Source organism: Cellulomonas gelida, from assembly GCF_006538725.1.
In the GTDB taxonomy this organism is placed as follows: Bacteria; Actinomycetota; Actinomycetes; order Actinomycetales; family Cellulomonadaceae; genus Cellulomonas; species Cellulomonas gelida.
In genome coordinates, this window is sequence record NZ_BJLQ01000008.1 from 57672 (window position 1) to 115342 (window position 57671).

At 73.8% G+C, this 57671-nt stretch carries 49 protein-coding genes and 1 riboswitch (2 of these 50 cut by a window edge); of the genes, 15 read left to right on the plus strand and 34 right to left on the minus strand.

Annotated features, from left to right (window positions below; translation table 11 throughout):
- The 8 genes from CGE01nite_RS05540 to CGE01nite_RS05575 form a co-directional block, all read right to left on the minus strand.
- Positions 1 to 594: the beginning of a serine/threonine-protein kinase gene (locus tag CGE01nite_RS05540; RefSeq protein ID WP_141369502.1), read on the minus strand. 939 nt of this gene lie to the left of the window's left edge; 594 of the gene's 1533 nt are visible here — the first part of the coding sequence; the start codon lies at positions 592 to 594; its stop codon lies off the left edge, out of view.
- Positions 595 to 645: 51 nt separating this feature from the next.
- Positions 646 to 2175, minus strand: coding sequence for an FHA domain-containing protein (locus tag CGE01nite_RS05545; protein WP_141369504.1), 1530 nt, complete (start codon positions 2173 to 2175; stop codon positions 646 to 648).
- A complete protein-coding gene (locus CGE01nite_RS05550) occupies positions 2172 to 3053 on the minus strand; it encodes a PP2C family protein-serine/threonine phosphatase (protein WP_048343243.1) in 882 nt (293 codons plus the stop codon). Before CGE01nite_RS05550 ends, CGE01nite_RS05545 begins: the two co-directional genes overlap by 4 nt.
- Positions 3054 to 3191: 138 nt before the next feature.
- The gene (locus CGE01nite_RS05555) at positions 3192 to 4754 is read right to left on the minus strand and encodes an alpha/beta hydrolase family protein (RefSeq protein WP_141369506.1); all 1563 of its coding nucleotides are present in this window, start codon (positions 4752 to 4754) and stop codon (positions 3192 to 3194) included.
- A 34-nt stretch (positions 4755 to 4788) separates the two neighbouring features.
- A complete protein-coding gene (era, locus tag CGE01nite_RS05560; protein ID WP_048343245.1) occupies positions 4789 to 5730 on the minus strand; it encodes a GTPase Era in 942 nt (313 codons plus the stop codon).
- A complete protein-coding gene (locus CGE01nite_RS05565; RefSeq protein ID WP_048343246.1) occupies positions 5727 to 7025 on the minus strand; it encodes a hemolysin family protein in 1299 nt (432 codons plus the stop codon). Before CGE01nite_RS05565 ends, era begins: the two co-directional genes overlap by 4 nt.
- Positions 7022 to 7474, minus strand: a complete 453-nt coding sequence (gene ybeY / locus CGE01nite_RS05570; RefSeq protein ID WP_048343247.1) for an rRNA maturation RNase YbeY — start codon at positions 7472 to 7474, stop codon at positions 7022 to 7024. The genes CGE01nite_RS05565 and ybeY overlap by 4 nt, the downstream gene beginning before the upstream one ends.
- On the minus strand, positions 7471 to 8484 hold the full coding sequence (locus tag CGE01nite_RS05575) for a PhoH family protein (RefSeq protein WP_141369508.1): 1014 nt from the start codon (positions 8482 to 8484) through the stop codon (positions 7471 to 7473). The genes ybeY and CGE01nite_RS05575 overlap by 4 nt, the downstream gene beginning before the upstream one ends.
- Positions 8485 to 8715: 231 nt before the next feature.
- On the opposite strand from CGE01nite_RS05575, the gene ppdK reads away from it, so the two are divergent.
- On the plus strand, positions 8716 to 11421 hold the full coding sequence (gene ppdK, locus CGE01nite_RS05580; protein ID WP_141369510.1) for a pyruvate, phosphate dikinase: 2706 nt from the start codon (positions 8716 to 8718) through the stop codon (positions 11419 to 11421).
- Between the two features lie 107 nt (positions 11422 to 11528).
- Here the strand turns inward: ppdK and CGE01nite_RS05585 are convergent, their stop codons facing one another.
- From CGE01nite_RS05585 to hrcA, 3 genes are all read right to left on the minus strand, one after another.
- Complete coding sequence (locus CGE01nite_RS05585) at positions 11529 to 12287, minus strand: 16S rRNA (uracil(1498)-N(3))-methyltransferase (RefSeq protein ID WP_141369512.1); 759 nt, start codon at positions 12285 to 12287, stop codon at positions 11529 to 11531.
- A gap of 1 nt (position 12288) precedes the next feature.
- Positions 12289 to 13419 (minus strand): molecular chaperone DnaJ, encoded by a 1131-nt coding sequence (gene dnaJ, locus CGE01nite_RS05590; protein WP_048343250.1) that lies wholly within the window; start codon positions 13417 to 13419, stop codon positions 12289 to 12291.
- 97 nt (positions 13420 to 13516) lie between these two features.
- Complete coding sequence (gene hrcA, locus CGE01nite_RS05595) at positions 13517 to 14539, minus strand: heat-inducible transcriptional repressor HrcA (RefSeq protein WP_048343251.1); 1023 nt, start codon at positions 14537 to 14539, stop codon at positions 13517 to 13519.
- Positions 14540 to 14728: 189 nt separating this feature from the next.
- Between hrcA and CGE01nite_RS05600 the strand changes: the two genes are divergently transcribed.
- Entirely contained in the window at positions 14729 to 15592 is an 864-nt protein-coding gene (locus tag CGE01nite_RS05600) for a DUF3097 domain-containing protein (protein WP_141369514.1), read from the plus strand.
- 79 nt (positions 15593 to 15671) lie between these two features.
- On the opposite strand, the gene CGE01nite_RS05605 is transcribed toward CGE01nite_RS05600, so the two are convergent.
- A complete protein-coding gene (locus CGE01nite_RS05605; protein ID WP_053071671.1) occupies positions 15672 to 16607 on the minus strand; it encodes a DUF2189 domain-containing protein in 936 nt (311 codons plus the stop codon).
- 166 nt (positions 16608 to 16773) lie between these two features.
- On the opposite strand from CGE01nite_RS05605, the gene CGE01nite_RS05610 reads away from it, so the two are divergent.
- A complete protein-coding gene (locus tag CGE01nite_RS05610; protein WP_048343253.1) occupies positions 16774 to 17175 on the plus strand; it encodes a DUF4870 domain-containing protein in 402 nt (133 codons plus the stop codon).
- A gap of 59 nt (positions 17176 to 17234) precedes the next feature.
- Here the strand turns inward: CGE01nite_RS05610 and hemW are convergent, their stop codons facing one another.
- Entirely contained in the window at positions 17235 to 18473 is a 1239-nt protein-coding gene (hemW, locus tag CGE01nite_RS05615; protein WP_141369516.1) for a radical SAM family heme chaperone HemW, read from the minus strand.
- Between the two features lie 25 nt (positions 18474 to 18498).
- Positions 18499 to 20385, minus strand: coding sequence for a translation elongation factor 4 (gene lepA, locus CGE01nite_RS05620; protein WP_048343255.1), 1887 nt, complete (start codon positions 20383 to 20385; stop codon positions 18499 to 18501).
- Positions 20386 to 20508: 123 nt separating this feature from the next.
- On the opposite strand from lepA, the gene CGE01nite_RS05625 reads away from it, so the two are divergent.
- Together CGE01nite_RS05625 and CGE01nite_RS05630 are read left to right on the plus strand one after the other, a co-directional pair.
- A complete protein-coding gene (locus CGE01nite_RS05625) occupies positions 20509 to 21234 on the plus strand; it encodes a maleylpyruvate isomerase family mycothiol-dependent enzyme (RefSeq protein WP_141369518.1) in 726 nt (241 codons plus the stop codon).
- Positions 21235 to 21383: 149 nt separating this feature from the next.
- A complete protein-coding gene (locus CGE01nite_RS05630) occupies positions 21384 to 21587 on the plus strand; it encodes a dodecin family protein (RefSeq protein WP_048343257.1) in 204 nt (67 codons plus the stop codon).
- 19 nt (positions 21588 to 21606) lie between these two features.
- On the opposite strand, the gene CGE01nite_RS05635 is transcribed toward CGE01nite_RS05630, so the two are convergent.
- Genes CGE01nite_RS05635 through CGE01nite_RS05660 form a run of 6 tightly spaced genes read right to left on the minus strand, consistent with a single transcriptional unit; the run spans position 21607 to position 27054 of the window.
- Complete coding sequence (locus CGE01nite_RS05635; protein WP_141369520.1) at positions 21607 to 22053, minus strand: hypothetical protein; 447 nt, start codon at positions 22051 to 22053, stop codon at positions 21607 to 21609.
- Positions 22050 to 22451 carry a hypothetical protein gene (locus CGE01nite_RS05640; protein ID WP_141369522.1) on the minus strand — a complete coding sequence of 134 codons (402 nt, stop codon included), beginning with the start codon at positions 22449 to 22451 and terminating at the stop codon, positions 22050 to 22052. Before CGE01nite_RS05640 ends, CGE01nite_RS05635 begins: the two co-directional genes overlap by 4 nt.
- On the minus strand, positions 22448 to 23659 hold the full coding sequence (locus CGE01nite_RS05645; RefSeq protein WP_141369524.1) for a WXG100 family type VII secretion target: 1212 nt from the start codon (positions 23657 to 23659) through the stop codon (positions 22448 to 22450). Before CGE01nite_RS05645 ends, CGE01nite_RS05640 begins: the two co-directional genes overlap by 4 nt.
- 49 nt (positions 23660 to 23708) lie before the next feature.
- Positions 23709 to 24548, minus strand: coding sequence for a transglutaminase family protein (locus CGE01nite_RS05650; protein ID WP_141369526.1), 840 nt, complete (start codon positions 24546 to 24548; stop codon positions 23709 to 23711).
- A complete protein-coding gene (locus CGE01nite_RS05655; RefSeq protein ID WP_048343261.1) occupies positions 24545 to 25474 on the minus strand; it encodes an alpha-E domain-containing protein in 930 nt (309 codons plus the stop codon). The genes CGE01nite_RS05650 and CGE01nite_RS05655 overlap by 4 nt, the downstream gene beginning before the upstream one ends.
- The gene (locus CGE01nite_RS05660; RefSeq protein WP_048343262.1) at positions 25468 to 27054 is read right to left on the minus strand and encodes a circularly permuted type 2 ATP-grasp protein; all 1587 of its coding nucleotides are present in this window, start codon (positions 27052 to 27054) and stop codon (positions 25468 to 25470) included. The genes CGE01nite_RS05655 and CGE01nite_RS05660 overlap by 7 nt, the downstream gene beginning before the upstream one ends.
- A 122-nt stretch (positions 27055 to 27176) precedes the next feature.
- Here CGE01nite_RS05660 and CGE01nite_RS05665 point away from each other — a divergent pair, with 122 nt between their 5' ends.
- The 4 genes from CGE01nite_RS05665 to CGE01nite_RS05680 all read left to right on the plus strand — a co-directional run bounded on the left by CGE01nite_RS05665 (position 27177) and on the right by CGE01nite_RS05680 (position 29955).
- The gene (locus CGE01nite_RS05665; RefSeq protein WP_229747407.1) at positions 27177 to 27758 is read left to right on the plus strand and encodes a type II toxin-antitoxin system PemK/MazF family toxin; all 582 of its coding nucleotides are present in this window, start codon (positions 27177 to 27179) and stop codon (positions 27756 to 27758) included.
- Between the two features lie 279 nt (positions 27759 to 28037).
- On the plus strand, positions 28038 to 28298 hold the full coding sequence (gene rpsT, locus CGE01nite_RS05670) for a 30S ribosomal protein S20 (RefSeq protein ID WP_048343263.1): 261 nt from the start codon (positions 28038 to 28040) through the stop codon (positions 28296 to 28298).
- A gap of 238 nt (positions 28299 to 28536) precedes the next feature.
- Complete coding sequence (locus CGE01nite_RS05675; RefSeq protein ID WP_229747406.1) at positions 28537 to 29262, plus strand: EAL and HDOD domain-containing protein; 726 nt, start codon at positions 28537 to 28539, stop codon at positions 29260 to 29262.
- Positions 29263 to 29340: 78 nt separating this feature from the next.
- Positions 29341 to 29955: an EAL domain-containing protein gene (locus CGE01nite_RS05680; protein ID WP_048343265.1), complete on the plus strand. Its 615-nt coding sequence runs from the start codon at positions 29341 to 29343 to the stop codon at positions 29953 to 29955.
- A gap of 101 nt (positions 29956 to 30056) precedes the next feature.
- Here the strand turns inward: CGE01nite_RS05680 and holA are convergent, their stop codons facing one another.
- The 5 genes from holA to leuS all read right to left on the minus strand — a co-directional run bounded on the left by holA (position 30057) and on the right by leuS (position 37761).
- Positions 30057 to 30992, minus strand: coding sequence for a DNA polymerase III subunit delta (gene holA, locus CGE01nite_RS05685; protein ID WP_141369562.1), 936 nt, complete (start codon positions 30990 to 30992; stop codon positions 30057 to 30059).
- A gap of 26 nt (positions 30993 to 31018) precedes the next feature.
- Positions 31019 to 32635, minus strand: a complete 1617-nt coding sequence (locus CGE01nite_RS05690; RefSeq protein WP_170210903.1) for a ComEC/Rec2 family competence protein — start codon at positions 32633 to 32635, stop codon at positions 31019 to 31021.
- Positions 32636 to 32730: 95 nt separating this feature from the next.
- On the minus strand, positions 32731 to 33594 hold the full coding sequence (locus CGE01nite_RS05695) for a ComEA family DNA-binding protein (protein ID WP_255318478.1): 864 nt from the start codon (positions 33592 to 33594) through the stop codon (positions 32731 to 32733).
- Between the two features lie 241 nt (positions 33595 to 33835).
- Positions 33836 to 34789, minus strand: coding sequence for a DegV family protein (locus CGE01nite_RS05700; RefSeq protein WP_141369530.1), 954 nt, complete (start codon positions 34787 to 34789; stop codon positions 33836 to 33838).
- A gap of 47 nt (positions 34790 to 34836) precedes the next feature.
- Positions 34837 to 37761, minus strand: coding sequence for a leucine--tRNA ligase (gene leuS, locus CGE01nite_RS05705; protein WP_141369532.1), 2925 nt, complete (start codon positions 37759 to 37761; stop codon positions 34837 to 34839).
- An 80-nt stretch (positions 37762 to 37841) separates the two neighbouring features.
- Here leuS and CGE01nite_RS05710 point away from each other — a divergent pair, with 80 nt between their 5' ends.
- Positions 37842 to 39734 carry a helicase HerA-like domain-containing protein gene (locus CGE01nite_RS05710; protein WP_141369534.1) on the plus strand — a complete coding sequence of 631 codons (1893 nt, stop codon included), beginning with the start codon at positions 37842 to 37844 and terminating at the stop codon, positions 39732 to 39734.
- Between the two features lie 4 nt (positions 39735 to 39738).
- Here the strand turns inward: CGE01nite_RS05710 and CGE01nite_RS05715 are convergent, their stop codons facing one another.
- The 4 genes from CGE01nite_RS05715 to CGE01nite_RS05730 all read right to left on the minus strand — a co-directional run bounded on the left by CGE01nite_RS05715 (position 39739) and on the right by CGE01nite_RS05730 (position 45932).
- The gene (locus CGE01nite_RS05715; RefSeq protein ID WP_141369536.1) at positions 39739 to 40434 is read right to left on the minus strand and encodes a metal-dependent transcriptional regulator; all 696 of its coding nucleotides are present in this window, start codon (positions 40432 to 40434) and stop codon (positions 39739 to 39741) included.
- 33 nt (positions 40435 to 40467) lie between these two features.
- Positions 40468 to 42012, minus strand: a complete 1545-nt coding sequence (locus CGE01nite_RS05720) for a D-alanyl-D-alanine carboxypeptidase family protein (protein ID WP_141369538.1) — start codon at positions 42010 to 42012, stop codon at positions 40468 to 40470.
- A gap of 108 nt (positions 42013 to 42120) precedes the next feature.
- A complete protein-coding gene (locus tag CGE01nite_RS05725) occupies positions 42121 to 43950 on the minus strand; it encodes a metallophosphoesterase (RefSeq protein ID WP_141369540.1) in 1830 nt (609 codons plus the stop codon).
- A gap of 119 nt (positions 43951 to 44069) precedes the next feature.
- The gene (locus CGE01nite_RS05730; RefSeq protein ID WP_229747404.1) at positions 44070 to 45932 is read right to left on the minus strand and encodes a hypothetical protein; all 1863 of its coding nucleotides are present in this window, start codon (positions 45930 to 45932) and stop codon (positions 44070 to 44072) included.
- A gap of 90 nt (positions 45933 to 46022) precedes the next feature.
- Here CGE01nite_RS05730 and CGE01nite_RS05735 point away from each other — a divergent pair, with 90 nt between their 5' ends.
- On the plus strand, positions 46023 to 47072 hold the full coding sequence (locus CGE01nite_RS05735; RefSeq protein WP_141369542.1) for a glutathione S-transferase family protein: 1050 nt from the start codon (positions 46023 to 46025) through the stop codon (positions 47070 to 47072).
- Positions 47073 to 47082: 10 nt separating this feature from the next.
- Here CGE01nite_RS05735 and CGE01nite_RS05740 read toward each other — a convergent pair whose 3' ends face one another.
- Positions 47083 to 47715, minus strand: a complete 633-nt coding sequence (locus tag CGE01nite_RS05740) for a CYTH domain-containing protein (RefSeq protein ID WP_048343049.1) — start codon at positions 47713 to 47715, stop codon at positions 47083 to 47085.
- A 70-nt stretch (positions 47716 to 47785) separates the two neighbouring features.
- Here CGE01nite_RS05740 and CGE01nite_RS05745 point away from each other — a divergent pair, with 70 nt between their 5' ends.
- Positions 47786 to 49531 (plus strand): alpha/beta hydrolase, encoded by a 1746-nt coding sequence (locus CGE01nite_RS05745; protein WP_141369544.1) that lies wholly within the window; start codon positions 47786 to 47788, stop codon positions 49529 to 49531.
- A gap of 83 nt (positions 49532 to 49614) precedes the next feature.
- On the opposite strand, the gene CGE01nite_RS05750 is transcribed toward CGE01nite_RS05745, so the two are convergent.
- The 4 genes from CGE01nite_RS05750 to CGE01nite_RS05765 form a co-directional block, all read right to left on the minus strand.
- Entirely contained in the window at positions 49615 to 51306 is a 1692-nt protein-coding gene (locus tag CGE01nite_RS05750) for an ABC transporter ATP-binding protein (RefSeq protein ID WP_141369546.1), read from the minus strand.
- Positions 51303 to 52412: an ABC transporter permease gene (locus CGE01nite_RS05755; RefSeq protein ID WP_048343047.1), complete on the minus strand. Its 1110-nt coding sequence runs from the start codon at positions 52410 to 52412 to the stop codon at positions 51303 to 51305. The genes CGE01nite_RS05750 and CGE01nite_RS05755 overlap by 4 nt, the downstream gene beginning before the upstream one ends.
- A 1-nt stretch (position 52413) precedes the next feature.
- The gene (locus CGE01nite_RS05760) at positions 52414 to 53514 is read right to left on the minus strand and encodes an ABC transporter permease (RefSeq protein ID WP_048343046.1); all 1101 of its coding nucleotides are present in this window, start codon (positions 53512 to 53514) and stop codon (positions 52414 to 52416) included.
- A 78-nt stretch (positions 53515 to 53592) separates the two neighbouring features.
- Entirely contained in the window at positions 53593 to 55239 is a 1647-nt protein-coding gene (locus CGE01nite_RS05765; protein WP_141369548.1) for an ABC transporter substrate-binding protein, read from the minus strand.
- Between the two features lie 211 nt (positions 55240 to 55450).
- A riboswitch (TPP riboswitch) is annotated at positions 55451 to 55570 on the plus strand.
- A gap of 127 nt (positions 55571 to 55697) precedes the next feature.
- On the opposite strand from CGE01nite_RS05765, the gene CGE01nite_RS05770 reads away from it, so the two are divergent.
- The 3 genes in view from CGE01nite_RS05770 to CGE01nite_RS05780 are tightly spaced (each overlapping or abutting the next) and all read left to right on the plus strand, a layout consistent with a single transcriptional unit that may run on beyond the window.
- Complete coding sequence (locus CGE01nite_RS05770; RefSeq protein WP_141369550.1) at positions 55698 to 56411, plus strand: YkoF family thiamine/hydroxymethylpyrimidine-binding protein; 714 nt, start codon at positions 55698 to 55700, stop codon at positions 56409 to 56411.
- On the plus strand, positions 56408 to 57055 hold the full coding sequence (locus CGE01nite_RS05775) for an ECF transporter S component (protein WP_048343044.1): 648 nt from the start codon (positions 56408 to 56410) through the stop codon (positions 57053 to 57055). Before CGE01nite_RS05770 ends, CGE01nite_RS05775 begins: the two co-directional genes overlap by 4 nt.
- Positions 57052 to 57671: the beginning of an ABC transporter ATP-binding protein gene (locus tag CGE01nite_RS05780; protein ID WP_170210904.1), read on the plus strand. The gene runs 844 nt beyond the window's last position; 620 of the gene's 1464 nt are visible here — the first part of the coding sequence; it begins with the start codon at positions 57052 to 57054; the stop codon falls past the right edge of the window. The genes CGE01nite_RS05775 and CGE01nite_RS05780 overlap by 4 nt, the downstream gene beginning before the upstream one ends.

Sequence of the window (57671 nt, forward strand, 5' to 3'; positions counted from 1 at the left end):
CGAGTACACGTCGGACCGCTCGTCGCCGTGCGGGTGCTCGGCGAGCAGCTCCGGGGGTGACCACGGGATCGACATGCCGACCGCCGCTCCCCCGCCGTGCCCGGTCGTCGCCGCGATCCCGAAGTCCGTGAGCGCGGGCCAGCCGAAGTCGGTCGTCAGGACGTTGGCGGGCTTGATGTCGCGGTGCAGGATGCCCGCGCGGTGCGCGGTCTCGACCGCGGAGGCGAGCCGCACGCCGATGCGCAGCACCTCCGCGACGCTGATCCGCTCGGTCCGGTACCGCTCCGCGAGGCCCGTGCGCGAGCAGTACTCCATGACCAGGTAGGGCCGGCCGTCGGCCGCGATGTCGGCCTGGTAGACCGTGACGATCGACGGGTGGTGCGAGAGCTGGGCCATGAGGTTGGCCTCGGTCTGGAACCGCGCGCGCACCTCGTCGTCCAGGCTCCCCGCGAGCAGGACCTTGACGGCGACGTCGCGGCGCGGCAGGTCCTGCCGGTACAGGAAGACGTCGGCGAACCCGCCCAGCCCGAGCGTGCGGACGTGCGCGTAGCCCGGCAGGGCGGGAGGCGCGGAGGCCTCGCGTCTCGCCGTCACTCGTCGTGCCCCGTCGCGCGGACTGACATGCGGGAAGTCATCCGGACGTCGTCACCGGCCCCCGGCGTCGACCGTGAACGTGACGCCGTCACCGAGGTCCACGAGCTCGCCCGGCACGACGACGCTCGGCTCGCCCGGGTGGAGGCGCCGGGCGCCCTCGCCCTGCCGCGACACGTGCACCCCGTTCGTGGAGTGCAGGTCGGTGACGAGCACGTGCTCGCCCTCGGCGCGCACCTCCGCGTGCGTGCGCGAGATGTCCTGCTGCGGGCTCGGCACGGCGACCAGGCGCGGCAGCTCACGGTTCGTCACGCGCGCGACCTGCGGTGCCCGGCCCAGCAGCACCGTCCGGTCGAGCGAGACCTCCGTGCCCGTCGACAGCAGCAGGCGCGGCGGCTCGGGGGCGGGCACGGGCGTCGGCACCTCGAACGGGCCAGGCGTCTGGCCCTCCTGCGGCCACTGCGAGGCCCACGCCGGCAGCTGGTCACGGATCTGCGCGAGGTCTGACGACAGGATCGTGAGCCCGTCGTGGTCGTCGGGCGACGCGGGCCCGACGAGCGTGCGCACGCCGTCGACGGTCGACTCGACGTCCGCCTCCGGCGCACCGAGCGCCACGAGCGCGGGGACCGGCTCCGGCTCGACCTCGTCCGCCCGCGCGGGCTCGGGCCGGACGGGCTCGGGCACGAGCAGCTCGGGGAGCGCCGGTTCCGGCAGACCCGGCTCCGGCAGACCCTGCTCCGGCAGACCCTGCTCGGGCGCCGAGCCGGAGGCCACCGCAGCGTGCTCCGCGAGCTCGTCGCGCACCGGCTCGACGTCCGCGAACGGTGCGTCCGCCACCGGCTCGTCGTGCGCGGGCTCGTCGTGCGCGGGCTCGTCGTGCACGGGCTCGTCGTGCACGGGCTCGTCGTGGACCGGCCCGTCGTGAACCGGCTCATCCACCGCGGGGTCGTCGATCGCGGGTGCCTCGAGGACCGAGGCGTCGTCGCCGGTCGGCGGCAGCGCCAGGTCGGGCACGTCGATGACCTCGGCCGCGGGGGCGCCGAGGTCCGCAGCGGCTGCCTCACCGTCCGGCGCGGGCGCCACGAGGTCAGGGGCCGACTCGTCGGGCGCGGCCTCGGCGGCCACCGGGCCGTCGGGCGCGACGACGTCGGACTCCTCGACCAGCACCACGCGCAGCGCGGACGCCGCGGCCACGCCGTCCCCCAGCGGCAGGCCGTCGCCCTCGCCGGGCGCGTCGTCGCTGCGCAGTCGCACCCACGTCACGTCGTCGAACACCTGCTCGGACCACGTCCCGATCTCACCGGCCCGGACCGTGCGGGGACCCTGCGGCGTGCCGACCTCAGCGGTCACGTCGCCGCGCAGCGCGAGGTGCGCGCGCCCACGCTCGACATGCACGAGCGCGAACGACGGCAGCCCGCCGAACCCGTTGCGGGCGAGCACGACGAGGCCTGCGAGCAGCCCGTCGGCCGACGCCTCCCACAACGCACGCGCCGTCGCGGGACCGGCGCTGGGGCCGAGCAGCGCGACGAAGCCGGGGCGCGACACCGCGGACCAGTCGCCGGGAAGGTACTCGGGGACGCTCATGACGTGACCTCCTTCGACGGTGCGTCGGCGCTCGGGGGGAGCGTCGACGCGGACGACCGGCGGGTGCGGGGCACCGTCGCCCCGTGCAGCATCTCGTCCCAGAGGTGCGGGCCGAGCTGCGAGCCGGCGCGCGGCACGGTGATGTGGACGTCGTCGAGCGCGCCGACGGAGGTCGCGACGTCGACGACGACCGCGCTCACGTTGTCGCGGGCACCCGCGTCGAGCGAGCGCCGGACGAGCTCGTTCGCGGCGTCCTGCGCGTCGGCGACGTGCTCGAGCACCGCCCCGATCTCGGTGTCCCCGAGCTCGCGCGTGAGTCCGTCGGTGCAGATGAGCAGGCGGTCGTGCAGCCCCGCGGGCAGCAGCCAGTAGTCCGGCTCGGGCTCGTCGCCCGTGCCCAGCGCGCGCGTCAGCACGTGGCGCTCAGGGTGGGTGTCGGCGTCCGCGGCCTCGATCCGGCCCTCGTCGAGCAGCTCCTGGACCACCGAGTGGTCGACGCTGACCTGCTCGAGCACGTCCTCGGCCCAGCGGTACACGCGCGAGTCGCCCACGTTGAAGACGAGCCAGTACGCGGTGTCGTCGTGCACGGTGACCGCGACCCCCGCGACCGTCGTGCCGCCTTGACGCCCGCCGGTGAACTCGCCGCGGATGCGCGCGGAGGTCCGCGAGAAGCACGCGTGGATGTCGTCGGCGGTCGCGGCGCTCTGGCCGGCGAGCTGCGCGAACTCCTCCACGGCGATCCGGCTGGCGAGGTCGCCCGCGTCGTGACCGCCCATGCCGTCGGCGACGAGGAAGACCGGCGGGTACGCGAGAAGTGCGTCCTCGTTGACCTCGCGGACGAGCCCGCGGTCGGTGGCTGAACCCCACGACGTGCGCACGCATCCTCCTCTCCGACGTCCGGACCGCAGCCGTGCTCCGGCTGCGGCTTCCACATGGTGCCTCACCGGGACGCGCAGCGTGAAAGACCGCCCGAAGTGCGGTCGATCGTCGCACTCGCCCCGATCGCTCGCCGCATCCTAGATGCCGAGCTGGTAGACGCCCCAGTACGCGAGCACGACCAGCAGGATCGCGGACGCCGCGACGACGATCGCGAGCGCGATCGCGCGTGCGGCGCCGGGTGCGACGGGCACGCCGCTCGCACGGTTGCGCACGATCGAGCGGAACAGCAGGACCGCCGCCGCGACCACGAGGATCCCCACGGCCCGGACGGCGATCCACGCCCCGGTGACGACCCACCCGTTGCTCGTGTAGTCGAGCGCGAGCCGCGCGATCGCGAGGATGTACCAGACGAAGCCCACGACCGTCACGACGACTCCCGCGCCCAGCGCTGCGGCCCAGCGTGCGACGCCCGGCGCGTACCGGTGCGCCGCCGGTGCGGCGCTCCCGTCCGGTCGCCGCCGGCGGGTGACGAGCACCTCGGCACCGCGCGCCACGGGAGCGACGAGCCCGGCGAGGGCGACGACGATGCAGGACGCGATGAGCGTCACGGCCACTACGTCACCGTTGTGCAGCCAGCGCGGCTCGGGCACGGGCATCGCCAGGAACGTCTGGCTCGGCTGGTCGCCCGCGACCTTCGGCGCGGCGCCCGCGGTCTGCGGCAGGCCGGTGACCCAGGCCGCCATGTCCTTCAGGAAGGCCGGGACGATGTCCGCACCCACCCGGATGCCGTGCGTCGCGCCCTCGTAGTAGCGGACGGTCACGTCGCTGTTGCCCGCGATCGCCGTGTCCCGCATCACCTGCATCGGCCCCTGGACGATCGGCATCGACGAGTCACCGGTGCCGTAGACCATGAGCACCGGCTGGGTCATGCGCCGCTGGTAGGTCGTGACGTCGAAGTCGACGTACTCGAAGCCGCCACCGGGGATCGCCATGCCGACGGCACGCGGGATCGCGCGGAAGACGCCGTGCGGGACCCCTGTCGCACGCAGGTAGTTGTCGGCCGCGAACGCGGCCTGCTGACGCGGCGGCACCACCGGCGACGAGACGAGCACGACGAACTCGAGCGACGGGTCGTTCGCGGCCATCACGGGTGCGATCCACCCGCCCTCGCTCTCGGCGTACACGCCGACGCGGTCCGGGTCGACGCTCGGCAGCGTGCGCAGCAGGGCGACCGAGTGCGCGTAGTCGTCGGCCATCTGGACGTAGTCGCGGTGCCGCAGGGAGTAGGTGTCGAGCCGCTTGTCGGGCACGAGCGTCACCACACCGGCCTCGGCGAGCGCATGCGCCTGCTCGTAGAACGCCTCCTGGTACGTGCCGGTACCCGCGCCGTGCACGAAGACGACCGCACGCGCCGGTCCGTCCGTGCCCTGCGGCTCGCTGAGCAGGGCCTGCACGCTCGTGCCGTCGAGCTGGACCGTCACGACGCGCTGGCGGACCTCGTGCCGCACCAGCGCCGGCGCCTCGCCGATCTGCGTGCTCGACGTCTGCACGGCGAGCGGGTCGCTCAGCGCGACCGGGTCCCACTGCGGTCCCATGAGCGCGCCCAGGACGGCGAGCACCACGACGCCCAGCACCGTGCTCGCGAGCACGCGGTACGGGCCCGTGAGCAGGTGCTCGTCCGCGCGGGCCTCCTTCAGCATCCAGCTCTCCCGCCTCGTGTCGTCACCGTCGGCGTCAGAATCCGAGCTTCCCGAGCTGCTTGGGGTCACGCTGCCAGTCCTTGGCGACCTTGACGTGCAGGTCGAGGTAGACACGTGCACCGAGCAGCGCCTCGATGCCGCGTCGCGCCTCGCTGCCCACGTCACGCAGCCGAGCCCCGCCACGCCCGATGATGATGGCCTTCTGGCTGTCGCGCTCGACGTAGAGGTTCACCCGGACGTCGAGCATGGGTGCCGAGTCACCGGCCGGCTGCTCGCGCGGGACGATCTCCTCCACCACGACCGCCAGCGAGTGCGGCAGCTCGTCGCGGACGCCCTCGAGGGCGGCCTCGCGCACGAGCTCGGCGACCATGACCTCCTCGGGCTCGTCCGTCAGCTCGCCGTCGAGGTACAGCGCGGGCGCCTCGGGCAGGTGCGAGACGAGCACGTCGGCGAGCACCCCGACCTGGTAGCCGTCCACGGCCGAGACCGGGACGATGTCCGCCCAGTCGCCGAGCGCCTGCACCGCGAGCAGCTGCTCGGCCAGGCGCTGCCGCGAGACGAGGTCGGCCTTCGTGACGATCGCGACGACGGGCGTGCCGCGCCGGTCGCGCGCGAGCTCGGCGAGCTGGTCGGCGATGAACCGGTCCCCCGGTCCGACCTTCTGGTCGGCGGGCAGGCAGAAGCCGACGACGTCGACCTCGGTGAGCGTGCCCTTGACGAGGTCGTTGAGCCGCTCGCCGAGCAGCGTGCGGGGCCGGTGCAGCCCGGGCGTGTCGACCAGCACGAGCTGGGCGTCGTCGCGGTGCACGATGCCGCGGATCGTGTGGCGCGTCGTCTGCGGGCGGCCGGAGGTGATCGCGACCTTCTGGCCGACGAGCGCGTTCGTCAGGGTGGACTTGCCGGCGTTGGGCCGTCCGACGAAGCACGCGAAGCCCGCCCGGAACTCGCCGTCGGTGGTGCGTGTGGGCTCGGTCATCGCTGCGCTCCGTGCTCGTCGTCGTCGATGGGGTCGTCGGGTGCCACACGGTTGACCAGGACCGTGGCCAGGCGACGGCGACGGCCCTCGACGCGCTCGGCCACCAGGTGCAGCCCGTGGATCTCGCCGGCCGAGCCGGGCAGGGGGACCTTGCCGAGCGCCTTGGTCAGCAGGCCGCCTGCGGAGTCGACGTCCTCGTCGTCGACCTCGAGCCCGAACAGCTCGCCGAGCTCGTCGCGCCCGAGGCGCGCGGGCACCCGGAACACCCCGTCGCCGAGGTCCTCCACGACCGGCGCGCTCGGGTCGTGCTCGTCGGTCAGCTCACCGACGATCTCCTCGATCGCGTCCTCGATCGTGACGAGCCCCGCGATGCCGCCGTACTCGTCGACCACCATCGCCAGGTGCGACGAACCGCCCTGCAGCTCGCGCAGCAGGTCGTCGACCGGCTTGGACTCCGGCACGAACACCGGGGGCCGCACGAGCGACGAGGCCGGCGCGTCGAGCGCGTCCCCCGCCGGGCGCCGGTCCCCCGGCCCGATCGGGATCTGCTCGACGATGTCCTTGAGGTACAGCACCCCGCGCAGGTCGTCGACGGAGTCACCCACGACCGGCACGCGCGAGAACCCGGAGCGCAGCAGGAGCGCGAGCGCCTTGCGCAGCGTCGTGCTCGCGTGGGCCGTGACCATGTCCGTGCGGGGCACCATGACCTCGCGCGTGAGCGTCCCGCCGAGCTCGAAGACCGAGCGGAACAGCTCGCGCTCCTCGTCCTCGATCGCCTCGGACTCGCTCACCCGCTGGACCATGTCCCGCAGCTCGTCCTCGTCGGTGTCGGTGACGCCACGCGCGGACGTGCCACGACGCGCGATCGGGCCCGCGAGCACGGTGACGACGGTGAGCAGGCGAGACAGCGCCGAGAGCACCCGCACCGGGCTGCGGCGTCCGATCGTGCGCGGGCTGACCCGGATGAGCAGGTAGGCCACGACGACGCTGAGCCCGAGCCCGCCGAGCAGCACGCCCCACCACGGCAGGTCGCTCGCGGCGACGACGATCGTGAGGCACACCGTCGCGAGCATCTCGGCGACGAGGCGGAAGAAGGCGGCCGCGGAGGCCGAACGCTGCGGGTGCTCGGTCAGTGCCTGGATCCGCTGCGCCGCCGGGTGTCGCTGCGCGACGAGCTCGGTGACGGCCGCACGCGTGACGCGGACGACCGCGACCTCGCCTGCGGAGAGCGCCGCGGCGAGCGCGGTGCCCAGGACGGCGACGACGACGAGCAGGCCGACAGGGACGTCGTTCACCGGCCGGCCAGGAACGTCAGCAGGAGGCGGCGCTGGAGGCCGAACATCTCCTTCTCCTCCTCCGGCTCCGCGTGGTCGAAGCCGAGCAGGTGCAGGATCCCGTGCGTCGTGAGCAGCAGCAGCTCCTCGACGGTCGAGTGCCCCGCGGCGACTGCCTGCTGCGCGGCCACCTCGGGGCACAGGACCACGTCGCCGAGCAGGCCCGCGGGCGTGACCTCGCCGTCGCGCCCAGGGCGCAGCTCGTCCATCGGGAACGAGAGGACGTCGGTGGGGCCGGGCTCGTCCATCCACTTCACGTGCAGCTCGGTCATGACCTGCGTCCCGACCAGCATGATCGACAGGTCCGTCTGCGGGTGCACGTGCATCTCGTCGAGCACGTACCGCGCGAGCGCGGCGAACTCCGCCTCGTCGACCGCGTAGTCCGACTCGTTGTTGACCTCGATGCTCATCGGTGACCCGTGTTCCCGTTCTCGTCCCAGCGTGCGTACGCGTCGATGATCTCGCTGACCAGCCGGTGCCTGACGACGTCCGACGAGCTCAGCCGGCAGAAGGCGACGTCGTCGACGTCGTTCAGGATGCGTTCGACCACGCGCAGCCCCGACGTGGTGCCCGACGGCAGGTCGACCTGCGTCACGTCACCCGTCACGACGACCCGGCTGCCGAACCCGAGCCGTGTCAGGAACATCTTCATCTGCTCGACGGAGGTGTTCTGCGCCTCGTCGAGGATGATGAACGAGTCGTTGAGCGTGCGCCCGCGCATGTAGGCGAGCGGCGCGACCTCGATCGTCCCGGCCTCGAGCAGCCGCGGGATCGACTCGGGGTCCACCATGTCGTGCAGCGCGTCGTACAGCGGACGCAGGTACGGGTCGATCTTCTCCGCGAGCGTCCCGGGCAGGAACCCGAGCCGCTCGCCGGCCTCGACCGCCGGGCGGGTGAGCACGATCCGGTTGACCTTGCGGTCGTTGAGCGCCTGCACGGCCTTGGCCATCGCGAGGTAGGTCTTGCCGGTGCCCGCCGGGCCGATGCCGAACGTCACGGTGTGGCGGTCGATCGCGTCGACGTACTCCTTCTGCCCCGCCGTCTTGGCCCGGATGGTGCGGCCGCGCGTGGACAGGATGTTGAACGTGAGGATGTCCGCGGGGCGTGCGTGCGACCCGGCGGTCAGCATCGCGACCGTGCGGCGCACGACGTCGGGCGTCAGCGGCGTGCCGGCGGCGGTCATCTCGATCAGCTCGTCGACCAGCCGCGTCAGCAGCGCGACGTCCCCGGCGGGGCCGGCGAGCCGGACCTCGTTGCCGCGGACGTGCACGTCGACGCCGCTGAAGCCGGACTCGATCTCGGTGAGCACCTCGTCGCGCAGCCCCAGGAGCTCGACCATCGAGACGTTGGCCGGGACCGAGATGCGGTGCTCGACGCGTGCGAGCGCACCGGTGTGCGGTGCGGGGTTCGTCTCGGCCATGTGATCGGCGTGCGCCGTCGCTCCTTCGTCGTGGGGTCTGCGCCGCCCATCCTACGTGGGACCCGCGCCACGGCTCCCGGCGAGGGTCCGCGCGCAGGTCACGCTCCCGGACGTTGGTCCCGTGGAAGTGTCCACCCTGCGGGACGACACTGGACGAGCCCCCAGGCAACGACGCCCGGTGGCAGCGCGGCCGGGCAACGGGGCCTGGTCGCACACCGTGGAGGTGGAGCCGTGGCCGGCTACGTATGGGATTTCAGCGAGGGCGACAAGGACGCCAAGGACCTTCTGGGCGGCAAGGGTGCCGGACTGGCGGAGATGACCCGCCTCGGGCTGCCCGTACCCCCAGGGTTCACGATCACGACGCAGGCGTGCCGCGAGTACATGCGCGACGGTGACGTGCCCGACGAGCTGCGGGTCGAGGTCACCATGGCCATGCGCAGGCTCGAGGACGCGATGCAGCGGCACTTCGGCGACCCGGCCGACCCCCTGCTCGTCTCGGTCCGCTCGGGCGCGAAGTTCTCGATGCCCGGGATGATGGAGACCGTCCTCGACGTCGGCCTCAACGACCTCACGGTGCACGGCCTCGCCGCGTTCACGGGCGACGAGCGGTTCGCGTGGGACTCCTACCGTCGCCTGGTCCAGATGTTCGGCCGCACGGTGCTCGGGATCGCGGGCGAGGAGTTCTCGGACGCGCTCGACAAGGCCAAGGCGGCCCGCGGCGTCGCCTCCGACGTGGACCTCGGGACCGACGACCTGCGTGAGCTCGTGGGCACCTACAAGGACATCGTGCGGGAGCAGACGGGCCGGGACTTCCCGCAGTCGCCGCGCGAGCAGCTCGACCTCGCGATCACCGCGGTCTTCAACTCGTGGAACACCGAGCGGGCCCGCCTGTACCGCCGTCAGGAGCGCATCTCCGACGACCTCGGCACGGCCGTCAACGTGTGCGCGATGGTGTTCGGCAACCTCGGCCCGACGTCGGGCACGGGCGTGGCCTTCACGCGCGACCCCGCGACCGGCCGCTCGGGCGTCTACGGCGACTACCTCGCCAACGCCCAGGGCGAGGACGTCGTCGCCGGCATCCGCAACACGTCCGGGCTCGCCGAGCTGGACCGGCTGGACCCCGAGGCGTACGCGGACCTGCGCAAGGCCATGCGTCGGCTCGAGACCCACTACCGCGACCTGTGCGACATCGAGTTCACGGTCGAGCGCGGCAAGCTCTGGATGCTGCAGACCCGCGTCGGCAAGCGCACCGCACCCGCCGCGTTCCGCGTGGCCGTCCAGCTCGTCGACGAGCACCTCATCACCATGGACGAGGCGCTCGACCGGGTCACCGGTGCCCAGCTCTCGCAGCTGCTGTTCCCGCAGTTCGACCCCGCCGCCGAGCGCGAGCTGCTCGCCAAGGGCATGGCCGCCTCCCCCGGCGCCGCCGTCGGCATGGCGGTCTTCGACGCCGCGACGGCCCAGGCGTGGGCGGCCGACGGCAAGGAGGTCGTCCTGGTCCGTCGCGAGACCAACCCCGACGACCTCGGCGGCATGATCGCCGCCGTCGGCGTCCTGACCGCGCGCGGCGGCAAGACGTCGCACGCCGCCGTCGTCGCACGAGGCATGGGCCGCACGTGCGTGGTCGGTGCTGACGCGCTCGACATCGACCCCGTCGCGCGCAAGCTCACGGTCGCGGGTCGCACGATCCACGAGGGCGACGTCATCGCGATCGACGGCTCGACCGGCGAGATCTTCCTCGGCTCGGTGCCCGTGCGTCCGTCCCCCGTCAGCCGCTACCTCGAGGACGGCCTGGCCGTCGCGATGGCCGAGGCGCCCGACGAGGAGACGCGCGAGCTCGTCGCCGCGGTCGACCGCATCCTCACCCACGCCGACGAGGTGCGTCGCCTGCGGGTGCGGGCCAACGCCGACACCCCGGAGGACGCCGAGCGCGCCCGACGGCTCGGCGCGCAGGGCATCGGCCTGTGCCGCACCGAGCACATGTTCCTCGGCGAGCGCCGGCTGCTCGTCGAGCGCGTGGTGCTGGCCACCGACGACGCCGAGCGTCAGGCGGCGCTCGACGCGCTGCTGCCGGTCCAGCGTGAGGACTTCGTCGGCATCCTGCGCGAGATGGACGGCCTGCCGGCGACGATCCGCCTGCTCGACCCGCCGCTGCACGAGTTCCTGCCCGACCTCACCGACCTCTCGGTCAAGGTCGCGCTGGCCGAGGCGCGCGGCGACGTGGACGCGCACGACGTCGCGCTGCTCGGCGCCGTGCGGCGCATGCACGAGGCCAACCCGATGCTCGGCCTGCGTGGCGTCCGGCTCGGGCTCGTGATCCCCGGGCTGTTCGCGCTGCAGATCCGCGCGGTCTGCGAGGCGACCGCCCGGCTGCTCGCGGACGGCCACGCACCGCGCCCCGAGATCATGGTCCCGCTCGTCGGCTCGGTGCAGGAGCTGCGGCTCGTGCGCGAGGAGGCGCTGACGATCATGGCGGAGGTCGCCGCCGAGACGGGCCAGCGGCTCGACCTGCCGGTCGGCTGCATGATCGAGCTCCCGCGCGCAGCACTCACGGCCGGCCGTCTGGCGACCGAGGCGCAGTTCTTCTCGTTCGGCACGAACGACCTGACCCAGACCACGTGGGGCTTCTCGCGTGACGACGTCGAGGGTGCGTTCTTCGCGCAGTACACGGCGAACGGCGTGCTCGCGGTCTCCCCGTTCGAGACCATCGACACCCGTGGCGTCGGACGCCTCGTGCGGATCGCTGTCGAGGAGGGCCGGGCGGCGCGTCCGGACCTGCACCTGGGCGTCTGCGGCGAGCACGGCGGGGACCCGGAGAGCATCCGGTTCTTCCACGAGGTCGGGCTGGACTACGTGTCCTGCAGCCCGTTCCGCGTGCCGGTCGCGCGGCTCGAGGCAGGCCGCGCCGCGGTCTCGTCCACGGCGGACACGCGCTGAGCCACCCGCCGGCGTCACCCTCCTGACGCACGGCGGCGCGTGAGAGCGGCGCCGGTCCCGCGAGTGCAGACTCGCGGGACCGGCGCCGTCGCCATGCGGACCAGCGCCTACGACCAGCGGCCGAGGCGCGTCGAGAGCAGCGCGAGCGCGACCGGGCCGGCGGTCGACGTGCGCAGGACGTGCGGGCCCAGGCGCACCGGCCGCGCGCCGGCGTCCCTCAGGCGGGCGAGCTCGTCGTCGCCGATCCCACCCTCGGGGCCGACGACGACCAGCACGTCGCCCGCCGTCGGCAGCATCGCGTCGGACAGCGGCTCGGTGGCGTCCTCGTGCAGCACGAGCACCGCGCCGCCGTCGGCGACCACCTGCCGCGTGCGCGCCGCGAGCGGCTTCGACTCGATCGCGACGTCCACGTCGGGGACCCAGGCGCGCCGGGCCTGCTTCGCCGCGGTGCGGACCGTCCCGAGCCAGCGGGCCCGCGACTTGGCGGCGCGCTCGCCCCGCCACACGACGATCGAGCGCTCCGCCTGCCACGGCACCACCGCATCGACGCCCACCTCGGTCGCGGCTTCGATCGCGAGCTCGTCGCGGTCGCCCTTGGCGAGCGCCTGCACGAGCACGAGCCGCACGTCCGGTGCGGCCTCGCGCACGACCGCCTCCGCCCGCACGTCCACGCCGTCGGCGCCCACGCTCGCGACGACGCCGACGAGGCGCACGCCACGCGTGTCGACGACGTCGACGCGCTCCCCGGGCGCCCGGCGCTGGACGACGCCCGCGTGGCGACCCTCGGCGCCGTCGAGCCGGAACACGTCGCCCGAGGTCACCTCGTCGAGCCTGCCCGGCTCGACGAGGAAGACGGGAGCCGTCACCTCAGCGTCCGGCGAGCTTGTCGCGCAGCTTGCTGAAGACGCCCTGGTGCGACGCGGCGAACCGCGCCTCCGGACGCTCCTCGCCGCGCAGGGCCGCGAGGCGCTGCAGGAGCTCGACCTGCTCGTCGTCCAGCGCGGTCGGGACCGTCACGTCGACGTGCACGTGCAGGTCGCCGCGCCCACCCACGTGCAGGTGCCCGACGCCCAGGCCCTTGAGCGTGACGACCTGCTCCGGCTGCGTGCCGGGGTGCAGGTCGACCTCCTGCGGGCCGTCGAGCGTGTCGAGCGTCAGCACCGTGCCGAGTGCCGCCGCCGTCATCGGCACCGAGAGCGTCGCGTGCAGGTCGTCCCCGTCACGCTGGAACACCTCGTGCCGACGCTCGCGCACCTCGAGGTAGACGTCGCCGGCCGGGCCGCCGGCCGGGCCGACCTCGCCCTGACCCGTGAGCTTGATGCGCGTGCCCGTGTCGACGCCCGCGGGGACGTCGACCGCGAGCGTGCGGCGCGAGCGCACGCGACCCTCGCCCGCGCACTCCGTGCAGGGCTCAGGGATGGTCGAGCCGAAGCCGCGGCAGGCCGCGCACGGCTGGTTCGTCATGACCTGGCCCAGGAACGAGCGCGCGACCCGCTGCACCGTGCCGCGACCGTGGCAGACCTCGCACGTGCGCGGCGACGTGCCGGGCCGGCAGCACGAGCCCTGGCAGGTGGGGCACAGGACCGCGGTGTCGACCGCGACCTCGCGGTGCACGCCGAACGTGACCTCGGTGAGGTCGAGGTCCAGCCGCACGAGCGCGTCCTGGCCGCGCCGCGAGCGCGGGATCGGCCCACGCTGCGCCGAGGCACCCGTCGCCGCACCGAAGAACGTCTCGAAGATGTCCTGGAACCCGAAGCCGCCACCCATGCCGCCGCCGGGCGACGACGGGTCGGCGCCCAGGTCGTACGCGCGGCGCTTCTCGGGGTTGCCGAGCACCTCGTACGCGCGCGAGACGTCCTTGAACCGGTCCTCCGCGGCCGGGTCGTCGCCCGCCACGTCGGGGTGGTGCTCGCGCGCCAGCTTCCGGTAGGCCTTCTTGATCTGCTCGGGCGTCGCGTCGTGCGCGACGCCGAGGATCTCGTAGTAGTCGTTGCTCACGAGGTGGTGTGCTCGCTTCCTGGCGGGCTCGTCGGGCGGTCAGGACGCCTGGGCGTCCGGGTGTTCGTCGTCTGGGTGTGCCGGGTGCGGGAGGCAGTCACCCGGCGAGGATCCGGGTGAGGTAGCGGGCCACGGCGCGCACCGATGCCATGGTCGCGGGATAGTCCATGCGCGTCGGGCCGATCGCGCCCACGCGGGCGATCGACGCGCCGCTCTCGTCGCCGTACCCGCTGGTCACGAAGCTCGTGCTGACGAGCCCGTCGTGCCGGGTCTCGTGCCCGATGCGCACGGACACGGTCGCGTTGTCCTCCGCCATGTCCGACAGCAGGCGCATCAGGACGACCTGCTCCTCGAGCGCCTCGAGGACCGGGCCGAGGCTGCGTGCGAAGTCGTCGTTGCCCCGCGCGAGGTTCGCGGTGCCCGCGAGCACCACCCGCTCCTCGCTCTCCTGCGTGAGGGTCTCCTCGACCACCCCGACGACCCGCCGCAAGAGCGCCAGCTCGTCCGCGGAGTACTGCTCGGCCAGGTCGTCGACGAGGCCCGCGAGCTCGCCGATGCGCCGGCCCGCGACCCGCGCGTTGAGCGTGACCCGCAGCTGCGCGACGACGGGCTCGGTGAGGTCGAGCGACGTCTCGAGCGTGCGCTGCTCGACGCGGCCGGTGTCGGTGATGAGCACGACGAGCAGGTGCCGCGGGGCGAGCGGGACGAGCTCGACGTGCCGCAGCGTCGAGCGCCGCAGCGACGGGTACTGCACGACCGCGACCTGGTGGGTGAGCTGCGCGAGCAGGCGCACGGAGCGGTCCACGACGTCGTCGAGGTCGACGGCGTCCTCGAGGAACGCGCCGATCGCGCGCTTCTCGGGCGCCGACAGCGGCTTGACGGTCGTCAGGCGGTCGACGAAGACGCGGTAGCCCTTGTCGGTCGGGATGCGACCGGCGGACGTGTGCGGCTGGGCGATGTACCCCGAGTCCTCGAGCGCGGCCATGTCGTTGCGGATGGTGGCCGACGACACCCCGAGCGAGTGGCGCTCGACGAGGGCGCGCGAGCCCACAGGCTCGCTCGTCGCGACGTAGTCCTCGACGATCGCGCGCAGCACGTCCATCCGCCGCTCGTCGCTCATCGCCGCCTCCGTCCTTCGCCGTCGCCCGTCGACCGCTACCCGTCCGGCCGTTCCCCTGGCGCTGCCCGGTCGCACCCCGCGGGTAGCACTCGACCCTGCCGAGTGCCAATCCTACGCCGCGCCCGTCCGGTTCCGGCCGTGCGGTCCGCCACGCCCCCTAGGGTGACGGACCGGAGGACGGAGGTCGAGATGGATCGGTACGGCAGCGACGTGCTCGGCGGCGGGACGGGTGCCGCGCGCCCCGAGCACCACCGCGCACCACGGGTCTCGCGGCCCCAGGCGGCGGAGCGCGGCCTCGTCGTCGAGGAGGTCACGACCGGGTGGGTCGGCGCAGTCGTGCGCGTCGAGAAGTCGGGGGGCCAGCACGTGGTGGTCCTCGAGGACCGGCACGGACGCACCCGCACCTTCCCCCTCGGCCCGGGGTTCTGGGTCGACGGCGAGCCCGTGCGCCTCACGCCACCGGTGACGTCGACGGCCCCCCGCGCCCCCGAGCGCACCGCCTCCGGCTCGCGCGCCGTGCACGGGGCCCGGGCGCGCGTCGCCCGTGGGTCGCGGATCTGGGTCGAGGGCAAGCACGACGCCGAGCTGGTCGAGAAGGTCTGGGGCGACGACCTGCGCATCGAGGGCGTCGTCGTCGAGCTCCTCGAGGGTGTCGACCACCTCGTGGACGCTCTGCGTGACTTCGCCCCCAGCCCGGACCGCCGCGTCGGCGTGCTCGTCGACCACCTCGTGCCCGGCTCGAAGGAGGCGAGGATCGCCGCCGACGCGCTGCGCGCGGCGCCGCGAGACACCGTGCTGGTGCTGGGGCACCCCTACGTGGACGTGTGGCAGGCCGTGCGCCCCGAGCGGCTCGGCCTGCAGTCGTGGCCGACCATCGAGCGCGGCACCGAGTGGAAGCTCGGCATTCTGCGCGAGCTCGGCTGGCCCGCCGCCGACCAGGCGGACGTCGCCCAGGCGTGGCAGCGGATCCTGCGTACGGTCCGCAGCTACGCGGACCTCGAGCCCTCGCTGCTCGGGCGCGTCGAGGAGCTCATCGACTTCGTGACGGCGTGAGGCCCGCGACAAGGTCACGTACGCACGAGGGGCACCCGACCCCGGGCGGGCCGCGGTGCCCCTCGTGCGTACCAGGCGGTCAGGCGCGAGCCGTGACGGTCCCGCCCGTCAGCCGGCGGAACGAGTACACGGTGAACAGCGCGGCCACGGGGATCGCGACGAGCAGGCCGATGCCGCACACGAGCGCACCGACGAAGGTGATCACCCACGTGATGACGACGGTCAGGATCGAGGAGCCCCAGTCCTTCGTCTGCAGCGCGATGCTCTCCTTGATCGAGTCGACCGGGGGTCGAGCTCGGTCCACCAACAGGTGGAACGCGAAGAAGCCGAAGTAGTAGATCGCGAGCGACAGGAGCGCCCCGAGGAACGGGATCAGGCCGGCGACGAGGCTCGCGATCGCGAACAGCAGCGCGAGCACGAACTTCGGGCTGATGGCGGAGAAGTCGAACAGGTCGCCCACGGAGACCGCACGGCCGTCGGCCACCTTGAACGCCGCACCGAGCAGCGAGGCGATGAACAGGCCGGACAGCAGGCTCGACAGGAGCGTCGAGGCGATGCCGGCGAAGCCGGTGGAGGCCACCGCGAAGTAGCTCGCGCCCGCGTTGTCGGCCAGCCGCGAGAAGCCACCGAACACGGCGAAGACGACCGACCACACGACGCCGATGACGACCGCCCACAGCAGCGTGCCGATCACGAAGGCGAGAGCGTTCTGCGTGAACGCCTTCCAGGCCCAGGAGAAGCCGGAGCCGATGTCGACTCCTGCGGGCTGCGGGTACCCGGCGGGGGGCGCCCCGTAGGGCGGCGGGTAAGCGCCGGGCGGGGGCGGCGGGTAGGCGCCCGGCGGTGGCACGGGGGCACCTGCGGCGGGCGGTGTGCCGTACGGGTCCGCCGGCGGCGGATAGGCACTCGCCGGCTGGGACGGAGCAGCGGGCGACTCGGGCTGCTGCGGCTGCGCCTCTGCGGCAGGCGGGACCGGCGGGTTGTCGTCCTCCGGTCGCGGCGTGTTGTCGCTCATGCGTCTCCTTCAGTGACGGCGGGCCGAGGTGGCCCGCCGAAAGCGAACCGAAGCCGACGGGGCATGTCAAGGAACCGTGCAGGACCCGTGGACGACCTGGACCCACTACCCTGCCTGCAGACGCTCGCACGAGCGACCCGGCACGACCACCACCAGGAGGTACACCGTGAGCACGACCCCCCCGAACGGCGGAGAGGGCTGGAGCGCGGCGCCGCCGCCGCCCGCCTTCAACGCGCCGCAGCCGCTGCGCCCCGACGAGGAGAAGACCTGGGCGATCCTCGGTCACCTCCTGCCGTTCGTGTTCTCGTTCCTCGCACCGCTCGTGATCTGGCTCGTGTTCAAGGGCCGCGGGGCATACCTCGAGCACCAGGCCAAGGAGTCGCTGAACTTCCAGCTCACGCTGCTCATCGTCTACATCGTGGGCTCGATCCTCCTGCTCGTCGTCGTCGGGATCGTCATCCTGATCGCCGCGGGCATCGGCGCGCTGGTCCTGCAGATCATGGCGGCCGTCGCGGCGAGCAAGTTCGAGTGGTACCGCTACCCGGTCTCGATCCGCTTCATCAAGTAGGACGTCTCAGGCCGCGGCGGTGCCCCACGACGGGCGCACCGCCGCGGCCCGCTGCCAGGTCAGGCTCCGAAGCCTGCGAGCGTGCGGACCACGAGGTCGGCGAGGAGCCGGCCGCGGCGGGTGAGCAGGAGGCGCCGCTCGGTCAGGAGCACCCGGCCGTCGACGAGGCCGTCCGCGACGAGCGCCGCGACGCGCCCGCGCTCGTCGGCCGTCATCTCCGCGAGCGGCATCCCCTCGGCGAGTCGTACGTGCAGCATGAGCCGCTCGAGCGCCGCCGCCTCGTCGTCGATCACCTCACGTCCGGCCGCTGGGCTCAGCCCGGACTCGAGCCGCGAGGCGTAGGCACGCGGGTGCTTGACGTTCCACCAGCGCACACCGCCGACGTGCGAGTGCGCGCCCGGACCGATCCCCCACCAGTCGTCGCCGCGCCAGTACGCGAGGTTGTGCCGGCACGCGTGCCGCGCGCCGCGCGCCCAGTTGGAGACCTCGTACCAGCCCAGGCCGGCCTCGGTCAGCAGGTCGTCGGCGAGCTCGTACTTCGACGCCTGGTCGTCGGCGTCGGGCAGCGTCAGCTCGCCACGGCGGACCTGCACGGCCATCCGGGTGCCTTCCTCGACCACGAGCGCGTACGCCGAGACGTGGTCGACGCCCGTCGCGAGCGCCGCCTCCAGCGAGGTCCGCCAGTCCTCCAGCGACTCCCCCGGCGTGCCGTAGATGAGGTCGAGGGACACGTCGAGCCCTGCGTCGCGCGCCCACGTCACGACGTCGGCGATGCGCGACGGGTCGTGCGTGCGCTCGAGCGTGCGCAGCACGTGGGGCACCGCCGACTGCATGCCGAACGAGACGCGCGTGAACCCACCGGCGGCGAGCGCCGCGAGCGACTGCGGGGTCACGGAGTCGGGGTTGGCCTCGGTGGTCACCTCGGCGTCGTCGGCCAGGCCCCAGGCGTCGTCGACCGCACGCAGCATCCCGACGAGGTCGGCGACCGGCAGGACCGTCGGGGTCCCTCCGCCGACGAAGACCGTGGACACCTCGCGCTCGGGCAGCCCGGCCGTGCGCAGCACACTCGAGGCGAGCGCCACCTCACGCCGGGCGGTGTCGGCGTACGACGCCTGGCTCGCCCCGCCACCGAGCTCGACCGCGGTGTAGGTGTTGAAGTCGCAGTACCCGCAGCGCACCGTGCAGAACGGCACGTGCAGGTACACGCCGAACGCGCGCGTCTGCGCACCCGCGACGACGGACGCCGGCAGGGCGCCGTCGGCGGGCGCCTCGTCCCCGTCGGGAAGGGCGGGGCTCATGCGGGCGTGCTCACGAGCGGGGACGTCACTTCTTCTTGGCGTCCTTGGGCGCAGCGGCGTCCGACGACAGTGCGGCGATGAAGGCCTCCTGCGGCACGTCGACCCGACCGATCGTCTTCATGCGCTTCTTGCCCTCCTTCTGCTTCTCGAGGAGCTTGCGCTTGCGGGAGATGTCGCCGCCGTAGCACTTGGCCAGCACGTCCTTGCGGATCGCGCGGATCGTCTCGCGCGCGATGACGCGCGACCCGATCGCGGCCTGGATCGGCACCTCGAACTGCTGGCGCGGGATCAGGTCCTTGAGCTTGGCGGTCATCATCACGCCGTACGCGTACGCCTTGTCCTTGTGCGCGATCGCGGAGAACGCGTCGACCTGCTCGCCCTGCAGCAGGATGTCGACCTTCACGAGGTCGGCGACCTGCTCGCCCGTGGGCTCGTAGTCGAGGCTCGCGTAGCCGCGCGTGCGCGACTTGAGCTGGTCGAAGAAGTCGAACACGATCTCGGCGAGCGGGAGCGTGTAGCGCATCTCCACGCGGTCCTCGGACAGGTAGTCCATGCCCTGCAGGTCGCCGCGCTTGGTCTGGCAGAGCTCCATGATCGCGCCGATGAACTCCGCCGGGGCGAGGATCGTCGCCTTGACGATCGGCTCACGGACCTCCCGGATCTTGCCGCCGGGGAACTCCGACGGGTTCGTCACGTGGACCTCGGTGCGGTCCTCCATGACGACGTCGTAGACGACGTTGGGCGCCGTGGAGATGAGGTCGAGGTCGAACTCGCGCTCGAGGCGCTCGCGGACGATCTCGAGGTGCAGCAGTCCCAGGAAGCCGACGCGGAATCCGAAGCCGAGCGCGACCGAGGTCTCGGGCTCGTAGTTGAGCGCGGCGTCGTTGAGCTTGAGCTTGTCGAGCGCGTCGCGCAGCACCGGGTAGTCCGAGCCGTCGATCGGGTACAGGCCCGAGAAGACCATGGGCTTGGGGTCGGAGTAACCACCGAGCGCCTCGGCCGCAGGCTTGGCCGAGTTGGTGACGGTGTCACCGACCTTCGACTGGCGCACGTCCTTCACGCCCGTGATGAGGTAGCCGACCTCGCCGACGCCCAGCCCCTTCGTCGGGACCGGCTCCGGGCTGATGACGCCGATCTCGAGGAGCTCGTGTGTCGCCTTGGTCGACATCATCGCGATGCGCTCGCGCGGGTTGAGGTTGCCGTCGACCACGCGCACGTACGTGACGACGCCGCGGTAGGTGTCGTAGACCGAGTCGAAGATCATGGCGCGTGCGGGCGCGTCCGCGTCGCCGACCGGCGCCGGGACCAGCTCCACGATGCGGTCCAGCAGCTCCTCGACCCCGACCCCCGTCTTGCCCGACACCTTCAGCACGTCGGCCGGGTCGCCTCCGACGAGGCGCGCGAGCTCGTCCGCGTACTTCTCAGGCTGCGCCGCGGGCAGGTCGATCTTGTTGAGCACCGGGATGACCTGCAGGTCGTTCTCGAGCGCGAGGTAGAGGTTCGCGAGCGTCTGCGCCTCGATCCCCTGCGCCGCGTCGACCAGCAGCACCGCGCCCTCGCACGCCGCGAGCGAGCGCGAGACCTCGTACGTGAAGTCCACGTGCCCGGGCGTGTCGATCATGTTGAGCGCGTACGGCTGGAGCGAGCCTGTCTCGTCCGGGACCGCCCACGGCATGCGCACGGCCTGCGACTTGATCGTGATGCCGCGCTCGCGCTCGATGTCCATGCGGTCGAGGTACTGGGCCCGCATCGCGCGTGCGTCGACCACGCCCGTGAGCTGCAGCATCCGGTCGGCCAGCGTCGACTTGCCGTGGTCGATGTGGGCGATGATGCAGAAGTTGCGCAGGAGCTCGGGCGCGGTGGCGGCAGGGCGGATGCGCGCTGCGGCTGCGGCACTCGGGATCGGGGACACGCGGTGGGTGCTCCGGTTCTGGCTCGTCGTCCGGGCGGGACTGTGGGTGACTTGGCGGTACTTCGACGGTCGTCGGCCGCGCGGGACCTTCTCGGTCACGACACACGACCCCACCATGGTCCCATGTCGCAGGCACCCGCAGGAGCGCAGCTCGACCACCTCGACCTCCTGCGCGGAGCACAGGCCGAGTTCCTGTCCTCGATCGGCGAGGTCGACCCGGCCACCCCGATCCCCTGGTGCGGCCGCTGGCGCGTGCGGAACCTCGTCGTCCACCTGAGCCGGATCCACCACTGGGCGGCAGGGCAGGCCGCCAAGCGGCAGGAGACCCCGCTCGGACGCGGACCGTTCGTGCTCGACGAGCTCTACGCCGCGCAGGCCACCGAGCTGCGCGAGACGCTCGAGCGCCTGGGCGACACGGAGGGCTGGACGCTCGTCGGGAACGGCCCCGCCTCGTGGTGGCGGCGCCGGCAGCTGCACGAGACGACTGTGCACCTGTGGGACCTGCGGGCGTCGTCGGGCCTGCCGGTCGACGACGACCCGCTCGTGTGGTCCGACACCGTGGACGAGGTCGTCACCGTCATGCAGCCGCGTCAGGAGGCGATGGGCCGGATGCAGCCGCTCGACGCCCCCGTGCGCCTCGTCGCGACCGACGCCGCCCGGTCGTGGCTGCTGGGCGCGCCAGCGCCGGTGGCGGACGGGCACGAGGGCGCCGATCCGAGTGTCACCGTCGAGGCCACCGCGCAGGACCTCGCGCTGCTCGTCTGGGGGCGGCGCGGGCCGCAGGACGTCCGGGTGGTCGGCGACGCGCGGGCGCTCGACGAGGCGCTGTCACGTCGGCTGACCCCCTGATCCCCCGCGCGATGCACGCCCGCCGGCGGCATTGCCAGCGGTTGCGGGGTCCGGGCGACGCGACGAGAGTCGAGAGGACGGCCGGTGACGGCAGCACCGTCCGGCGCTCGCGCCGCACCGACCGACGTCCCGTCCCACGGAGGTCGAGCATGTCGTCAGTCGCCCGCATCACCAGCATCAGCGCCCGCTCCGAGACGAGCTTCGACGACGCGGTGCGCACCGGCATCGAGCGCGCGTCGGCGACGCTGCGCAACGTGTCCGGCGCGTGGGTCAAGGACCAGAAGGTCGAGGTCACCGACGGCAAGGTGAGCGCCTACCAGGTGGTCCTGGAGGTCACGTTCGTCCTGGAGTGACGGCAGGGCCGCTGGCCCGTCAGACCGCCTGGTCGGTCCCGCGCTGCCAGGCGGCGCTCCAGTCGGTGACCAGCGTGGCCGAGCCCGACCGCTCGAGCGCCGTGCTGGCCTGCGTGAGGGCCCGCGCGACGCGCTTGCTCGCGCCGAGCTCGTGCGCGCCGGCGACGCAGGTCACGAGCGCGCGCGCGTCGTCCCCGGGCGCGACGTCGGTCGCCAGCCGGACCTGGAGCTCGACCCGCGCGAGCGCGGTCATGAGGGGCAGCTGCACGACCTCCGAGAGGAGGTAGCCCCCGCTGATCCCCCGCGCCGCGTCGAAGCCGCCGTCGACGCTGCGCACGCGGAAGCCCGCCCACGACACCGCGCGAGCGAGCGCGTCGAGCAGCACGGCTGCGCCCGCGCGGGTCTGGACCACGCACTGCGGCTCGTCGGCCTGGCGCGCGCTCCAGCCCTCGACGGCGCGGCTCACGCGCGCCCGCCGTCGCCCGGTCCGTGCAGCCTACCGAGCAGGTCCTGCATCGCGGTGATCTCGTCGCGCAGCAGGTCACCCTGGTCACCCGGCTGCGAGCCGGCCGCCTGCAGCTCACGGCGCGCCGCCTCGCGGATCGCGACGGCCTCGGGGGAGCCGTCCTGGCCGCCCAGCACCGCTTCGAGCGTCGTCTGACCGGCGTCGATGCGCACCTGCACGCGCTGCCAGTGCGGTCCCAGCTGCCCGGTGCGCGCGGCCTCCTCGCGCCGCGACGGGGCCTCGCGCGCCGAGCGCTCGTCCGCGGCGCGGACGACCTGCGCGAGCGCGGCGCTCGCCTGCTCGAGTCGCGCGAAGGCCGCAGCCATCTGCTCACCCGGCGTCCGTGCGTCGGCGCTCATGAGACGGCCGCCCCGGCGCGCCGGAACACACCCTCGGCGAGGTCCTCGACGATCGCGAGGCTGCCCACCGCCTGCGCCTGAGCGTCGGCGAACGACGCGATCGCGTCGAACAGCGACTCGATGAGCGTGTAGACGAGCCGCACGATGCCGAAGATCGTCTCGACCTTCCAGTAGGCGGTGGCGAGCAGGACGCCCCACCCCACGCCCGGCACCGCGAGCTCGGCGGCGATCTCGATCAGGAGCTGGGACAGCTTGCGCAGTCCGAAGCCGATGCCCGCGCACACCCCCTTGATGAGCAGCCCGACCGCCCCCATCGCGGTGGCGACCGCGTCGAACAGCGGCGCGACCTTCAGGAGCGCCTGGCTGATCCCCGCCATCGAGAGCCGGAACGCGTCCGCCGCCGCACCGGACCACCCCGTGACCGTCGTCGACACGAGGTGCGCGTGGTTGGCCGCGACCGCCTGCAGCGCGCCGCTCACGTTGCTCCACGCCTGTGCGGCCTTCTCGACTCCGCGCGGGTCGCCCGCGAACGGCTTGAAGATGAGCTCCTCGAGCATCGAGTAGCCGACGAGCTGCTCGAACACCCAGTCCACGCTGCCGAGCAGAAGCCCCGCGCTCCAGCGCAGGTCCTCCATGACGTTCGCGCTCGCCACGGGCGTCACCAGGTACGACGACGCGTCGACCGACTCGGTCACGCCGTCCCCGGACCCGCCCCACCGGCCCACGTCGCCGAGCAGGTCGCGCGCCGAGTCGATCGCCTCGACCACGGACTCCTGCATCGAGCCGATCGACTCCCACAGGTAGGAGTCGGTGCTCCCCCAGCTGGGCGGCGCGGCGGAGTCGGCGGGACCGATCGGAGCGGTCGCCGGCGGTGCCGCACCCCCGTTCCATCCCGCGTCGAGGTCGCCGCCCAACCTGCGCAGACGGTCGAAGGCGGACTCGTCGGCGGTCACGTACGCCGAGAACGTCGTCGACGCCGTGTAGGCGGTCGTGTCGCAGACCCGTCCGAGCGTGTCCGTGACCAGCCGACCTGTGCTCAGCGCCGCGTCGGCGTAGGGCTGCAGGCCGAGCAGGATCAGGCCCAGCGACCCGTGCAACGACCCGTGCGCCTCGAGGTGCGCAGTCATCGCACGGCAGTGCCCGCCCTGGCGGGCCAGCACCTGCCCCGCACGGTCGATCGTCGTCAGGTCTGTCGTCAGCTCACTCACGTCGCCCCCGGGTCGCCGCCTCGTCGCCGTCTGTCCGGCGGGAAGCGTCTCATGACTCGCGCGTGATGCGAACCTCGACCTCGAGCTCCTGCGTGCCCGCACCTGCGTAGATGCCCCGCAGCGGCGCGACGTCGTCGTACGACCGTCCCCGCGCGAGCACCACGTGGTGCCCACCCGCGGGGATGCGGTTCGTCGGGTCGTAGGCGACCCAGTCCCCGACCCACCACTCGACCCACGCGTGCGACTCGCCCGTGACCGTCTCGCCGATCTCGCCGCCACGCGAGGGGTGCAGGTAGCCCGAGACGTAGCGCGCGGGGATGCCGAGCGAGCGCAGCGCGCCGAGCGCGAGGTGCGCGACGTCCTGGCACACACCTGCCTTCGCGTCCCACGCCTCGGTGGCGGGCGTGTGCACGGCGGTCGCACCCGGGATGTACTCGACCCGGTCCCGCAGCGCGCTGCACACGGCCACCGCGGCGTCCGCGGGCCCGAGCCCGTCGGCGGCGGCGACCGCGAGCTCGACGACCCCCTGCGGCGGTGCGGTCGTCGGCGTGTCCGACAGGAACTCGGCCATCCGGTCCCGCACGTCGGGCGCGGCGAGCTCGTCCCAGCCGAGGACGGTGCGCGGTGCGACGAGCTCCCCGGTCTCGACCACGTGCTCGGCGGTGATGACCATCGACTCGTGCGGCACCAGGACCTCGAACGCCGTCACGGCCGTGCCCCAGTAGTCGCGGTACTCGTACGACCACGTCTGCGGCCGCGCCTCCAGGTGCGACGAGACGACGGTCTGGCCCGCCTGCGAGACGGGTGTCATGCGCGCCTCGTTGTAGGACGCCTGCACGGGCGTCGCGTAGCGGAACGTCGAGGTGTGCACCACGCGCAGCCGGCTCACAGGTTCTCCCCCATCCAGGTCGTCGTGGCGGCCGACGGGAAGTACCGCCCGCGCACCGCGTCGGACGCGGCCGCGCACGCACGCTGCACCTGCTCCATCTCGTGCGGGAGCGCATCGAGGACGTCGATCAGCGGCCGGTACTCGAGGTTGGTCCGCACCAGGCCGATGTGCCGGCGGGCGTCGTCGACGCTGGCCCGGTCGACCACCGGCTCGAGCGCCGCGAGGCACGCGTCGGCCTGGTTGAGCGCGTACACGATCGACCGCGGGAACAACCGGTCGAGCAGCAGGAAGCCTGCCGCACGCTCGTCGGACGCGATCCCGCGGTACGTGCGCAGGAACGCCTCGTGCGCGCCGCACGAGCGCAGCAGCGTCGTCCAGCCGGGCCCCCCGGTGCCCGCGAGCGCACGGGTCGTGAGCAGGCGCGCCGTCATGTCCGCGCGCTCGATCGAGCGACCGAGCACCAGGAACGCCCAGGTGTCGTCGCGCGAGATCGTCGCGTCGATGATCCCGGCCACGACCGCGGCACGCTCGCGCACCCACGTGAAGTAGTCGTGCGGCCGCGCGGGACGCATGTGTGACGGCAGCTGGTTCCACGTCGCGTTCAGGCTCTCCCACAGCTCGGTGGAGATCACCTCACGCGCCCGGCGGGCGTTCTCGCGCGCCGCGACGAGCGCCCCGGCGATCGACGACGGCGAGAACCGGTCGTACGCGAGCACGTCGAGCACCTCGACACGCCCGATCGCGACGTCCTGCGGCGGGTTCGGCCGGTCCATGACCGACAGCAGCGACCGGCACGCGAGGTCGACCTCGGCCCACGGGTCCTCGAGCAGGATCTGCAGGTGGACGTCGAGCAGGCGCGCGGTGTCGTCGGACCGCTCGACGTAGCGGCCGATCCAGAACAGCGACTCGGCGATGCGGCTCAGCACGTGCCCACCTCCGTGCTCGGGACCTCGAGCGACGTCTGCTGCTGCTGCATGACGTGCGCGCGGATGTCCTGCGGGTTCGCCTCGATCGGGACCGCGTTGCCCACCGGGACGGGATGGTGCTGCAGCGGCGCGGCCGCGCGACGCGGCGGCGACCCGCCGAGCACCCACGTGTCCTTCGACCCGCCACCCTGCGAGGAGTTCACGACGAGCCTGCCCTCGGGCAGCGCGACGCGCGTCAGGCCGCCCGGCAGCACCCACACGTCCTCGCCGTCGTTGACGGCGAACGGTCGCAGGTCGGTGTGCCGCGGCCGGAGCCCGTCGTCGACGAGCGTCGGCAGCGTGGAGAGCTGCACCACGGGCTGCGCGATCCAGCCCCGCGGGTCCGCCTGCAGCCGGGAACGCAGGGCCGCGAGCTCCTCCTTGCTCGCCGCCGGCCCGACGACGAGCCCCTTGCCGCCCGAGCCGTCCACGGGCTTGACGACGAGCTCGTCGAGCCGGTCCAGCACCTCCTCGAGCGAGCCGGGCTCCTCGAGGCGCCACGTGTCGACGTTCGCGAGGATCGGCTCCTCGCCGAGGTAGTAGCGGATGAGGTCCGGCACGTAGGTGTAGACGAGCTTGTCGTCCGCGACGCCGTTGCCCACGGCGTTGGCGATCGTCACGGTCCCGTTGCGTGCGCACGTCATGAGCCCGGGCGACCCCAGCAGCGAGTCGGCGCGGAACGTCACCGGGTCCAGGAACTCGTCGTCGACCCGGCGGTAGATCACGTCGACGCGCCGGCGGCCCTGCGTGGTGCGCATCCACACACGCCCGCCCGCGCAGAACAGGTCGCGGCCCTCGACGAGCTCGACGCCCATGGTCCGCGCGAGCAGCGAGTGCTCGAAGTACGCGCTGTTGTAGACGCCGGGCGTCAGGACGACGACCGTCGGCTCGTCGACGCCTGCGGGGGCGGCCGCCGTGAGCGCGGCCAGCAGGCGCCGCGGGTAGTCGGCCACCGGGCGGATCCGCAGCGCCGCGAACAGCTCGGGGAAGCTCTGCGCCATGGCGCGGCGGTTCGACAGCACGTAGCTGACGCCGCTCGGCACGCGCACGTTGTCCTCGAGCACGCGCCAGCCACCCAGCGAGTCGCGGATCAGGTCGATGCCCGACACGTGCACCCGGACGCCGTTGGGCGGGGTGATCCCGCGCGCCGCGCGGCAGTAGTTGGTCGAGGAGACGACGACCGAGCGCGGCAGCACGCCGTCGGCGATCACGCGCTGCGGCCCGTACACGTCCGCGAGGAACGCCTCGAGCGCGCGCACCCGCTGCGCGACGCCCGGCGCGACGTGGTCCCACTCCTGGCTCGCCAGCACGCGCGGCACCACGTCGAGCGGGAACGGTCGTTCCTCGCCCGCGAAGTCGAACGTGACGCCCTGCGTGAGGTAGGACCGGGCGAGCGCGTCGGCCCGAGCCCGCAGCTCCCCGGCCGAGAGCTGGGCCAGGGCAGCATGTACCTGCCGGTATGCCGCCCGCGGGCCGGTCGCGGTGTCGAGCATCTCGTCCCAGGCGACCCCGGCCGGATAGTCGTCGAAGAGGTCCGCCATGGGGCGAACGTAGCGCCGCTGTGTCAACGGCGCGTTACGGCGAGAAGGTCCCCCGCCGGGCGGGTCGTCGTCCCGACCGGTCGGGGCCCCGGCGTCCTGACGAGTTCGCTAGGTTCTGGTCCGTGCCTGCATCCCCGAGCTGGTCGTCGCTGCTGCGGCAGACGGCCGCTGCCGTCCTCGGCGTGCTCTCCCGCCGGCGTCCCGCGGGTGGCGCGACGAGGTCCACGCGCGGGTCGACCGCGCGCCCGACGAGCGGTCCGGGACCCGCGCCCGGTCCGACGACGACCGCGCACCGGGTCGTGCTCGCCGACCACGTCGGCCCCGTGCGCACCGAGTACAGCCCCGACCTCGACGGCGCCGCGGACCCGGGCGAGATCGTCTGGACCTGGGTGCCCTACGAGGAGGACGCGACGCAGGGCAAGGACCGGCCGGTGCTCGTCGTCGGGTGGGACGGCGAGCACGTGCTCGCCCTGATGCTCACGAGCAAGGACCACGACCGCAACGCCGAGCGGGAGGCCCGTCGCGGGCGGTACTGGCTCGACATCGGGGCGGGCCCGTGGGACAGCAGGCGGCGCGAGAGCGAGGTGCGGCTCGACCGCGTGCTGTGCCTCGACCCCGCGACGATCCGGCGCGAGGGCGCGATCGTCGAGCCCGCGCTGTTCGCGCACGTCACCTCAGCGCTCGCCGAGCTGCGCGGTCGCTGACCGGACGCGGCCGTGGTGTCGGGGTCACCGAGGTGACGCCCTCGAGATCGCGCGGCACGAGCCCGCGTCGTCGGGACCCGCCCTGCGACCCGGCGTCAGACCGGGCGGGCTTGGGGAAGGCCCGTGGGTCGGGTAACATGGTCGCTCGCGTGTCCGCCCAGGTCGGCGGGCACTCGCCCAGCTCCTCTCCGAGGGTGTCCCCACGCCCCAGTCCCGGAGCTGCGCGCGCCCTCTACGACCTGTCAGATCGCTTCGGCGAACGCACAAGAGAGTCCACACGTGGCGAACATCAAGTCCCAGATCAAGCGCATCCGCACCAACGAGAAGGCGCGCCTGCGCAACAAGTCGGTGAAGTCGGAGCTCAAGACGCACGTCCGTCGCGTCCGCGAGGCTGTCGCCGGCGGCGACAAGGAGGCGGCGACCGCCGCTCTGCAGACCGCGTCGAAGAAGCTCGACAAGGCCGTGAGCAAGGGCGTCATCCACGCCAACCAGGCCGCGAACAAGAAGTCGGCGCTCGCGAAGACCGTCAACGCGCTCTGATCCACACGCACGTCTCGCGCCCCGGCGCGAGGAACGAGGCGTCACCCGTGAGGGTGACGCCTCGTGGCGTTGTCGGGACCTTCGTCGGATGCGCGCGGCCGACGAACCCCGGCCGCCGAAAGGGAGATGTCCGACACACCGGGCGACTCGCCGAGCAGAGACCGAATCGTTTGCGGCGAGCGATTTCCACCCGCTCGAACAGGCAGGCCTCACGTCACCGTGTGATCGAATGGGGGACGTGACGGACGACCTCGACGATGCGGGCCTCCGGCGCCTCGCGGCGGCGGTGGACGACGCGATCCCAGGATCACTGCGCACCCAGTGGGAAGCGCACGTGTCGTCGGCGCCCGTGCTCGTCGCCCGGCAGGGCATCTTCACATCCTCCGGGCAACCAGTTGCCTACGAGTTCTCCTACCGTTCGCAGGGCGAGCCGACGCGGGGAGCCGCGGAGTGGAGCGCCCGTCAGCACGAGCGGGCCACCGCCCACGTGCTCGCCGCGACGTTCGGCCGCGCCGATCTCGAGCGCGTCGCGAACGGTCGGCTGCTGTTCGTCCGCTGCACGCGCGCCTACCTCGTCGGAGAGCTCGCGGTCCCCCGTCGACCGGACCGCCTCGTCATCGTCGTGCCGGACACCGTCCCGATCGACGCCGAGGTCCTCGCGGGCGTCCGGCGCCTGCGGACCGAGGGCTACCGCTTCGCGCTCCCGTCGTTCGTGAGCAGCCCTGCGCAGCGCCGGCTCCTCCCCCACGCGGACTACGTCAAGGTCGACGTGCGTGACCTCGACGTCGAGGGCCACCCCGTCGTGACGCTCGCACGGTCCTACGGCGCGAGCCTGATCGCCGAGTACGTCGAGACACCCGAGGCGATGGCGCACGCACGCGACCTCGGCCTCACGCTGTTCCAGGGGAACCTGCTCGAGCGCGCGGGAGTGCTCGACCGCGCCGGCGCTCAGATCGTCGACTGAACGACGACGGACGGGACGCCGGCGAAAGTGTCACGCGAAACGGCGTCATGGACGGCGCGGCACGCCCTCTCATCGGGTGTGACTCCCCACGCGCAGGCGCCGCGGCCCTCCCCGCCGCAGGTCGCGCGCCAGCCGATCTGGTCACCTGAGGGTGTCCTGCACGGCTACGAGCTGCTGTACCGCACGGCGGACGGGACACCCGCGGGCGTCGACAGCTGGGACGAGAACCGCCAGGAGGACGCGACCGAGGCCGTGCTCTCGCGCATCGCCAGCATGGAGCTGGGCACCGCGCTCGCGTTCGTGAACGTCACGCGCGGGTACCTCGTCGACACCCGCGCGCTCCCGCCGCACCGCGGCCAGCTCGTGCTCGAGGTCCTCGAGACCGTCCCGGCCGACGACGACTCGCTCGCCGGCCTGACCAGGCTCCGGGACGCGGGCTACCGGCTCGCCCTCGACGACTTCACCGCCTCCGCCGCGCAGCTCGCGATGCTGCCCTGGGCCGACTACGTCAAGATCGACTGCCGTGACCTGCTGCAGCACGGGAGCGCGCTGGTCGAGCTCGCACGCAGCGGGGGCGCCCAGGTGGTCGCCGAGCGGGTCAGCGATCGCGCGCTCGTCGACCACTGCGTCGCGTGGGGCTTCGACCTGCTGCAGGGCGACGTCCTCGGCCCGGCCGCGACGCTGCGCGCCTGAGACGCCGAACCTGAGACGCAGTCGCTGCTTGCCCTGAGGCAGTGCCTGACGCGCTGCGTGCCCAAGGCTGCGGCCGCCGGGTCGGCTCGCTGAACCCCCGATCAGGCGTGCGAGGCCGCAGCCACGCGCAGCACGGCGCGCTCGACCGCGAACCGCGGGTCGCGGCCCTCGCCCTTGACCTCGGCGTCGGCCGCGGCGACCGCGCCGATCGCGACGGCCAGGCCCTCGGGGGTCCAGGTGCGCAGCTCGCGCAGCGCCCGGTCCACCTGCCACGGTGCGAGGCCGAGCTCGCGCAGGGCGCCCTGCCCCTTGCTCCGCGTCGCCCCGACCTTCGCGAGCGTGCGCAGCTTGGTGGCGAGCGCCGCCACGATCGGCACCGGGTCGAGGCCCGTCGCGAGCGCGTGCCGCAGGAGCGCGACCGCCTGCCCGGCGTCGCCCGCCACCGCGGCGTCGGCGACTCGGAAGCCGGTCGCCTCGATCCGGCCGCCGTAGTAGCGCTCGACCGCCTCGACGCCGATCATCCCGGTCGTGTCCGCGACGAGCTGGGCGCAGGACGACGCGAGCTCGCGCAGGTCGCTGCCGACGGCGTCGACGAGCGCGCGCACAGCTCCGGCGTCGGCGCGTCGGCCGGCCCGGCGCAGCTCAGCCGTCACGAACTGGGTCTTGTCGGCGTCGGACGTCACGGCGTCGCACGTGATCTCGGGCACCTGCGCGGCGCGCAGCGCGTCGAGCGTCTTCTTGCCCCGCACACCGCCGCCGTGCCGCAGCACCAGCACGACCCCAGGCGCGGGCGAGGGCAGATAGCTCTGCACGTCCGCGAAGAGGTCCTCGGTGCCCGCCTCGAAGCCGTCGACGACGACGACCTTGTCCTCGGCGAAGAGCGACGGGCTGGTGGTCACACCCAGCATCCCCGCGGTGTAGACCGCCCCTTCCAGCCGGGTCACCTCGACGTCCGCGTCCGCCTCGCGCGCGAGCGCCACGATCCGCTCCGTCGCGCGGTCGACCAGCAGCCCCTCCGTGCCGCGCACCAGCACGATCGGTGCCGGCGCGGCCTCCTCCCACGTCAGGCCGGGCGCGCCCGATCGGCCCTGCCCGGAGCGGGTGCCGGAACGAGCGGTGCCAGAACGAGCGGTGCCGGAGGATCGGCTGGAACGGGTCGGCGCGGGCACGGGACCAGCCTGCCAGACCCCGCCGACAGCCGGTGACGGCGGCCGAGCAGCAGGCGAGCCGCGGCGACGCCCACGGCGACCAGGAGGACCGTCCCCGCGAGCCCGGGCAGCCACTCGAGCTGTGCGCCCGGCAACGCGGCGCTGCGTCGCGCGACCGCGCCGATCCACCAGCAGGCGGCCCCCGCCGCAGCCGAGACGGCGGTGGCGGCCCCCGGCCACCACGGCGCGAGGACGGCCGACAGGAGCCCCAGCAGCGTCGCGGGGGCGACGGCAGGCGCGGCGACGATGTTCGCCAGGACGCCCCAGGGCGTGACGGTCCCGCTGACCACCAGGACGAGCGGCGCGCACACGAGCTGCGCCGCGACCGGCACCGCCAGCGCCGTGGCGGCGCCCCGCCCGAGCCGGACGGACCACCGCCGCGCGAGCGGCCCGCCGAGCAGCACGATCCCCGCGGTCGCCACGACCGACAGCGCGAAGCCGAGCTCGCCGGCGAGCCACGGGTCGACGAGCAGGAGGAGGACGACCGCGGTCGAGAGCGCTGCCGGCGAACGAGCGGGTCGACCAGCGGCCAGTCCCGCGATCCCCACTGCACCCATGGCCGCGGCGCGGACCACGCTCGGCTCGGGGTGCACGAGGACGAGCATCGCGAGCATCGCCCCTCCCGCCGCGAGCGCCTGGGCACGCGGCGGCAGGCGCAGCGCCGCACCGGCGGCGAGCACGAGCGCCGCGACCAGCCCGAAGTGCGCCCCGGAGACCGCCACGAGGTGGGTCAGGCCGGAGGCGCGCATCGCGTCGGTGAGGTCGTCGGGCACGGCCGTCGTGTCCCCGACGGTCACGCCGGGCAGCAGCGCACCGGCGTCGCCCGGGAGCTCGCCCGCGAGCGCACGCACCCCCGCGGACGCGCGCGCGGCGAGGGCGTCCCACGCGCGCGGCGCGTGCCGGGTCTCGGCGGGACCCGAGGCGACGAGCAGCGCGACCTCGCGCGCTCCGGGCGCGCCCGCACGCAGCCGGCCGGCGACCTCGACCAGCGCGCCGTAGGCCAGGCCCGCCATGGGCTCACCCACGACCACGACCTGACCGCGGGCGTCCGACGTCCGCCCGCCGGCGGTCACGCGGCTCGCGTCCACGACCAGCCGGACGCGCGGCGGCGCACCGGGCCACGCCGCACGCACCGGCCGCGGCTCCGCGACCACGCGCCCCACGAGCACACCGACCGACTGCGCCCGCGCGAGCTCCGGCAGGAGCCCCTGCTCGCGCGCGTCCACCTGTGCTCCGCCCGCCCACCCGACGGCCGCCGCGGTGAGCAGCGCGAGCGCGACGGCCGCCCTCCGCGAGTCCCGCACCGCTGCTCCCCACCGCCGGCGCACGCCCGCGCCACCGATCGCGAGCGCACCCAATGCGAGCACCGCGCACCCGCCCGCGCAGAGTCCCACCGGCACGCGCACGACGACGAGCGCCAGCACCCACGCGCCCACGGCGGCCGGGACGAGACGGAGGTCGATCGTCCGCACCGGCTCCGCGGGCCGCGGTTCCGGGGCGGGTTGTGCCGGCGTGGGCTGCACCGGGGCACGCTGTGTCGCGTCCTGGAGCGACGGGTCCGGCGGCATCACACCCTGACCTGGTCGCGGAGCTGGTCGAGCAGCGCCGGGCCGATGCCGACGACGTCGAGCAGCTCGTCCACGCTCGAGAACGGGTGCTCCTGCCGGTACGCGGCGATGCGCTCGGCGAGCACGGGCCCGATGCCGGGCAGGGTCTCGAGCGTCGCGGCGTCGGCCGTGTTGAGGTCGACCCGGGAGTCGCCCGCCGCTCCGGGTGCCGGTACTCCCGCGCCGGCTGCCGGCGCTACGGGATCGCCCTGACGCGGCACGAGGACCTGCTCGGCGTCGACCAGCAGGCGCGCGAGGTTGAGCCGCGTGAGGTCGGCGTCGGCGTCGGCGCCGCCCGCGGCGGTGAGCGCATCGACGACACGTGAGCCCGCCGGCAGCCGCACGACCCCCGGGTGCACGACCGCTCCGGCGACGTCGACGACCACCTGCCCCGGACCCGTCGCCGACGCGTCCGCGGCGTTGCTCGTCGCGGTGGGGTTCGTCGCGGCAGGGCTCGTCGCGGCAGGGCTCGTCGCGGCGGGCAACGGCACCGGCAGCTCGACAGGATCGCCGGGTCGCGTGGCGGCAGCTCGCAGCGCGACACCCCCGGCGACGAGCGCGACGGCGACCCCGGCGGCGAGCGCCGAGCGTGGGCTCAGGTGCCACCGCACCCGGGAGCGCACGGCCTCGGGCCCGGGCAGGACCCCGTGCGCGTCGGCATACCGCGCGGCCGCCGCCGCGAGCGCGTCACCGAACGGCGCCGCACCGGGCGCGTGCCCTGCGGATGCGTCACCGGCGGACGAGCGGCCGGCAGGCGCCGGCACGGCCGCCTCCACCGGGGGCGTGATCTGCCGCGCGGCCAGGACCGCCAGGCGTGCACGCACCGCGCGTCCCGAGGACGAGGCACGCTCACGCGGGATCACCGCCCGAACGCTAGGGAACGGCGCGGGCGGGCGACGGCGGGCGCCGCGCAGGTTGTGGAGGGCGCGCGCGCCCACAGGGCTGGGGTCGGCTCGCCACCCCGCGCGGCCGACGAACGGACGTGGTCAGCCGACAGCGGAGCCTGCGTGCAGCACGAGCATGCGGAACCGGCGTGCGGAGCCAGCGTGCAGTCGCCGCGAGCGGTCAGGCGTCGACGACGACGAGCGCGAGGAGGCCGGGGCCGACGTGCGCCGCGATCGCCGCGCTCGTCTCGCACGCGACGGCCTCTGTCACGCTCGGCCACTGCTCCACCTGCGCGACGAGGTCCGCCGCGAGCTCGGGCTGTCCGAGGTGGTGCACCGCGACGCGCACCTGCCCGCGCGTGGCCGCATGCGTCCGGGCCAGCACCTCGAGCCGCTCGCGCGCGGCTCGTCGGGTACGCACCTTCTCGGCGACCACCACGTGCCCGTCGTCGAGCGTGAGCAACGGTCGCAGGCCGAGCACCGTGCCGAGTGCGGCGGCCGGTGCCGAGAGCCGTCCCCCGCGACGCAGGTGGTCCAGCGAGTCGACGAGGAACCACGCGCGCGCCTGCGCGCTGCGCTCGCGCGCGAGGCGCGCCACCGCCGAGCCGTCGGGCAGCTCGTCGGGCTCGGGCGCGCGTCCGAGCACGCGCGTGACCCAGGCACCGACGCGCTCGCCCGCGCGGGGCGGCTCGGGCAGGGCGAGGACCGGTGGCCCGTCGAGCAGCGCGCCCGACGGCGCACCCCAGCCGCGAGCGAACCGTGCCGCGGCCAGGACGGTGTAGCCCAGCGCCATCACGGTCACCGCGGAGTCCACGACGTGCACGGGCACGGACGCGTCGGCCGCAGCGACACGCGCGGCGCCGACCGTCCCCGACAGCTCGCCCGACAGGTGCACGGACACGATCTCGCGGGCCCCGGCCTCGGCCGCCGCCCGGTAGGCCGCCGCGAACGCCGCCGGGGGCGGCTGCGACGTGCTCACGCGCGTACCGCGCTGCAGCGCGGCGAGCAGGTCCGCGGGGCTCAGGTCCACGCCCTCGACGTGGCGCTCGGTCCCGACGAGCACGTCGAGCGGCACTACGCCGATCCCCCACCGCTGCGCCACCCCGACGGGCAGCGACGCGGTGGAGTCGGTCACGACGGCGACCGGCGCGGGTGCGCCGGAGCCGCGTGGGCGCCGCCCGATCAGGCCGGCACCACGTTGACGAGCTTCGGGGCGCGCACGATCACGGTGCGCACGCCGCGGCCGTCGAGCGCGCGCTGCACGCCGGCGTCCGCCAGGGCCAGCTCCTGCAGCACGTCCTGCGTGACCTGCGGCGAGACCTCGGCGCGTCCGCGGACCTTGCCCGCGACCTGGAACACGCACGTGACGGTGTCCTCGACCAGGTACGCGGGATCGGCGACCGGGTACGGCTCGTGCGCGAGCGAGCGCTCGTGGCCCAGCCGAGACCACAGCTCCTCGGCGACGTGGGGCGCGACGGGCGCGGTCATGAGCACGAGCGCCTCGACCGCGGCGCGCGGTGCCGCGGACAGCGTCGTCAGGTGGTTGTTGAGCACGATGAGCTTGGCGATCGCGGTGTTGATCCGCATGGCCGCCATGTCCTCGGTGACGTCCGCGACCGTGCGGTGCAGCACGCGCAGCGTCTCGTCGGACGGCGCATCCTCGGTCACGACGAGCGTGCCGTCGGACTCGGAGACGACGTTGCGCCACAGCCGCTGCAAGAACCGCTGCGACCCGACGACCGCGCGCGTCTCCCACGGCCGCGACAGGTCGAGCGGACCCATCGACATCTCGTACACGCGCAGCGTGTCGGCGCCGTACTCGGCGTACATCTCGTCGGGCGTCACCATGTTCTTCAGCGACTTGCCCATCTTCCCGTACTCGCGGTGGACGGGCTCGCCCTGCCAGGTGAAGCCGGTCGGCGACGACTCGTCCTCGACGACCTCGGCCGCCTCGACGTGCACGCCGCGCTCGTCGGTGTAGGCGTACGCCTGGATGTAGCCCTGGTTGAAGAGCTTGTGGAACGGCTCGGCACCGCTGACGTGGCCGAGGTCGAACAGCACCTTGTGCCAGAACCGTGCGTACAGCAGGTGCAGCACCGCGTGCTCGACCCCGCCGACGTACAGGTCCACGCCACCGACGGTGTCGGTCGCGTCGCCGCTGTGCCCCGGCGCCAGCCAGAACTTCTCCAGCACGGGGTCGACGAGGACCTCGTCGGCCGTGGGGTCCAGGTAGCGCAGGTAGTACCAGCACGAGCCGGCCCAGTTGGGCATGGTGTTGGTGTCGCGGCGGTACACCTTGGGCCCGTCTCCGAGGTCGAGCGTGACGTCGACCCAGTCGGTGTTGCGGCCCAGCGGCGGCTCGGGAGAGGAGTGCGCGTCGTCGGCGTCGAACGTGCGCGGCGCGTAGTCCGGCACCTCGGGCAGGTCGACGGGCAGCAGGTCGACGGGCAGCGCGATCGGCAGGTCGTTCTCGTCGTAGACGATCGGGAACGGCTCGCCCCAGTAGCGCTGCCGGCTGAACAGCCAGTCGCGCAGGCGGTACGTGATGGTCTCGGAGCCCACGCCCTTGGCCGACAGCCACTCGACGATGCGCGCCTTGGCGGTCGCGACGTCCAGACCGTCGAGCGAGACCTCGTCGTTCGAGGAGTTCACCACCGCGCCGTCGCCGGTGCGGGCCGCGTCCGTCTCGTCGCCCTCGATCGTGTAGACCACCGGCAGGTCGAAGGCCTGCGCGAACGCGAAGTCGCGAGCGTCGCCGCCCGGGACCGCCATGATCGCGCCGGTCCCGTAGCCCATGAGCACGTAGTCGGCCGTGAACACCGGCAGCAGCTCGCCGTTGACCGGGTTGACGGCCAGGTGGCCCGTGAACACGCCGGTCTTGCGGCCCGCGTCCGCCTGTCGTTCCACCGCGGTCTTCGCCGCCGCCTCCGCGCGGTACGCCGCGACCGCCGCCGCGGGCGACTCGTGGCCGCCGGTCCACACCGACTTCGTCCCGTCGGGCCAGGCAGCGGGCACCTCGTCGAGCAGCGGGTGCTCGGGCGCGACGACCATGAAGGTCGCACCGAACAGCGTGTCGGGCCGCGTGGTGAACACCTCGACGGACTGGCCGCCCTCGACCGCGAACCGCACGCGCGCGCCCGACGAGCGTCCGATCCAGTTGCGCTGCATCGACTTGACCTTCTCGGGCCAGTCGATGTGCTCCAGGTCGTCGGTCAGGCGGTCCGCGTAGGCCGTGATCCGCATGTTCCACTGCCGCAGGCTGCGCTGGAACACCGGGAAGTTGCCGCGCTCGGAGCGGCCGTCGGCCGTGACCTCCTCGTTCGCGAGGACGGTCCCCAGGCCGGGGCACCAGTTGACCGGCGTCTCGGAGACGTAGGCCAGGCGGTGCGCGTCCAGCACCCGTCGGCGCTCGACCGCGTCCATCGCGGCCCACGCGACGCCCTCGCGCACGCCGGCGACGGGCGGGACCGCCCGCGTGCCCGCGGCCAGCTCGGCCTCGAGCTCGCTGATCGGACGCGCCTTGCCGCGGCCGCCGTCGGGTCGCACCGCGTCCTCGTCGTACCAGGACTCGAAGATCTGCAGGAAGATCCACTGCGTCCAGCGCACGTAGTCCGGGTCGATCGTCGCGAACGTGCGACGCGGGTCGTGCGCCAGGCCCAGGCGACGCAGCTGACGCTGCATGATCGCGATGTTCGCCTCGGTCGTCACGCGCGGGTGCTGACCCGTCTGCACGGCGTACTGCTCGGCGGGCAGCCCGAACGCGTCGAAGCCCAGGGCGTGCAGCACGTTGTCGCCCTGCATCCGGCGGAACCGCGCGACCACGTCGGTCGCGATGTACCCCAGGGGGTGCCCGATGTGCAGGCCCGCGCCCGAGGGGTACGGGAACATGTCCATGACGAAGAACGAGCGGCGCGACGGGTCGGCGTGGCGGCCCTCGCCGTCGGTCAGGGGCCCCGTCGGGTTCGCGGCGAAGAACGTCCCGCGCTCCTGCCACTCGTCCTGCCACCGGAGCTCGATCTGGCGCGCAAGCTCCGCGGTGTAGCGGAACGGGACGTCGTCGCCGCGCTCGGCGGCAGGATCGGGGATCGGGGCTGGGGTCGAGGTCACCCGCAGAGTTTACCGAGCGGGAACGTGCCGGCGTGCGCCACACCCCGGCGCGCTGAGCACGGCGGTCCTAGGATCGCGCCATGGCTGACAGCGAGGTCACCCCCACCCCTGCCGCACCCGTCGGCGAGCCCGAGCTCGCGGCGTTGCGGGCCGCGGCGGCCCAGGCGGCTGCCGAGGCCGCGGCCGCGCGAGCAGCCGCCGCGCAGGCCGCGCTCGAGGCAGCGGAGGCAGCGGCAGGCAAGGCCCCCGCGCCCTCCGGCCAGGCGACCCCGCCCGAGGCACCCGCCCTACCCGACGCCGCGGCTCCGCCACAGGTTGCTGCCCCACCGCAGACCGCTGCCTCACCACCGGCCGCTGCTCCGGCCGAGGCCGTGGCCCCGCCCGCCACCACCGGGTCGTTGTCCGAGCACGCCGCGCAGGTCCAGGCCGGGTACACGTTCGCGGGCGCCACGCTCCCGCTGGGCTCGTTCGTGGAAGACGGCACCGCGGTGCCTGCGGTGCAGGTCGGGCTCCCGCTGGCGATGCTCAACCGGCACGGGCTCGTCGCGGGTGCGACCGGGACGGGCAAGACCAAGACGCTGCAGGTGATGACCGAGGGCCTGTCGGCCGCTGGCGTTCCGGTGTTCGTCGCCGACATCAAGGGTGACCTCTCGGGCCTGAGCGTGCCGGGCGGACCGTCGGACAAGCTGCTGGCGCGCACCGCGAGCATCGGGCAGGACTGGGTCGCGACGGCCTCGCCGGTGGAGTTCCTGAGCCTGGGCGGGGTCGGCACCGGGGTGCCGGTGCGCACGACCGTCACCGACTTCGGACCGCTGCTGCTGTCCAAGGTGCTGGGGCTGAACGCGACGCAGGAGTCGAGCCTGGGCCTGATCATGCACTGGGCCGACGTGCAGGGCCTCGCGCTGCTGGACCTCAAGGACCTGCAGTCGACCATCGCGTTCCTGGTGAGCGACGAGGGCAAGGCCGAGCTCAAGGGCATCGGCGGGCTCTCGGCGGCCACGGCCGGGGTCATCCTGCGCGAGATCGTCACGCTCCAGTCGCAGGGCGCGGACGCGTTCTTCGGCGAGCCGGCGTTCGAGGTCGCCGAGCTGCTGCGCACCGCGCCCGACGGTCGCGGGCTCGTCACGGCGCTCGAGCTGCCCGGCGTGCAGGACCGGCCCGCGCTGTTCTCGACGTTCCTCATGTGGCTGCTCGCGGAGCTGTTCCAGGAGCTCCCCGAGGTCGGGGACCCCGACAAGCCGCGACTGGTGTTCTTCTTCGACGAGGCGCACCTGCTGTTCCACGACGCGTCGGACGACTTCCTCACGCAGATCACGCAGACCGTGCGGCTCATCCGGTCCAAGGGAGTGGGCGTCTTCTTCGTGACGCAGAGCCCCAAGGACGTCCCCGCCGACGTGCTGGCCCAGCTCGGCAGCCGCGTGCAGCACGCGCTGCGCGCCTACACCCCCGACGACGCGAAGGCGCTGCGCGCGGCGGCCCGCACGTTCCCGACCTCGCCGTACGACCTCGAGGAGCTGCTCACCACGCTCGGCACGGGCGAGGCCGTCGTGACCGTGCTGGGCGAGAAGGGCGTCCCGACGCCCGTGGCGTGGACGCGCCTGCGGGCGCCGCAGTCCTCGATGGACCCGGCCCCGGCGGACGGACTGGCCGCGGCCGTCGCGGCGAGCCCGCTCACCCCGCGCTACGCCGAGGCGGTCGACCGCGAGTCGGCCTACGAGCTGCTCACGGTGCGCGCCGAGCGCACCGCTGCCGAGCGCACGGCGGCCGAGCAGGCCGCGAAGGACGCCGCCGAGGCCAAGGCGCACGCGCAGGAGGCCGAGAAGGTCGCCAAGCAGCGCGAGAGGGAGGCGCAGGCGGCCGCCAAGAAGACCCGGCAGCGCACGGGCGGCGCGTTCGACTCACTGCTCCGCTCGGTCGGCACGCAGCTGGGGCGGGAGATCACCCGCTCCGTGTTCGGCACGCGACGACGCTGAGGGCTCAGTCGGTCGTCAGCTCGGGGACGACCCAGATCGCGTGCGCCGCGACCTGGCCGAGGTCCACCTGGCGGCCGGCGACGGCGACCGCCACGGTGCCGACCGCGTCGCGGCGCGCCCCGACCGTCACGACCGTGTCGAGCCCGATGCCCACCTCGTCGAGGTAGCGCAGCAGGTCCGGGTCGGCGTCGCTGATGCGCGCGACCGTGCAGCCGCCGGGCCCCGCGTCCCACAGCATCGTCGCGTCGGGCGCGTCGACACGTCCGTCGGGGCCGGGGATCGGGTCGCCGTGCGGGTCGCGCACGGGATGCCCGAGGTGCTCGGCGATCCGATCGACGAACACGTCGCTGACCGCGTGCTCGAGCACCTCCGCCTCGTCGTGCACCTCGTCCCAGCCGTAGCCGAGCACCTCGACGAGGAACGTCTCGACCAGCCGGTGCCGGCGCACCACGGCGAGCGCGTGCCGACGACCGTCGTCGGTCAGCCCGACCGCGCCGTACGGCTCGTGCGTGAGCAGGCCCTGGTCGGCGAGCCGTCGCACGGTCTCGGACACCGTCGAGGCACCCACGCCGAGCCGCGACGCGAGCAGCTTCGTCGTCACCGGACGCTCGGCCCACTCGGTCGCGGACCACACCACCTTGAGGTAGTCCTGCGCGACAGGGGTCAGCGCGGGCGTGGGTTCGCTCGTGGGGTCGGGCACGACGACCAGGCTAGGCCAGCGCCCGGCGTGCGGTCAGGACCCGTCCACGCTCCAGTGCCACGGCTCACCCGGCAGGTTGCGCAGGCCGTAGTCACCCGCGTGCTCGACGAGCCACTCCCACGCGGGCGTCCCGGTCCGGATCAGGCGACCGTGGTCGGTCAGGTCCAGCGCGAGCCCCCACTCGTGGCGCGAGTGCCCCGGCACCGCGGTCGGCGGGTGGCAGACCACCGCTCCGCTGCTGGTCGTGCGGCAGTTGCGTTCGCGCGCGGCCTGCTGCTGCTCGCGACTGCGCCAGCCGGAGGCCCCGAGCTCGATGCCCGCGGCGCGCGCCTGCGTGATCAGACCGTCGACCGCGTCCGCCAGGCACGCGTGCACCCGCACGCTGTGGCTGGTCAGGACGGTGCTCGCGAGCGGGACAGGCGCGGTGACGAGCGTGCAGTCCACGGGCTGCTCGACGCTCACGAGCACGTCCTGCGGCACGTCCATTCGCCACAGCTCCTGGCCGTTACCTGCGGTGAGCAGGGCGCCCGCGGAGTCGAGCCGCAGCGTCGTCCCGGGCACGGCCGCGCCGTCCGGGGCGGGCGTGCCCCACAGCGCCCGGCCGTCGCCCCCGACGAGCACGAGGCGTCCGTCGCTGCGCACGCGCACGCTCGCCCCTGGACCGGGCACGGCCGGCGCCTGCCAGACGACCGTCTCGTCGTACCGCAGCGCGAGCTCGTCCTGCGTGAGCGTCAGGCGCAGGTGCCCGTCGGGGCCGTCGAGGTGGCCGCCGGTGACCAGCGCGTCGTCGACGGCGAGACTCGCGGCTCCCAGCCCCGTGCCCGAGCTCCAGAGGGCCGACCCGTCGGGCGCGAGGAGCACCAGGTCGCCGTCGTCCTGCAGGACGAGCGTCGAGCCCGGCACAGGTGCGCGGTGCGTGCGCCACACCACGGCACCGTCGTCGTCGCGCACGACGAGCACGCCCGCCTCGTCGAGCGTCAGCGCGGCCCCCTGGCCGTCGGTGCCCGCCGCCCACCGCGGCAGCGAGTCCGGGCCGAGGAGCACCACGTTGCCCGTGCGCCGCACGACGAGCACGTGCCGTCCGTCGGGCGACGTGAGCGGCTGTCCGGGCACGACCGACCCGCCCGCGGTCAGCGCGCTCGCGCGCTGCGCCGTCCCCGTGGCCCAGACCGTGGCGCCCGCCGCGTCGAGGAGCACGAGGTCGCCGTCGTCCCGCACCTCGAGGCGCGCGCCGAGGACCTGCACGCCCTCGTCGGCGTCCGGCGTCCACAGCTCGCGTCCGTCGGGGGCCACCAGACGCAGCCGTCCCTGGGCGTCGAGCCCGAGCGTGGCACCCCGCACGCGCCCGTCGACCGTCCACACCACGTCGCCGTCCGGCCCGTACAGCGACACCCGTCCCGAGCTCTGCACGACGAGCACGGCCGAGCCACCGGGAGACACCAGCGACTCGCGCGCACCGAGCCTCTCGCCCGCCACCAGGTGATCCGTGTCGGCCGCGGCCTGGGCGGGCGCGGTCAGCACCAGTGTCCCGACCAGCGCGACGAGCCCGAGCAGCGCGCTCATGAGCGCGGCGGTCACCCTCGACCGTCGCGGCCGCTCCCCGTGCCGCTGTGCCACCGCTCCACGGTAAGCCCGTCGCTCGTCGCTGGCACGGGTGAACCGGCGGCCCGCCCGAGCCCGCGTGCGTCACGACGGCAGCATGCCGCCGAACGGACCCGCCCAGCCCTGGTCGGGCAGGACGATCGCGGGCCACGCGCGCCGCGGCTGGACCGAGACCCGCGCGTCCGGGCTGACCAGCACCACCTGGTAGTCCACGAGCAGGCGCGTGGCCGGGTCCCAGCGCAGCACCGTCATCTCGGCCGTCCCGTTGAGCGGCCCGACCGTCGCCTCGCCGAGGGTCGCGCCCGCCGTGCTCGAGCTGATGTAGCGGATGCCGAGGCCCACCTGCCGCGGGTCCGTGCGGCGGTGCAGGTGGCCGGAGACCTGCGCCGGGACGCACCCGCTCGCGAGCGCGGACTCACCGACGGCCGGTGTGTGGATGAGCAGCAGGTCGACGCCGCCCTCGTCGCACGCGGTCCGGCCGAGGCGCACGCCCGCGTCCACGGCGCTCTCCCCGAGCGAGGCCGTGCCCGTGCCCGCGCGCGTCTCGTTGGGGTCGGAGTCGCCGAGGATGCGAAGCCCGTCGACCTCGACGACCTTGCCGCCGAGCACCCGCGCCCCCGCACCGGCGTACGCGTCGGCCGACGCCGCGGAGTCGTGGTTGCCGGGTGACACGACGAGCTGGACCCCGTCGGGCACGGCCGAGGCGAACGTCGACGTGCAGTACTGCTCGACCGCGGTGCCGTTGACGGTCGTGTCGCCAGCGTCGAGCACGATCGAGGCGCCCGACCGCTCGACGAGCGTCGTGATGAGCGGTGCCATGCCCACGTTGCAGTGCAGGTCCGAGACGACGACGAGGACGACGAGGTCTTCCTCGGGCGTCGTGGGCGTGGGTGACGGCGTCGGGGTGGCAAACGGCTCCTCGTCGGCCCCCGCCCCGGTCTCCCCACCGTCGCCCTCACCGTCGGCCCCACCGTCGCCCTCACCGTCGGCCTCACCGGTCGCCTCTCCGGTGGCCGCACCCGTCGGCCCACCCGTCGCCTCGCCCGTCGGAGCACCGGTGGGTGCGCCGGTCGCGTCGGGCAGGGGCGACAGCTCGTCGCCGTCGGCGTCGCGTGCGCGCGCCGAGAGCTCCTCGATCTGCGCGCGCTCGTCCCACGACTCCGCGAGCGCGGCGTCCGCACGCGCGTAGAACTCCTGGTTGGTGCGGTACGCCGCAAGCACCTTGGCGCCGTAGGTGTCGATGACGCCGCCGAGCCGCCCCGTGACGCGCGCACCCTCGAGCGCCGTGCCGTCGAACACGCGCGAGACGGGTTGTGACTGCTCGACCCGGCCGGCCGGACCGACGCTCGACGTCGCGACCGCGGCGACCAGCACGACGATCGCGGTTCCGGCGGCGATCCGGACCCGGTGCGCGCCCCAGGTCGACGCGAGCTCGGTGCGCCGCGGCGCACCCAGGGCGAGGCGCCCGAGCCACCACAGCGCGACGATCGCGACGAACGTCGCCGTCGCCCGGCGCAGCGCGTCCCGGACCAGCGCGTGGGTGACGTCGGTGACGGTCGCCTGCGGCGCCGAGAAGAACTGCACGTAGCGCTGCAGGTCCCCCGAGAGCGCCTGGAGCGTCGTGGCGTCGTCCACCTCGGTCAACGACGCGGGGATCTCCTGGACGGTGACCCTCATGCCGAGCGTGAACGGCAGCGGCGAGTCGACCTCGAGCGTCCCGAGCGGGCCGAGGTCCACGACGACGAGGTCGTCGGTCGTCACCGCGTAGTGCGCGAGGTGCGGCCCGAATCCGGCCTCCGCACGGGCGGTCGTCACGCCGGCCACGAGGGAGAGCAGCAACGCGACGAGCGCGAGCGCCACGCGGACGAGCCAGCGCGCGCGGTCGGTGCGCGTCTCGTCCGTCCGGTCGGTCATCCCGTCGAGCCTAGACGCGCGTCGGCGCTTCGCCGGTCATCGCCCGGCCCGGCAGCTCCGCGTCGCGACCGCGACACCACCCGGCGGCCGGTCGCGGGCGCCCGGTGGCCGTGCGCGGTTCACTGGTAGGTGACGAGGTCCGGCACCGGGTCGACCTGAGAGGTCTGCTCGGGCGTGAGGGTGGGCACGTCCTCGTCGACGAAGTTCTTCCAGCCCCAGTGCACCTGGGGCGCCCCCGCGCGCAGGGTGTTCCACGTCCCGCGCTTCGCGGGCTGCGTGCCCTGGCCGTCCACGTGGATCACGGTGGCGAGCTCGTCGTGCGAGGTGTCGAGCTGGTCCCGGTCGCGGATCATCTTCAGCGAGAACTGGTGCAGCACGAACATCTTCTGCGGCAGGTGCCGTGACGCGGTCAGCTCGGCGAGCCAGTCACCGACCGCGTTGACCTCGGCGATGCCCACGGACCCGATCTGCTCGAGGTGCACCTGGTCGGGCTCGAGCCGCCACTCGGGGTCGAGCGCGAGCCCGACGTTCGGCAGCTCGAGGAGCTCGGTGTACTCCTCGGCCTGCGTCAGGAAGTCGTCGCGGCCGGGCTGCAGGTCGAGGACGACGGCCAGGCCCGCGTCGTGCGCGGCGTCCACGAGCGGGCGCAGCTCGGCGACGGTGCGCCGGCGCGAGTAGCTGCCGTCGTCCTCGGCTCCGGCGGACGCGATGGTCGCGATGAGCTCGACGGCCGGGACGACCGTCGCGTCCGTGTACGGCCGGTAGAGGCGCGCGATCCGCTCCGCGCGCTCCACGGTCGCGGGCACGTCCTGCTCGCCGAGCACGCCGAGCGCACGCGAGCCGGGCGTGCCGTACAGCGCGACGTAGCGCTTGTGCGGCACGCCGGGCACGTCCGGGAACACGAGCTGGCCCCCGCCCGGTGCCACGACGCCGGTCGCGGCGGTCGCCACGCGCGTCGCGAGCCGCTCCGGGGGCCCGAACGCCGCCCCGAGCGCGACCACGCGCGTCGGCGCGGCCTGCGCGACCGCCTCGACGCTCGCCGTGGAGGCGCGCGGGTCTCCGCCGGGCACGGGGACGAGCGGCACCCGCGCCGCGCGGAGCGTCGCGAGCGCCGCGGGGGTGTCCGCGCCGACGCCCGTGAGCGCGACCAGGCCGTCGACCTGCGCGGGTCGTCGCGTCTCGGGGAGCCGCACCGCGGCGGCCGACGATGCGAGAGGCCCGGCGGACGGACCGGTCGACGAGCCGGGCGGCGCGGACCCCGGCGATGTGGCGGAAGGCGCAGATGCGCTGGACGCCGGAGTTGTGGACGGCGCAGATGCGGTGGGCGGTGCCGGCGTCGCGGCATCGGGCGTCGGGAGCGCGCCGGGGACGACGAGCGCCGGGACGGGTCGGGCCCCGAGGCCCGCCACCGCACCCGGGACGTCGTCGGCCTCGAGCGCCGGCCCGAACCGCACCCCCGTCGCGGCCTCGAGCTCGTCGGGTCCCGCACCTGCGGTCACCGGCACGAGGGTGGCTCCCGAGGGCGCGACCGTCGACGGAGCGGCGCCGACGACGAGGACGGCCCGCGGGTCGAGCCGCGCGAGCTCGGCCCGCACGGCCCGGTTGGCCTTCGCGGTCGACGTCAGCAGCATCGGGGCGCCGACGGCGACCGCCGCCGACGCGCCGGTGAGCACCGCGGCCTCGTCGTCGGCGGGGGCGACGACCGCCACGGGCGCCGACGCGAACACCGCCGCCGACGCCTCGAGCGCGGCGCTCAGCGCGTCACCGGCCGGGAGCACGGTCGCGACGGCGTCGGGTGCGTGCAGCGTCGCGACGGGTGCGGGCGTCGGGACGGGGCTCGGGGTGGCGGTCCTGCTCGCCGTCGCGGTCCGGTGCGCCGCGGGTGGGGCGTCCTGCTGCCCGGCGAACACCAGCAGCGCCCCGACGAGCACCATGACCAGTGCGGTCGTGACGATCCCCAGCGCAGCACGTCCTCGCCGCACGTCGCCCCCTCCGGCCGGTGACAGGTCGCGTCACTCTACGTGGCGCGGCTCAGAGGTGTGCCGGCCCTGGCGACCAGGCATGATCGGGCGATGAGCCCGACCGCCGCCGACGCCCACGACCGCCCCGGCGTGTACTCCCAGCCCGGCACCGAGTACCGCCGCGACACCCGGTACATCGAGACCAGGATCACGGCCGACGGCCGCGACGGGTACCCGGTCGAGCCGGGGCGCTACCGCCTCGTCGTCGCGCGCGCGTGCCCGTGGGCGAACCGCGCGATCATCGTGCGCCGCCTGCTGGTCCTCGAGCCGGTCCTGTCGATGGGCGTGTGCGGCCCGACGCACGACGAGCGCTCGTGGACGTTCGACCTCGACCCCGGCGGCGTCGACCCGGTGCTGGGCATCCCCCGGATCCGCGACGCGTACCTCGCGCGGTTCCCCGACTACCCGCGCGGGATCACGGTGCCTGCGATCGTCGACGTCCCGACGGGCGCGGTCGTCACCAACGACTTCGCGCAGCTCACGCTCGACCTGTCGACGCAGTGGACCGCCCACCACCGCCCGGGCGCCCCCGACCTGTATCCGGAGCACCTGCGCGAGGAGATCGACGAGGTCGCCGACCTCGTCTACCGCGACGTCAACAACGGCGTGTACCGGTGCGGGTTCGCGGGGACGCAGGAGGCCTACGAGACCGCGTTCGGCCGGCTGTTCGACCGGCTGGACTGGCTGAGCGACCGGCTCGCCACGCGCCGCTACCTCGTCGGCGACGCGATCACCGAGGCCGACGTCCGCCTGTTCACGACCCTCGTCCGCTTCGACGCGGTCTACCACGGGCACTTCAAGACGAACCGCAGCACGCTCGCCCAGATGCCCGTGCTCTGGGCCTACGCGCGGGACCTGTTCCAGACGCCCGGCTTCGGCGACACGGTGGACTTCACGCACATCAAGGCGCACTACTACCTCGTGCACCGCGACCTGAACCCGAGCGGCATCGTCCCGGTCGGTCCGGACCTGTCGGGCTGGTGGACGCCGCACGGCCGCGCCGAGCTCGGCGGGCGCCCGTTCGGCGACGGCACCCCGCCCGGCCCGGTGGCGCGGGGCGAGGAGGTGCCCGCCGGTCACGGGGCGCCGCGGCCGTCCTGACCGCGGCGGGCTACTCCTCGCCCGCTCGGCGCGTGCGCCCGAGCCCGGCCAGGAAGTGCGGGCCCGTCCTCGCGAGCTCCGCCTCGTACGCCTGCGCCCACGCGCCGTAGGGCGTGCGCGCGAGCGCGTCGTTGGCGAACCGCGGGTCGTCGGTCACCTCGGTGACGCAGAACGACGGGACGACGAGGTCGGTGACCGGTCCCCCGCGCTCGACCTCAGCGACGACGAGCGGGGCGTTGCTGCCCGCGAACACGTCGACCACCCAGCCGTCGTCGCCCAGCCACACCGAGTGCCGGGACTTCGCGACGCGCTGGCCGCCGCGCCGCACGAGCTGCAGCCCGACCGCGACGTCGAGCTCACGCTCGGCCTCGTAGCGCGTGCCGGAGTTCATGGGCCCCTTGACGGTGACCGCGCAGAAGTCGAACCGGCCCTCGTACTCCTCGAGGGCCTCCAGCGGGGTCAGCGTCGGGTCGAGGGCGGGTGCGCCGGGGGTCTGGACCCGTACGCGCAGCGCGTAGCCCTCGTCGGCCAGGTAGTACGACTGCACGATGATCGCCGGCGACTCGTCGAGCAGGTCGACCGGCAGGTCTCGCACCCAGAACCGCCGCTCGAACTCGAAGTCCCCATAACCGGTGTCGCTCACGCCCCCACGCTAGGGTCGCGACGGGCGAGCGCGACGGTTGCCGCGCCGCGACGCGACCTCGGAGGACGCCATGACGGTGCCGCAACCCGCTGCCACGCCCCACCGCCCCGCGCTCGGGCGTCGCGTCCTCGACGCGTGCGCACGCTGGCCACGCCGACTGTCGGGCCCCGGTCTGGCCGGGGCGCTGGTGTTCTTCGCGATCTCGCTCGGTCCTGCGCTGATCCCCCGCGCCGCCTTCTACCAGGGCGCGGTCGCGGGTATCTGCGCGGTGATCGGCTACGGGCTCGGCGTGCTGCTCGCGTGGGTGGTGCGTCGCGCCGGGGTGCCGTGGTCGCGCGTCGCGAGCCGCTGGTTCCGGCGGGTGCTGCTCGTCGCGACCGTCGTCGCCGTCCCCGCGGCGCTGTGGTGGAACCGCGCGTGGCAGGACGAGCTGCGCGCGCTGTTCGGCGAGCCGCCCGCGGACTCGTCGCACCCGTTCGTCGTCCTGGGGCTCGCCGTCGTCCTGGCGGTGCTGCTGCTGCAGGTCGGGCGCGGGCTGCGGCGCGTCACGCGCTGGGTCGGCAGGCTCGTGGGGCGCCTCCTGGGCCGGTGGGTGCCGGTGCCCGTCACGCGTCTGGTGGCGGTCGCCCTGGTCGCGTGGCTCACGGTCGTGGTGCTCGACGGCACGGTGGTGCGCGGCGGCCTCGCGGCGCTCAACAACGTGTACTCGGCGCTCGACACCGGGACGGCGCAGGGCGTCGAGCAGCCGGACGACCCGCTGCGCAGCGGGTCGCCGCAGTCGCTCGCCGCGTGGGACGAGCTCGGGCTGCAGGGGCGCACGTTCGTCGCCGGCCGCCGCCCGGCCGCGCAGTTCGAGGAGGTCGCCACCCGCACGGGACGCACCGAGCCGCTGCAGGACCCCATCCGGGTCTACGCGGGGCTGTCCGCGGGCGAGACGCTCGACGACGTCGCCCGGCTCGTCGTCGCCGAGCTGGACCGCACGCACGCGTGGGAGCGCTCGGTGCTCGCGGTGGTCACCGCCACCGGCACGGGCTGGATCGACCCGTCGATGTCCGACTCCCTCGAGCTGCTGTGGGGCGGCGACACCGCGATCGCGTCGATGCAGTACTCCTACCTGCCGTCGTGGGTGAGCTTCGTCGGCGACCGCTCGACGCCGCCCGCGGCCGGCAAGGCCCTGTTCGAGGCCGTGTACGAGCGCTGGTCGCAGCTCCCCGGGGACGACCGGCCGCTGCTCTACGTGGCCGGCATCTCGCTCGGGTCGTACGGCAGCCAGGGCGCGTTCTCGTCCGTGCAGGACGTCGTCGCCCGCACGGACGGCGCGCTGTGGGTCGGCACGCCCGGCTTCACGCCGCTGTGGGGCGAGCTCACCGCGGACCGTGACCCGGGCTCGCCCGAGATCACGCCGGTGCTCGACGGCGGCCGGACCGTGCGGTGGTCGAACCGGCCCGCCGACGGCGCGGACCGTCAGCTGTGGGCGCTCGGCGACGCGTGGGAGCGGCCGCGCGTCGTCTACGACCAGCACGCCTCGGACGGCGTGACCTGGTGGTCGCCGCACCTGATCCTCAACAAGCCCGACTGGCTGAGCGAGCCGCGCGGCTCGGACGTCCTGCCGTCGACCCGTTGGGTGCCGATCATCACGTTCTGGCAGACGACGATCGACCTGTTCGTCGCCGGGAGCGCCCCGCCCGGGCACGGGCACAACTACCACACCGAGTACGCCGACGGCTGGTCCGCCGTCGCACCGCCCGACGGGTGGGACGCCGACGACACCGCGGTGCTCCGCGAGGTCGTCGGCCTGGAGGCGTCGGTCGCCTGACCGTCCCGACCTCGGCAGGTCGCAGCGACGACGAGGGGGTGGTCACGCGATCCGTCCGGTGTCGCCCCCTCGCCGCGCGCGCGTCACGCCTCGCGCAGCTCGTTCCACCGCTGCCGGCGGACCGCCTGCTCGACCGGGTCCGGGACCGGCAGCGACGCGAGCAGCCGCTGCGTGTAGGGGTGCCGCGGCGCGCCGAGCACCTCGTCACCCGTCCCCTCCTCGACGAGCACGCCGCGGTGCAGCACCGCGATGCGGTCCGCGAGCATGTCCACCACCGCGAGGTCGTGGCTGATGAACAGGCACGCGAACCCGAGCTCGACCTGCAGCCGCGCGAACAGGTCCAGCACGCGCGCCTGCACCGAGACGTCGAGCGCCGAGGTCGGCTCGTCCGCGATCAGCAGCTCGGGGTCGAGCGCGAGCGCGCGGGCCAGCGACGCCCGCTGCCGCTGGCCGCCGGACAGCTCGTGCGGGAACCGGTCGCCGTACGAGCGCGGCAGCTGGACCGCCTCGAGCAGCTCGTCGACGCGCGGCCGCGCGTCCTGCGGGGACGGCGCCACACCGTGCACGACGAGCGGCTCGGCCACGCACTGCGCGATCGTCAGGAGCGGGTTGAAGCTCGTCGCCGGGTCCTGGAAGACGAACCCGATGCGCTTGCGCAACGGGCGGAACCGCCGCTCGCGCACGCCGTTCATCTCGAGCCCCAGCACCTCGAGCGAGCCGCCGGTCACGTGCGTCAGGCCCGCGATCGCGCGGCCGATCGTCGTCTTGCCGCTGCCGGACTCGCCGACCAGGCCGAGCACCTCGCCCGGCGCGATCGCCAGGTCCACTCCGTCGACCGCGGTGAACCCCGGCTTGCGCAGGCGCCCCGGGTACGTGACCTCGAGCGCGCGGGCCCGCACGACCGGACCGGCCTGCGGCTCGACGGGACGCGACGTGAGGGACGGCTCGGTGCGCTCGCGCAGCCTCGCCCCGCCCACGCGCGGGACCGCGTCCAGCAACCGCCGCGTGTACGGGTGCTGCGGCGAGGAGAACAGCGTCCGCACGTCCGCCTGCTCGACGATCTCGCCGTCGTACATGACCGCGACGCGGTCCGCGAGGTCCGCCACCACGCCCATGTTGTGCGTGATGAGCACGATCGCGGCGCCGAACTCGTGAGGCAGGATCCGCAGCAGGTCGAGGATCTCGGCCTGCACGGTCACGTCGAGTGCGGTCGTCGGCTCGTCGGCGATCACCAGGCCCGGGTTGAGCACGAGCGCCTGCGCGATGACGATGCGCTGCTTCTGCCCGCCCGAGAACTGGTGCGGGTAGTGGTCGACGCGGTGCTCCGGGTCAGGGATGCCGACGCGTCGCAGCACGTCGACGGCCTGCTCCCGGGCCTGCTCACGCGTCAGCCGGGCGTGCGCGCGCAGCCCTTCCGCGATCTGCCACCCCACCGGGAACACCGGGTTGAGCACGGACGACGGCTCCTGGAACACCATCGCGGCGTCCCGACCGCGCAGGCGGCGCAACGCGGACGGCGACACCGTGGTGACGTCCTGCGTGTCGGAGTCGTCCCGGCCGGACAGCAGCACCGCGCCGCTCGTGCGCGCGGTCTCGGGCAGCAACCCGAGGATCGAGCGTGCCGTGACGGTCTTGCCCGAGCCCGACTCGCCCACGATCGCGAGCACCTCGCCGGGCGCGACCTGCAGGCTCACGCCCTTGACCGCCGGGACCGCCCCGGCGTCGGTGTCGAACGTGACCCTCAGGTCACGGATCTCGACGACGGGCGCGCTCATCGGTCCTCCTCGCCTCGCGCGACGGGTTCGGTCTCCGGCAGGAGCTCGGGCGGTGGCCCCTCCAGGGCGTCCATCCCCTCGACGCCCTCGGGCCCGGCCGCGAGCACCCCACCCGGGACGACGCTCGTCGTGCCGACCTCGCCCGCGACGAGCGCGGCGCGCCGGCGTGTGCGCAGACGTGGGTCGGCGAGGTCGTTGAGAGACTCGCCGACGAGCGTCACGCCGAGCGCCGTGAGCACGATCGCCAGGCCCGGCGGGATCGCGGTCCACCAGATGCCGCTCGTCACGTCCGCGAGCGCCTTGTGCAGGTCGTAGCCCCAGTCCCCCGCGGCGGTCGGCTCGATGCCGAAGCCCAGGAACCCCAGCCCGGCGAGCGTGAGCACCGCCTCGCACGCGTTGAGCGTGATGATGAGCGGCAGCGTGCGGATCGCGTTGCGCAGCACGTGACGCGTCATGATCCGCAGGTGCCCGGCGCCGACGACGCGAGCGGACTCGACGAACGCCTCGCCCTTGACGCGCACCACCTCGGCCCGGACCACGCGGAAGTACTGCGGGATGAACACCACGGTGATCGAGACGGCCGTGGCCATCACGCCGCCCCACATCGAGGACTGCCCGCCGCTGATGACGATGGCCGCGAGGATCGCGAGCAGCAGGGACGGGAACGCATAGATCGCGTCGGCGACCACGACCAGCACGCGGTCGAGCCAGCCACCGAAGTAGCCGGAGACCAGTCCGAGCGTCACGCCGAGCACGATCGACAGGATCACGCCGATGACGATCGTGTACAGCGCGGTGCGCGCACCCCAGATCACGCGCGACAGCACGTCGTAGCCGGCCACGGTCGTGCCGAGCAGATGGTCGCCGTTCGGCGCGACGTGCGCCCCGAACAGCTCCCCGTCGGCGCGCAGCTGCGCCCAGCCGTACGGCGCGAGCACCGGGGCGAGCAGGGCGGTGAGCAGGAACACGGCCGTGAGCACGAGGCCCGCGACGAGCATCCCGCGCTGCAGGCCGACGCTCGTGCGCAGCTGGTGCACGACGGGCAGACGCTTCCAGCGCGGCGCGTGCTCGGGCACCCCGGTGGTCAGGATCGGGTCGTTCGCCATGTCAGAACCTCACCCGCGGGTCGACGAGCGCCGCGATCACGTCGACGACGAAGTTGGTCAGCGCGACGATCACGGCGAGCATCGCGACCATGCCCTGCACGGCCACGTAGTCGCGCGCGAGCAGGTACTGCACGAGCTGGAACCCGAGGCCCTTCCACTCGAACGTGGTCTCGGTGAGAACCGCACCCGCGAGCAGCATCGCGATCTGCAGGCCGATCACCGTGATGATCGGGACGAGGGCCGGCCGCCACGCGTGCTTGCGCAGCAGGCGCCGTTCGGGCACGCCGCGCGAGCGCGCCGCCTCGACGTAGCCGGTCGCGAGCGAGCCGATCACGTTGGTGCGCACGAGCCGCAGGAACACCCCGGCCGTGAGCAGCCCGAGCGCGATCGCAGGCAGCACCGCGTGCTCCAGCACGTCACGGACGACCTCGCCGTCGCCGGTGCTGATCGCGTCGATCAGGTAGATCCCGGTGCCCGCGCCGTTGCGTTGCATCTGGATCTCGGCGCCGGTGGACGCGCGGCCCGCGACCGGCAGCCAGCCCAGCCAGACCGAGAACACGAGCTTGAGCAGCATGCCGGCGAAGAAGACGGGTGTCGCGTACGCGACGACGGCCGACACGCGCAGCGTCGCGTCGACGCCGCGGTCGCGGCGCGCCGCCGCGATCCGGCCCAGCGGGATGCCGACCGCGAACGCGACGAGCAGCGCGTACATCGCGAGCTCGAGGGTCGCGGTGCCGTACGTCAGCAGGACCTCGGTGACGGGTCGGTTGTCGGAGATGGTCGTCCCGAAGTCACCGCGCAGGATCCCGCCGAGGTAGTCGAGGTACTGCTCGATGATCGGGCGGTCGTAGCCGGCCTCGTGGATCCGCTCCGCGAGCTGCTCGGACGTGAGCCGCCCGCCGAGCGCCGCGGTGATCGGGTCGCCCGTCGACCGCATCATCACGAACACCGTCGTGACGAGGATGAGGATCGTCGGGAAGATGAGCAGGAAGCGGACCAGCAGGTAGCTGCCGAGCCCGCCGCCCGGACGTCGTCGTCCGGGCGTGGTCACGGACGACGCTGGCGAGGTGCTCGCCGCCGGGTCCGTCGAGATCGTGGTCATGGGTGTCCCTGGGTGAGGCGTCGGCGGGGCCGACGGGCGACGGCCCGCCCCGCGCGTGGCGGGACGGGCCGTCAGGAGTCACTTGGACAGCGCGCCGTACCGGAACTTGAACGACGGGTCGAGCGTGTCGGCCGTGCCCTTCACGTCCTTGCCGACGACCGCGACCTGCGCACCCTGCAGGTACGGGACGGTCGAGAGGTCGGCCGCGACCTTGTCCTGGATCTCCTCGATGATCGAGGTGCGCTCGTCGGCGTCGGCCGTGACCGCCTGCTTGAGGATGAGGTCGTTGACCTCCTGGTTCACGTAGTGGTTCGCCAGGAAGTTCTCGATCAGGAAGAACGGCGTCAGGTAGTTGTCGGCGTCGGAGTAGTCCGGGAACCAGCCGAGCTGGTAGGCCGGGTAGACGTCCGACGAGCGGTCCTTCGAGTACTGCACCCACTCCGTGGTCTGCAGGTCGACCGAGAAGAGGCCGTCGGCCTCGAGCTGGTCCTTGATCATGGCGTACTCGTCGGACGACGACGGGCCGTAGTGGTCGTTCGAGTACTGCAGGCTCAGCGCGACCGGCGTGGCGACCCCGGCGGCGTCGAGCGCGGCCTTGGCCTTGGCGGCGTCAGGACCGCCCGACCCGTCGCCGTAGAGGCCCTTGAGCGACTCGGTCGCACCCGTCAGACCTGCCGGGACGTAGGAGTACAGGGGCGTGTAGGTGCCCTTGTAGACCTGCTCGGAGATCGCGTCGCGGTCGATGAGGTCGGCGACGGCCTGGCGGACCGCGAGCGCCTTGGCCGGGTCGGCCTCCCCGGTCTTGGCACCGAACGGCTGGGTGTCGAAGTTGAAGGTGATGTAGCGGATCTCTCCACCGGGACCGTCGATGACCTGGACCTTGTCGTCCTTGCGCAGGTCGCCGATGTCGGTCGCGTTGAGGCTACGGAACGCGACGTCGATGTTGCCCTGCTGGATGTCGAGCTTGAGGTTCGACGCGTCGGCGTAGTACTTCACGTTGACCTCGGCGGTCTTCGCCGCGCCCAGGATCCCCTGGTAGCCCTCGTACGCCTCGTACGAGACGAGGTTGTTGAAGTCGTAGCCGGTGATCGCGTACTGCCCGGCGAACGCGTTGCCCGCGACGATGTCCGCGTCCGGCGTCAGCGCGTCGGCGGCGAACACCTCCTCGTCGACGATCGGGCCGGCGGGGCTCGACAGGATCTGCGGGAAGACCTGGTCGTTCTCGGACTTGAGGTGGAACACGACGGTCGTCGGGTCGACCGCCTCGACGCTGTCGAGGTTGTACAGCAGCGACGACGGGCCGTTCTCGTCGGCGATCGCGACCTGCCGGTCGAACGTGAACTTCACGTCCGACGACGTGAGGTCGTGACCGTTGGCCCACTTCAGGCCCGGCTTGAGCTTGACCGTGTACTCGGTCGGCGCGGTGAACTCGGCCGACTCGGCGATGTCGGGCTCGACGTCCGGGCTGCCGTACGGCGTGTTCAGCAGGAACGGGAAGACCTGGTTCATGACCGCGAACGAGCCGTTGTCGTACGAGCCCGCGGGGTCGAGCGTCGTGACCTTGTCGGTCGTCCCGATCGTCAGCGACCCACCACCGCCGCCGCCGCCGTCCGACGCACCGTCGGACGTGTCGTCCTTGCTCGCGCATGCCGTGAGCGCGAGCGCCCCGACCGTGAGACCTGCGGCCGTCGCGACAAGGCGACGACGGGTGCGTACGGAGGTCATCCGTCACCTCTTCCGTGGGGGCCGGGCTGGAGTCCGACCGAGAACGTGATGAAAGGATGTCTAGCACACAGATGTGACCCGGGTTACACACGTCTTACCGCCGAGTAACATCGCGATCTCGGTTCGGTCACGACGCGGGCGCGGCGGCCCGCGTCCGCCGTTCGAGACGCCTGTACCGGCCCACGGACGGACGGGGCTAGGTTCGTCGGGACACAAGCCCCCGGGGAGCGCAGGAGCGCTGAGAGTGCGGCCGGACACCACGTCCCACCCGCAGACCCGTGGAACCTGACCTGGTTCGCACCAGCGTAGGGAGCAGGGCGTGCGTCGCCGGCAGCCGCCGGCGCACCGTCACGTCGTCGCTCCGGGCACCCTGCCCGAGGTGACGACGGCCCGGGCGTCGGTGTCACTGCGGGGACGCCGGCTGCCCGGGGGCTACCGGTACCTCGAAGGAGCACCCCGTGACCCTCCCACCGCAGACCCTCGCCAGCACCCCCGGAAGCACACCAGGCACTCTCGGCACCACCCTCGCGGGCGCCGCCGTCGCCCCGCGCGCGAGCGACCAGCCCGCACGACCGTCGCCGGCCGAGCTCGGCGTCGGCGCCCGGCTCTCGCTGCACCCGCACCGCGACGACTTCGTCGACGTGATCGTCGGGGCCCTGGCGGGCGCCCGGGTGCGGGACGTCGAGGTCACGACCGACGACGTCTCGACGTTCGTGCGCGGCACCGAGGACGCCGTCGTGCGGTACCTGTTCGACGTCCTGCTCGCCGCGGTCGGCGCGGGCGGGCACCTCGTCGCGCACGTCCACCTCTCACGCGGGTGCCCGGGCGAGGTCGACTGCTCCCTCGCCGACGACTCGCTGCTGTTCTCCGGCGACGTCCCGACGCTGCCCGCCTCGGGCGTGCGCGCGGCCGCCCACTGGGCGCTGTACCCGCTCGACGACGGCGGTCCCGGCCGGACGGGTGACCACATGGCCGCGATCACCGCCGCGATCGACGCGGCCCGCGAGCGCGTCGACGTCACGTCCGAGCACTTCGTCACGCGCCTGGACGGTGACCTCGCCGACGTGCTCTCGACGGTCGTCGCGGGCTGGCTCGGCGCCGGTCGCAGCGTGCGGCACGTCGTCACGCACGCGACGATCTCGCTCGGCTCGCCGTCCTGGGACGCCCGATGAGCGCGCCGGACGGGCCGACGACCGGCCGCCGCGGTCTGTCGCTCGGGGACCTGGTGCTGCTCGCAGTCCTGGCGACCGTCCTGGGGTTCCTCTACTGGGCGCTCGTGCAGGCGTGGGGTGCGCTGCAGCTCGCGATGGGGCCGTTCGGCGACCTCGCGCAGCACGTGCTCGCGGGCGGGTGGATGGTCGCGGCACCGCTGGCCACGTACATCGTGCGCAAGCCGCTCGTGGGGATCGTCGTCGAGATCCTCGCGGCGTTCGTCGAGGTCGTCTTCCTCGCCTCACCCGTGGGCCCGATGCTCTTGCTCGTCGGCTTCGTCCAGGGTGCCGGGGCCGAGCTGCCCTTCGCGCTCACGCGCTACCGGCGGTACGGCTGGGGCGTGTTCGTCGCGTCCGGCGTGAGCGCGGCGTGCGCCTCGGTGCTCATGGGCGCGATCCGGTTCGGCTGGCTCCAGCAGGACTGGTTCGCGTGGCGCGTCGGGCTGACCCTCGTCTCGAGCGTCCTGCTGTGCGGGCTGCTCGCGCGCGTGCTGGGCGACGCGCTCGCACGCACCGGCGTGCTCGACAACACCGCGCTCGGGCGCGCTCGTCGGGCGGCCGCACGTCCCGCGCCGCAGCCGCACGACGAGGTCACGGTCGCGTGATCGACACGACCCACCTGAGCGTCGCGTACCCGGGCCGAGCGCCCGTGGTGCGGGACCTCACGCTGCACGTCGACGCCGGCGAGCGGCTGCTCCTGCTCGGGCCGTCGGGCTCGGGCAAGAGCACGCTGCTGCGGCTGCTCGCCGGCGTGGTGCCGCAGCTCGTCGATGCCGACGTGACCGGTCAGGCGCTCGTCGCCGGGCACGACGCGACGACCACCGAGCCGGCCGCGCTCGCGCGTCACGTGGGGACCCTGACGCAGAACCCGGCCGACCAGCTGTGCCTGCCGACCGTCGAGGAGGAGGTCGCGTTCCCGCTCGAGAACCGCGCGTGGCCGCCGGAGCGCATCTCCCCTGCCGTCGAGCGGGCGCTCGCGCGCGTGGGCGCCGCGCACCTGCGGCACCGGCGCACCGCCGAGCTCTCCGGCGGGGAGGGGCAGCGCGTCGCGCTGGCCGCGACGCTCGTCGCGGACCCCGGGCTGCTGCTGCTCGACGAGCCGACCGCGCTGCTCGACCCGGCCGCCGCCCGCACCGTGGGGCGGCTGCTCGCGCCCGCGGGCGGCGCCCAGGTGCTCGTCGAGCATCGGCTCGACGAGCACCTCGACCTGCCCGGCCGCAC

Excerpts from the sequence above, each read along its gene's own strand:
- CGE01nite_RS05545 (WP_141369504.1), bottom strand. The coding sequence starts at position 2,175 with ATGAGCGTCCCCGAGTACCTTCCCGGCGACTGGTCCGCGGTGTCGCGC.
- CGE01nite_RS05555 (WP_141369506.1), bottom strand. The coding sequence starts at position 4,754 with ATGCTGAAGGAGGCCCGCGCGGACGAGCACCTGCTCACGGGCCCGTAC.
- era (WP_048343245.1), bottom strand. The coding sequence starts at position 5,730 with ATGACCGAGCCCACACGCACCACCGACGGCGAGTTCCGGGCGGGCTTC.
- ybeY (WP_048343247.1), bottom strand. The coding sequence starts at position 7,474 with ATGAGCATCGAGGTCAACAACGAGTCGGACTACGCGGTCGACGAGGCG.
- CGE01nite_RS05575 (WP_141369508.1), bottom strand. The coding sequence starts at position 8,484 with ATGGCCGAGACGAACCCCGCACCGCACACCGGTGCGCTCGCACGCGTC.
- hrcA (WP_048343251.1), bottom strand. The coding sequence starts at position 14,539 with ATGAGCGACGAGCGGCGGATGGACGTGCTGCGCGCGATCGTCGAGGAC.
- CGE01nite_RS05600 (WP_141369514.1), top strand. The coding sequence starts at position 14,729 with ATGGATCGGTACGGCAGCGACGTGCTCGGCGGCGGGACGGGTGCCGCG.
- CGE01nite_RS05605 (WP_053071671.1), bottom strand. The coding sequence starts at position 16,607 with ATGAGCGACAACACGCCGCGACCGGAGGACGACAACCCGCCGGTCCCG.
- hemW (WP_141369516.1), bottom strand. The coding sequence starts at position 18,473 with ATGAGCCCCGCCCTTCCCGACGGGGACGAGGCGCCCGCCGACGGCGCC.
- CGE01nite_RS05625 (WP_141369518.1), top strand. The coding sequence starts at position 20,509 with ATGTCGCAGGCACCCGCAGGAGCGCAGCTCGACCACCTCGACCTCCTG.
- CGE01nite_RS05630 (WP_048343257.1), top strand. The coding sequence starts at position 21,384 with ATGTCGTCAGTCGCCCGCATCACCAGCATCAGCGCCCGCTCCGAGACG.
- CGE01nite_RS05640 (WP_141369522.1), bottom strand. The coding sequence starts at position 22,451 with ATGAGCGCCGACGCACGGACGCCGGGTGAGCAGATGGCTGCGGCCTTC.
- CGE01nite_RS05660 (WP_048343262.1), bottom strand. The coding sequence starts at position 27,054 with ATGGCGGACCTCTTCGACGACTATCCGGCCGGGGTCGCCTGGGACGAG.
- CGE01nite_RS05710 (WP_141369534.1), top strand. The coding sequence starts at position 37,842 with ATGGCTGACAGCGAGGTCACCCCCACCCCTGCCGCACCCGTCGGCGAG.
- CGE01nite_RS05725 (WP_141369540.1), bottom strand. The coding sequence starts at position 43,950 with ATGACCGACCGGACGGACGAGACGCGCACCGACCGCGCGCGCTGGCTC.
- CGE01nite_RS05735 (WP_141369542.1), top strand. The coding sequence starts at position 46,023 with ATGAGCCCGACCGCCGCCGACGCCCACGACCGCCCCGGCGTGTACTCC.
- CGE01nite_RS05745 (WP_141369544.1), top strand. The coding sequence starts at position 47,786 with ATGACGGTGCCGCAACCCGCTGCCACGCCCCACCGCCCCGCGCTCGGG.
- CGE01nite_RS05750 (WP_141369546.1), bottom strand. The coding sequence starts at position 51,306 with ATGAGCGCGCCCGTCGTCGAGATCCGTGACCTGAGGGTCACGTTCGAC.
- CGE01nite_RS05755 (WP_048343047.1), bottom strand. The coding sequence starts at position 52,412 with ATGGCGAACGACCCGATCCTGACCACCGGGGTGCCCGAGCACGCGCCG.
- CGE01nite_RS05760 (WP_048343046.1), bottom strand. The coding sequence starts at position 53,514 with ATGACCACGATCTCGACGGACCCGGCGGCGAGCACCTCGCCAGCGTCG.
- CGE01nite_RS05765 (WP_141369548.1), bottom strand. The coding sequence starts at position 55,239 with ATGACCTCCGTACGCACCCGTCGTCGCCTTGTCGCGACGGCCGCAGGT.
- CGE01nite_RS05775 (WP_048343044.1), top strand. The coding sequence starts at position 56,408 with ATGAGCGCGCCGGACGGGCCGACGACCGGCCGCCGCGGTCTGTCGCTC.